This is a genomic window from Acetoanaerobium pronyense, from assembly GCF_017874355.1.
Lineage (GTDB): Bacteria > Bacillota > Clostridia > Peptostreptococcales > Filifactoraceae > Acetoanaerobium > Acetoanaerobium pronyense.
The window spans coordinates 57672-98125 of sequence record NZ_JAGGLI010000007.1; the positions used below are offsets into that span (position 1 = coordinate 57672).

General features: G+C 32.1%; 31 protein-coding genes (1 of these 31 only partly in view). 30 read left to right on the forward strand and 1 reads right to left on the reverse strand.

What is annotated here, in order from left to right:
* From J2Z35_RS04500 to J2Z35_RS04520, 5 genes are all read left to right on the forward strand, one after another.
* A protein-coding gene (locus J2Z35_RS04500) for a MazG nucleotide pyrophosphohydrolase domain-containing protein (protein ID WP_209659842.1) crosses the window boundary here: on the forward strand, nt 1–516 show its end. 555 nt of this gene lie to the left of the window's left edge; only the last 516 of its 1071 coding nucleotides appear in the window; its start codon lies beyond the left edge, outside the window; it ends in the stop codon at nt 514–516.
* A gap of 196 nt (nt 517–712) precedes the next feature.
* Nucleotides 713–991 carry an HU family DNA-binding protein gene (locus tag J2Z35_RS04505; protein WP_209659844.1) on the forward strand — a complete coding sequence of 93 codons (279 nt, stop codon included), beginning with the start codon at nt 713–715 and terminating at the stop codon, nt 989–991.
* Between the two features lie 164 nt (nt 992–1155).
* Nucleotides 1156–1398 (forward strand): RNA-binding S4 domain-containing protein, encoded by a 243-nt coding sequence (locus J2Z35_RS04510; RefSeq protein ID WP_209659846.1) that lies wholly within the window; start codon nt 1156–1158, stop codon nt 1396–1398.
* A gap of 1 nt (nt 1399) precedes the next feature.
* Entirely contained in the window at nt 1400–1849 is a 450-nt protein-coding gene (locus tag J2Z35_RS04515; RefSeq protein WP_209659848.1) for an FtsB family cell division protein, read from the forward strand.
* A gap of 91 nt (nt 1850–1940) precedes the next feature.
* Nucleotides 1941–2855, forward strand: coding sequence for a Ppx/GppA phosphatase family protein (locus J2Z35_RS04520; RefSeq protein ID WP_209659850.1), 915 nt, complete (start codon nt 1941–1943; stop codon nt 2853–2855).
* Between the two features lie 160 nt (nt 2856–3015).
* Here the strand turns inward: J2Z35_RS04520 and J2Z35_RS04525 are convergent, their stop codons facing one another.
* Nucleotides 3016–3834: a hypothetical protein gene (locus J2Z35_RS04525; protein ID WP_209659852.1), complete on the reverse strand. Its 819-nt coding sequence runs from the start codon at nt 3832–3834 to the stop codon at nt 3016–3018.
* Between the two features lie 365 nt (nt 3835–4199).
* Here J2Z35_RS04525 and J2Z35_RS04530 point away from each other — a divergent pair, with 365 nt between their 5' ends.
* The 25 genes from J2Z35_RS04530 to J2Z35_RS04650 all read left to right on the forward strand — a co-directional run bounded on the left by J2Z35_RS04530 (nt 4200) and on the right by J2Z35_RS04650 (nt 40399).
* Nucleotides 4200–10184, forward strand: coding sequence for an IPT/TIG domain-containing protein (locus tag J2Z35_RS04530; protein ID WP_209659854.1), 5985 nt, complete (start codon nt 4200–4202; stop codon nt 10182–10184).
* A gap of 10 nt (nt 10185–10194) precedes the next feature.
* Nucleotides 10195–12657, forward strand: a complete 2463-nt coding sequence (locus J2Z35_RS04535) for an S-layer homology domain-containing protein (RefSeq protein ID WP_209659856.1) — start codon at nt 10195–10197, stop codon at nt 12655–12657.
* A gap of 35 nt (nt 12658–12692) precedes the next feature.
* Nucleotides 12693–14111 carry an S-layer homology domain-containing protein gene (locus J2Z35_RS04540; RefSeq protein ID WP_209659858.1) on the forward strand — a complete coding sequence of 473 codons (1419 nt, stop codon included), beginning with the start codon at nt 12693–12695 and terminating at the stop codon, nt 14109–14111.
* Nucleotides 14112–14132: 21 nt separating this feature from the next.
* Nucleotides 14133–15251, forward strand: coding sequence for a S41 family peptidase (locus J2Z35_RS04545; RefSeq protein WP_209659860.1), 1119 nt, complete (start codon nt 14133–14135; stop codon nt 15249–15251).
* A gap of 310 nt (nt 15252–15561) precedes the next feature.
* Nucleotides 15562–17622 (forward strand): copper amine oxidase N-terminal domain-containing protein, encoded by a 2061-nt coding sequence (locus J2Z35_RS04550; protein ID WP_209659861.1) that lies wholly within the window; start codon nt 15562–15564, stop codon nt 17620–17622.
* 76 nt (nt 17623–17698) lie between these two features.
* Complete coding sequence (locus tag J2Z35_RS04555; RefSeq protein WP_209659869.1) at nt 17699–18451, forward strand: stalk domain-containing protein; 753 nt, start codon at nt 17699–17701, stop codon at nt 18449–18451.
* A 14-nt stretch (nt 18452–18465) separates the two neighbouring features.
* A complete protein-coding gene (locus J2Z35_RS04560) occupies nt 18466–19590 on the forward strand; it encodes a TolC family protein (RefSeq protein ID WP_209659871.1) in 1125 nt (374 codons plus the stop codon).
* A gap of 113 nt (nt 19591–19703) precedes the next feature.
* Nucleotides 19704–21629, forward strand: coding sequence for an O-antigen ligase family protein (locus tag J2Z35_RS04565; protein WP_209659873.1), 1926 nt, complete (start codon nt 19704–19706; stop codon nt 21627–21629).
* 66 nt (nt 21630–21695) lie between these two features.
* Nucleotides 21696–23144: a sugar transferase gene (locus J2Z35_RS04570; RefSeq protein WP_209659876.1), complete on the forward strand. Its 1449-nt coding sequence runs from the start codon at nt 21696–21698 to the stop codon at nt 23142–23144.
* A 35-nt stretch (nt 23145–23179) separates the two neighbouring features.
* Nucleotides 23180–23749 (forward strand): dTDP-4-dehydrorhamnose 3,5-epimerase, encoded by a 570-nt coding sequence (gene rfbC / locus J2Z35_RS04575; protein ID WP_209659878.1) that lies wholly within the window; start codon nt 23180–23182, stop codon nt 23747–23749.
* Between the two features lie 5 nt (nt 23750–23754).
* Entirely contained in the window at nt 23755–24651 is an 897-nt protein-coding gene (locus tag J2Z35_RS04580; protein ID WP_245330757.1) for a glycosyltransferase family 2 protein, read from the forward strand.
* A 10-nt stretch (nt 24652–24661) separates the two neighbouring features.
* Nucleotides 24662–25633 (forward strand): glycosyltransferase family 2 protein, encoded by a 972-nt coding sequence (locus tag J2Z35_RS04585; protein ID WP_245330758.1) that lies wholly within the window; start codon nt 24662–24664, stop codon nt 25631–25633.
* Between the two features lie 10 nt (nt 25634–25643).
* Entirely contained in the window at nt 25644–26696 is a 1053-nt protein-coding gene (gene rfbB / locus J2Z35_RS04590) for a dTDP-glucose 4,6-dehydratase (RefSeq protein ID WP_209659880.1), read from the forward strand.
* A 35-nt stretch (nt 26697–26731) separates the two neighbouring features.
* Nucleotides 26732–27592: a glucose-1-phosphate thymidylyltransferase RfbA gene (gene rfbA / locus J2Z35_RS04595; RefSeq protein WP_209659882.1), complete on the forward strand. Its 861-nt coding sequence runs from the start codon at nt 26732–26734 to the stop codon at nt 27590–27592.
* Between the two features lie 25 nt (nt 27593–27617).
* On the forward strand, nt 27618–28457 hold the full coding sequence (gene rfbD, locus J2Z35_RS04600; protein WP_209659884.1) for a dTDP-4-dehydrorhamnose reductase: 840 nt from the start codon (nt 27618–27620) through the stop codon (nt 28455–28457).
* Between the two features lie 14 nt (nt 28458–28471).
* The gene (locus J2Z35_RS04605; RefSeq protein ID WP_209659886.1) at nt 28472–29614 is read left to right on the forward strand and encodes a DegT/DnrJ/EryC1/StrS family aminotransferase; all 1143 of its coding nucleotides are present in this window, start codon (nt 28472–28474) and stop codon (nt 29612–29614) included.
* Between the two features lie 227 nt (nt 29615–29841).
* Nucleotides 29842–30612, forward strand: coding sequence for an ABC transporter permease (locus tag J2Z35_RS04610; RefSeq protein ID WP_245330761.1), 771 nt, complete (start codon nt 29842–29844; stop codon nt 30610–30612).
* Between the two features lie 15 nt (nt 30613–30627).
* Entirely contained in the window at nt 30628–31371 is a 744-nt protein-coding gene (locus J2Z35_RS04615; RefSeq protein ID WP_209659897.1) for an ABC transporter ATP-binding protein, read from the forward strand.
* 14 nt (nt 31372–31385) lie between these two features.
* Nucleotides 31386–33170, forward strand: coding sequence for a glycosyltransferase (locus J2Z35_RS04620; protein ID WP_209659899.1), 1785 nt, complete (start codon nt 31386–31388; stop codon nt 33168–33170).
* 334 nt (nt 33171–33504) lie between these two features.
* The gene (gene pseH / locus J2Z35_RS04625) at nt 33505–34056 is read left to right on the forward strand and encodes a UDP-4-amino-4,6-dideoxy-N-acetyl-beta-L-altrosamine N-acetyltransferase (RefSeq protein WP_209659900.1); all 552 of its coding nucleotides are present in this window, start codon (nt 33505–33507) and stop codon (nt 34054–34056) included.
* 348 nt (nt 34057–34404) lie between these two features.
* Nucleotides 34405–35253, forward strand: coding sequence for a class I SAM-dependent methyltransferase (locus J2Z35_RS04630; RefSeq protein WP_209659902.1), 849 nt, complete (start codon nt 34405–34407; stop codon nt 35251–35253).
* 148 nt (nt 35254–35401) lie between these two features.
* Nucleotides 35402–37405 (forward strand): stalk domain-containing protein, encoded by a 2004-nt coding sequence (locus J2Z35_RS04635; protein WP_209659904.1) that lies wholly within the window; start codon nt 35402–35404, stop codon nt 37403–37405.
* Nucleotides 37406–37598: 193 nt separating this feature from the next.
* Nucleotides 37599–38717, forward strand: coding sequence for a TolC family protein (locus J2Z35_RS04640; RefSeq protein ID WP_209659906.1), 1119 nt, complete (start codon nt 37599–37601; stop codon nt 38715–38717).
* 436 nt (nt 38718–39153) lie between these two features.
* Nucleotides 39154–39882 carry a copper amine oxidase N-terminal domain-containing protein gene (locus J2Z35_RS04645; protein ID WP_209659908.1) on the forward strand — a complete coding sequence of 243 codons (729 nt, stop codon included), beginning with the start codon at nt 39154–39156 and terminating at the stop codon, nt 39880–39882.
* Between the two features lie 211 nt (nt 39883–40093).
* Nucleotides 40094–40399 (forward strand): Rpn family recombination-promoting nuclease/putative transposase, encoded by a 306-nt coding sequence (locus tag J2Z35_RS04650; protein WP_209659910.1) that lies wholly within the window; start codon nt 40094–40096, stop codon nt 40397–40399.
* Nucleotides 40400–40454 lie beyond the last annotated feature (55 nt).

Below are 40454 nucleotides of genomic sequence, written 5' to 3' on the forward strand. Positions count from 1 at the left end.
CTTGTGAAAAACGCGGGCATCAAAGAAACCCAGCTTGTAAAATCCGTAAAACTATATGAAATGGATAGAAACCTCTGGGAATACGACCACCTTACATCCATATATATCAAATCCGTGAATGAAAAGAAATTTAGCTCACTAAAGGACCTTATAGAGATAGTAAGGACTCTTAGAGGGGAGAATGGATGCCCATGGGACAAAAAACAAACTCACATGTCACTCAAGGATCATATAGTCGAGGAAGCTACAGAAGTAAAAGAAGCAATAGAGAATGATGACATAGACAATCTAATCGAAGAACTAGGGGATGTGCTCCTTCATATAGTATTTCATAGCGAGCTTGGAAGGGAAGATGGTTACTTTAACCTTAGAGATGTAACCGATGGAATATCAAAAAAACTAATTCGTAGGCACCCTCATGTATTCACAGACCTAGAGATAGATGAGAAAGATTTACCAAAAATGTGGGAAAATTTGAAAAAAATGGAAAAAATCAATAAAAATATTGAAAAATAGCGAAATTGAGGTTGACTTAATGCAAATGGGGAATATACAATAAGAGTAAGACAGGCCAATACATCCCGATGAGATTGAACTGATTTTTTAAAGTTTTGACTGACCTTTTAATTTTTTACCCAAAAGGAAAGATTCGCTTAGAAATCTAAGCAACATGTAGTAAAAGCTACATACAATATAAGGAGGTATATATAAAATGAACAAAGCTGAATTAGTAGCAAAAATGGCAGAAAAAAGTGGACTTACTAAAAAGGATGCAGAGGGAGCTCTTAACTCTTTCATGGCGTCTGTAGAAGAAGCACTTGTTGCTGGAGAGAAAGTACAACTTGTAGGATTTGGAACTTTCGAAACAAGAGAAAGAGCTGCTAGAGAGGGAAGAAACCCTAGAGACCCTAAGAAAAAAATAAAAATACCTGCTTCAAAAGCTCCAGTATTCAAAGCTGGAAAAGGATTAAAAGAAAAAGTAAACCAATAAATAATATAAAAAAGACAAAGACTACAGGGCCTCCTGTAGTTTTGTTTTATATAAAACATCAAGGCCTAAAGTCTTAGATTAAATTTACTTAGCACTATAAATTTCTATAAATAGATTTTTAAGCTTTGTTTTTAGGGCTTGAGTTTACAGGAGGAAATAAAGTTATGAGATTAGATAAATTTTTAAAAGTATCAAGAATAATCAAAAGACGAACAGTCGCAAAGGATGCATCTGAAGCTGGAGTTGTCCTAATTAATGGCAAAGAAGCAAAAGCCTCATCAAAAGTAAAGGTTGGAGACATACTAGAAGTCCAATTTGGGCAAAACACACTAAAAGTCAGAGTAAAGGATATAAAAGAGCATGTCACAAAAGATACTGCATCGGAGCTTTATGAGGTAGTTGAGTAAGATGGATAACAAGAATAATGAAATAAATAAAATTCAAGACATGAAGTCGAGAGAAAATGAAGACTTTAAAGGACAGAAAGAAACAGTAGTAAATATAGCTGATATTAAAGAAAAAAAAGAACTACATTATAAAACAGATAAAGAAACTACAAAAAAGCCAAAAAAAGAAATCGATTTTATGCTCCTAGGCATAGTAGCGATTATTATAGTAGCATCTATATCAATGATATTCACATATATAGACCAAGAGATGCAAATAGCTGAGCTAAGAGAGCAACGAGCAGTGATTCTCGAAAAAGAAAAAGTGGAAGAAAAGGAAATAGAGCGTCTCGAAAAAATCCTAAGCCAAGTAGGAACTATGGAATTCATAGAAAGACAGGCGAGAGAAAGACTAGGTATGATAAAACCAGGTGAGACGATATATATAGACCTAAACAAAATGAGAAACTAATTCAAATAATGATTTTAATCTACAATATTAACCTTTGTTTTCCTTTAATATCCAAATTAATATACGAAAATTAAGTTAGGGAGAAAAAACTATGAAAATGGCGTCGATAGATATAGGTACAAACTCTATGAGACTTCTAATCACAGATTATGAAGGGAATTTTAAGGACAGAAAAAAATATGTAAACATCACTAGAATAGGCAGAGGCGTCGATGAAAATGGATATATCAGTGAAGAAGCAATCGATAGGAATATAAAAGCCCTTAAGGAGTTTGTGGATATAGCAAAAGAAGAAAACTGCAAAGATATATTTGTCATGGGGACATCCGCACTTAGAGATAGCAAAAATAGAGAAGACTTTATTAAAAGAGCAGAAAAAGAAGCAGGAATAAGAGTTAATATCATCACAGGAGATGATGAAGCCAGCCTTGGTTTTTATGGAGTTGCGGCAGGTCTCAAAGAATCTGGGCAAGTCCTTGTACTAGATATAGGAGGAGGCTCCACTGAGTTCATCCTCGGAGATACAAATGATGGGATTATTTTTTCAAAAAGCGAAGATATTGGCTCTGTACGCCTCACTGAAAAATTCGTAAAAAATGATCCCGTTAAAGACAATGAAATCGTAGATATGGAAAAATATATCCATATGGTTACCCAAAATACTATTGACATATTAAAGACCTATCATATCAAAACTCTGATAGGGATAGGAGGGACTGCTACGTCCATTTCTTCTATGGCTCAGGAGCTTGAAGTATATGATATGGAAAAAGTCCACCAGAGCATTATAATGTATGAAGAGATTGAGGGTATACTCGATGGTCTTAAATCAAAAACCCTAGAAGAAAGAATGATGATTAAAGGACTACAGCCCAAAAGAGCAGATGTAATCACTGCTGGAACAGTAATACTAAAAAGGATAATGAAGGACCTTTCTATGAAGGATATTCTTGTTAGCGAATATGACAACCTAGAAGGGCTTATATATAGAAATTCAAAAATCTAGATGTGAAAATAAAGAGTGTAAATAATTTTGTGTATGATAATACCTCTGGATTGAGATAAAATATAATCAATCTGGAGGTATTTTAATTATGGCTAAAATTAAAAGGAATGGCAGCTGCCATTCCTTTTATCTTATAAATAAATCAGTTTTAAAACTAGTATTAGTTTATTCTACCACTGATTCTTCTTCCATCATAAGTGTAATCCCCTATTTTTGTAGGGCTGTTTCTGTACTCTCCATTATAGATAGTTATATAAACAGTAGCATCTTTAAAAGATTTTCTAGCCTCTTCAGACAAATCTTCTATATACTCATCAAAATATCTAAAATCATCTTTAAGTGCTGTGATTTGTGAACTAGTAAGTGTTTTAGGTATATACATTTCTATCTCTAAATCATTTCTATATGCATCAACTCTAAATTCGAAATCTATAGTCCCAACATTAGTTGGACCAGAGTATCTGCTAAATGTACGGCTTCTGTTGAATGTGTCTTCAAGATCTCTTAAAGCTCTGCTGTCAGATGTAGATGAAGACGAGTTGTTTTCTTTTTTAAGTTTATCTACTTCAGCTCCAAGTCTTGTATTTTCAGCTTTAAGATCTTCAGCTTCTTTTGTTTTTGCCTGAAGCTGTACATTAAGAGCTGCAAGTTGTTGCTGATAAAGTGCTACTTCCCCACTTGAAGATGTACCTGATGGAGTGATATTTACAGATGCAGTAGAAGCATCCCACTGAGCATTTACGACACCTAGCTGATTTAAAGTAGACAGAGGTATGTAGATTCTGCTGTCAGCTATAAATGGCTTGAACTGCCTGTCGTTGATATATTGCTGAGTACCATTTACATTAAGCTTGAAAGTGTCATAAAAAGCATCAAGCTTTATAGGAGTGCTAGCTGCAAATGCTACGCTGCCTAGAGTCATTACTCCCACAAGTGCTCCAAGAATAGCCGCTTTTTTCTTTGAACTAAATAATTTCATTCCAATTTCCTCCTTTTGATTATAAATACTTCCGATTTTAAAATGATTTGCATTAATCTTCATGATTAAAGCTAAAACCAATCCCATATTAAATAATATCATATTACCTTCACGATGACACCATTATATACCCAACTCATTACGGCAGTGTTACAGAACTTTTACAGAATATATATATTTAAAAAAATATAATTAAAAAAATATTACATTTTAGTATTTGGACTAAAATCATCTAAAAAATCCAGTATAATAGACGATATATATAATGTAATTTTATAAGAAATAATAAAAGTTCTATATCACTAGATTTAGATGATATATTTCGGGTAGTTTCACCAAATATCATGATGGAAAGGAACAAAAATATGATAACTAGAAAAAGGACCCTATCTATTATTACTGCATTTATGATGCTTTTTATTGGAATTCCATTTGAAGCATTTGCTGCAACACCTATTTCCATTACAGAATTCAACTTTGTCCAAGAATCTGTATCCGGAAATACATCGGTAAAAGTATTTATTACAGGAGGAAATCTAGATACTGTTGATAATATTATTATTAACAATGGAATTAGTCCAGTAGCTGTATCGGCCATGCCTGGAGCTACAATGACTAAAACTAGGAGCCTTATCACTATAACTGCGCCCCTAAATGCTCCAAACCCTCCGGCAACAGACTACACAGCACTCAATTTCAACCTTAATGGTAATACTACAATAACTTTAGAGTCCCCTAGTGAATCTAAGGCGTTTACAGTAAATGTAAATAATCTTCCCTCTATGGATTCTCTTACTCAGAGAAAGATATATGTAGGAGATCAGCTTACTCTAAATGGAAGAGATTTTACTGGAGTAACAGAAGTAGCAATAGCCAATGCAGGACATTCAGTAAGTGAAACACCTGCTGAAATTACTGTTAATCCAACTTCTATAGTAATACCAAGCATTAAAAGAGGTACATTAAACGCCCAGTCAGATATAATTCTAAAAAAGCAAAATTCAACTACTGTAGATGGACAACCTGTTCCAGTTACTTTCTCAGTAGTTTACAAAAATTCAGTTACAGTGCTTCAAAAAATAGAGGGACTTGAAAATCTAAGAGTAGTACCATCACAAGGCCCTCCAAATAGATCAAATCTTATTAATGTGGCAGCACTAGACACAGATTTAACCACAATTCTTAAAAATAAATTTAATGATAATATGGATATTTATCTTAGAAACAGTGAAGATGAAACTAAAGAAATAAAACTGCTCAACCCTAGGCTTAGAAGAGATGGACCAAATAATACAGGTGATGTGATAGGACTCGAAGCTTTTACAGTTGCAAATAGTCCTTTTAATTTAATTAATGTTCCAATGCATGTGGTGATAAGAGACAGAAACAACCCAGCAGCAGAGGCAATAGCATTAAATGCATTTAGATTTACAGAAGGATCAAACGTACTTACAGTAGCAGGAGCAGTACCAGGAAGAGCAAAAGATAATGTTCCTACAGATATTACAATACTCGGTAGAAATATAATAAATATTAATACTCCAGATATAGTAAGACCTACAGGGGCGGTAATTACGCCAGCATCAACACCGCCTGCGAATCCTACAAGAGAAGGAAATACACTAAATATTAAATACTCTGTAGGGGGAAATCCTACATATGGAGGAAAAATAATAAGTGAAATAGAAAGAAATATAGAAGCTATAGTTGGTCTAAAGACAGTTCCATTAGATGTAGAAATCGACGTAACAAAACCATCCACAGATAATTATGGACTTAAGCATTTTACCACTCCTTCAGAGGATGGACTTGTAGTAAAAACTCAAAGTTTAACAGCGGATAAGCCCAGATACGATATTACGGTAGATACAGAAACAATAATTACACTTGAAGATGGAACTAAAATATCTATATTTGAAAGCGCAACCCTTTCTGGTGGCTTTATATTCGATCCAGCAGAGATAAGACCGGTAATTACAGGAGTGGAGCCAGTATACGGATATTTCCACAAAGTTGATACAGTGACCAAGCCTCTTATGATTAGGATTAAAGGTTCAAACCTTCAGGCTATAAGAGTTGATGACCCTGCTAACCCAGGACAAAGAATAACGAAATATCCGCAGGTTAACTTCTATACACCAGGAGGACAGCTTATAGGAGAGGTTCAGCTTTCGAATCTTCAAGGAGACAAGAAAATACTGAGCAATGGACTTCCTATAGATGGAGAGTTTAGCACATTGGGAGACACCTATGTAATCGCTATAGAACCAGCAACTGGTTCAGAGCTTAAAGAAAGAATAAAAAACGAACCTCTTGATCCTGCTGGTTTTCACAAACTATTTGGATTTATAGAAGTGATTAACCCAGAAGGAGGAAGAAATCTATATAACATAGATTCCCCTAGATTTGAGTTTAGATATCCATCAGGAGAAGAATCACCTACAGAAGGGCATCCAAAACAACCATTCATTAATGAAGTACTTCACAAAGGAGCACCAGCAACAACCCTTAGCTCTGACGAAGAAAATGAAATAGAAATCAAATTCACTGCAAACACAGGAATTACAAATCTCAACACAGTAAGAGTCACATTAGATGGAATGGACGTCACAAGTAGAATCACAAATAGAGCATTCCAAGGAGACAACGCAGTTATAAAACTTAAAACCCCAAAAGGTATAGCCGGAGAGACTAGGCTTCAGGTTATAATCACAGAAGGGCTTATGGATTCATATGACCTAAGATTTGCACCAATCACTGGACCTGTACTAAAAGAGCTTATACCAGACTCAGGAGATCCAGGGACAATAGTAGTAATTAAACGTAACAATCAAGCAAATAACGTGAGATTTATAAGACCTAATCTTACATCTGACAATGAACTCCTGCAAATAGGAACTAAAGTTCTTTTAAATGGTCAAGACGTTAATGAATATTTTAGAGATACTAACGATGATATAGAACATCAAGATAGTGATATTTTCTTTGACTCATCGAACCCAGAAAACAGACCAAAGCTCCCTGGTAAATATGTATATGTAGTAGATGCAGATACCATAATCGTAAAGATACCAGAGTCTAAACTTCCAGGAAACTATAATCTACAGGTTAGAAATCCGGACCTTAGTGAGAGCCTTGGGCTTCAGTTTAGAATCATTGATACTGGAGGTTCAAAAACAGAAATAAACACTATAGATCCAAATAGAGGAGACATCAAAGGTGGAATAATAAGCACCATAACAGCAGGTGGAAACACTACCTTTAGAGGAGAAGTAGACGTATTCTTTGGAAGTCAAAAGGGACAAGTAGTTGGATATAGCCTAGATTTCAAAGAAGCATATGTACAGGTACCGCCACTTGTAGACTCAGTCATAACACCGGGACAGTCGTACACAGTTCCAGTTACCGTAAAAAACAAGGTGAATCAATCAACGGGAACGAAACTAGACGGATTCACATATTTCAACCCAGCATATGACATTAGAATCAATAGTATATATAGACAAGGATTACCTTCAAACGACCCAAATGCAAACAAGGGAAATGTTGGAGACTTAGTTTGGATAGAAGGGGATAACTTTAGAGCAAAAAAAGAAGCTGATGAAGTTATAAACATCCCATCAATTTATTTTGGATACAAAAAAGCTACCGAAATAATAAACTATGACATTATAGAAGAAGGACAAGATGGAACTGTAAAACTTTCAAGAATACTAGTAAGAGTTCCAGAAAAACCTATAAACGTTGCCGAAGATGGCTCTGTAGATCTTATGGTAATTAACGAGGATGGGGCTACAGCAATAAGGCAAAAAGGATTTATCTACTCATCTGGAAATCCAGAGATAATCCAAAATTCATCAATACTTTCAGCTTCTAGATTTACAGATACAATAAATGTAAGTGCTAGAGATATCAATTCAAATGGTCTTATAGTTGCCTTTGGAAATAAAAGCTATAAGACAGATTTGGGAGACTTAGGAGCTGATTTAGAAACTATAAATGAAATAGAAAAGCTTCATATAAGATATAGACCGGGAGCTGGAAATAATATAGAGGTCTTTTACAAAGCGCCAGATGGTACCCTAACACTTATGGCGGATGCAGAAAATACAACAGGTGGAAGATTCAGAATCGGGGCAGTAGGAGAAAAAACAGTAATAGGGATAAACTGGAGAAATCCAGAGTATCATAAAGCTACGAACCTAGCCAACAATGTAGCCCTTCTTTCTAGACTAAACAAGGAATATGTATCTATTGGAATAGAAAGATCTGGAAACATCAACCAGCTTGTAGTAAGAAGAGGGCTTGGAAAGGTAGAAAAAGTAGACCTTAACGAAACTACAAGAGTATCAAATATAAGGATAAATACCCCATATAATGATAGAATAGAAACTACAACAATTACACTAATAAACCAAGACGGTTCATCAGCATCAGCACCTTTCAACTTTACTGGAGGTCTTACAGCCCCAGTAATTACAGATATAGAAGGCAGTAAAGACAGGCAGGTTAGAATAGGTGGATCTGATATTGATGCAAAGGTTTATAGTCATGACTTTAATGCAACAGGTGGAGTAGTAAAGATACTAGGCTCTAATATGGCAGGAATAAAATCTGTTAGAATTGGAGACAAAGAAGCTAAAATTGAGGCAGTGAGTCCAGACAATGACTTTGTAATAGTTTCAATTCCAAAGGGAACTGCCCCAGAGGTTAGAGTACCTCAGGTTGTATCCATATCAACTGGAGAAGGAAATGCTTTTTCAGACAGTGCAACCCCGCCCGTATACTTTATGTATATAGCAGCAGAATCAAAACCTGTAATAGACACTATAACTCCAGATAAAGGGCCACGAACTGGCGGAACATTTATCAGGGTTACAGGAAGTGGATTTAGAGAAACAGATGAATTTGGAATAGAAGATAGAATTACAGTAAACTTAAATGGTTCCCCTGCAGCACTTAGAAACATAGAGAAAAATGGAAATGGTGAAATAACAGCAATAAACATTACCGCACCTCAATCTGTTGCCGGAGCAGGAAAGCTTCAGGTTATAAATGCAGATGGAGGAGCCTCAGATGAAAAACCATTCACATATATCTCTCAACCTAAGATAAGTGAATCAGAAGGAGCTATATTCTTTAACGATACTCAGACAGAAGTTAAAATAATAGGTGAAGATTTTAGAGCAGGAGCGAAAGTAATAATTGGTGGAGAACTTATAAAATCAAGAACAGCCCCAGATGGCGCAAAAGCTTCAGGTATCCTTGGAGTAACTGCTGGTATCAACCAAGATGCCCATGTAACAGGTGGAGTTGAAGCTGCAGCAGTGACTGTAGAAGGAACTACTACTATAAAATTCAAAATGCCTGAGGGAGTGCTTTCCCTAGAAAATACTTCAATCATAATAGTTAACCCAGATGGTGGTATATCAGACCCTGGGGAAGGAAACGTAAAACCTCCAGTCCCAGACGTACCAGACATTGAAGCTATACCAGGCTTTGAAAGAAGTATGATTCTTAGATGGAACATTGACAAAGACGTACTAAATGCAGCAGAAAAATTTGAGATATATGCAAGAGAAGACAGAAGCTCAACAGATTACGTATTTGTTGGAGACACTAAAGGAACTGAGTTTGTAGTAAGAGGGTTAAAGCCAGATACTAGATATCAGTTTAATGTAAGAGTACTAAACAAATTCGGACAGGCAAATGACGTAGGATATGTAAGGGCTACAACCCTTAGAGAAAGAGATGACTACAAAGAAAAAGACAAAATAATAGAAGCTGAAAATACAGTAAGAGAGATTCAGACTCAAGGCAAGCAAGAAGTTGTAGGAAATACTCTTCAGTATACTGTAGGAACATCTGAAAACTTTATCAACCTTGCAAACTTTAATCAAAATGAAAAATATATTCAAATACCAGCAAGAGATATAAAAAGAGGAGTAAAGACTCTGACAATATCAGATAGAGGAATGACAATGAACATTCCTTACTCTAGCCTAAATGTCAGCCAGATAACCTCAGCTTCAGATGATGCATTCTTTAGAATCAAGCTCACATCTGTAAACAACCAGATGCAAGAAAGCATAGGAGCACTAGTTCCAAGAAATATGAGCAGAAACTCTAGAGTATACTCTATAGACTTTGAAGTAGTTGATAAAAGACTAACATCACCAGTATTTAGCCTAAACGGTATGTCTTCAATGTCAATCACTCCAGATAGAGGAACATCTTTAAACAACACTATATATAGATACAATGAATCAGGTCATAATCTACTTCCTGTAGGAGTAGGAACTATTCAGCTCAGAGAAGCAGGACACTACCTACTTCTTTCACCAAGATAGGAGAATAGATATGAAAAATAAATCAAATCCTAAAAACTCGAGACAAAACTCTAATAGAAGGATTGGCCTAGTTTGGCCTCTCCTTCTCCTTTTGATATTTGGAAATTTTTCAAATGCCTTTGCATTTCAGGCAGCTTCCCCATACCCAGTCATAGAAGGAAGTCCAAACTCCCAGGAGATAAATAGAAGACTTCAGGCAAGGGATATACAAGGAGATGAAGGAGTATACTTCGTACTTGGAAGCAGCATCATGACACTTGATGCAAACAGCAACTTTAGGCCAAACGCACCACTTACAGAAGCAGAAGCTCTTGTACTTGCAATTAACTCCTCTGGAATGGCATCAGGAGTCAAGGTGGATCCAAGCGACTGGAGAAAAGGATATATAGACCTTGCAACATCTTCAGGGGTATTAAATCCTCAAGATATAGTAGCATCAACAGAAACAAACTATAGCGCTCCAGTAACTGCCGAAAAGTTTGCAAGGTGGATGTCTGCATCATCAGGTAAGCCATTTATATATAGTCAAAACCCTAGTGCTTCTGTAAACAGAAGAATGGCTGCCCAAATGCTTCACTCAAACAAAAATATGATACTTTCAAACCTAGGCTCAGGAGTATCATCGGGAGAGGTAGTTTCAAAGCAGGAAGTTTACGATAAAGGAGAGCCATCCCTACTAATTACAGTAAAGTCTGATGAAGGTGGATTCTTTAATGTACTTGCAAACAGCTCGAAAAACTTTCCGGTAGCAAGATACGGAGCGCTTTCATTAAATCCTTCAGTACTTCAAAGTGGAGATAGGGTAGAATTTTTCTTAAGAGATGGAAAAGTATATTATGCTCAAGCAGGAAGCAGTTCTCCTCAGACAGTAGAAGGGACATTTGAAGGAATCCAAGGATCAAATATAATCATCAAAGACTTTACAGATAGACAAAGAATATACCAGTACTCTCCAAATGCAACGTTTTTTACAGAGCAAAACACAGTATCTGGAATATCATCAAAACAAATAACAAAAGAAAATCTAATTTATGGTCAAGATATAAGGCTAATGCTTAAAAACAATATAGCAGAAGAAATTCATGCATATCTTGATATAGACCCAGACCTTGACGGATATATACCTCCAAAAGGAAGAATGGTATCAGGAAAAGTCCTTGAAAAGGGCAATGACTATCTAGTATTATCGGATAATCAAAGATATGCAGTTCCAGTTGATACTCTGGTTTCAAAAGGTGGCATACTTTCAGATATCTCATATCTTATGGAAGGAGATATGGTAAAGCTATTCTTTGACGACATATATTCTCAAAGAGCAACAGCCCTAGAGATAGAAGGTCCTCAAAGACAAATAGATAAACTTCTAAAAGGAACTATAGACAGCGTAGCAATAGGTAGAGGGACAGTGACCCTTACGAATGTTAAAGAGCTATCAGGAGATAGGTGGATAGATGCAGGTGAAGCTTACAAGACTATACCCCTATCAAATGAAATATATGTAGGATCTCAAAAGGTAAATAGAAGTCAGATGTCAAGCTATAAAGGTCAAAGTCTATATATGGCGGTATCTATGGCGCAGGGAAGTCCGAAGGTAGAAAAAGGAAACATCATGGCAAGCAATCCTATATCCCTATATGAAGAAGTAAGGTCAGTTGACTATCCAGGTTCATATATGAATGTAGATGGCAATATAATCAATTTCTCAGGAGGAACTCTTGTAGTTAAAGACTCAAGACTAGTAGATTCTAGAAATATAGATGCATTTGCTGGAGCATTTGTAGAAGCATCTTCATCATCAAAAGCTGCATCCCTTGTAGTGCTAAACACTACAACCCAAGCGGTAGAGACTGGATATGCGGTATATAGAGGAACCTTTGAAAACGTATTTAACTACAAGTTCGCACTATACAACGACAAAGGTGAAAGATTCTACTATATCAACACTGGAGATAGATGGATAACTAGAAGGGCAGGAACAGATGACCCTCAGATAGCATTCACAGATCAAACTAGATTCTATGATGCTGACCATAATAGAGGTGAAGGCAAAGTGATTTCAGTAAATGAAATCAAGGACCTTAGATTTACAGATAGAAGAGATGACAATAGCGGTCTTCTTGAAAGACAGGTATATGTAGTCACTAGAAATGATGTAGCCATAGGAGTGACCTTCCAGACTGATACATCAACTACAAGCCTTGTTAACGCTCAAAACACTATGACAGGAAGAGTAAGAGAGATTGGTGAAAATACAGTAACCCTAAGAGAAGTAGCTAAATTCAACTCTCTAAGAGGAATATTCGTACATCAGCAACTAGAAGAAGAGATTGACCTATCGAAAGCAATAATAGTAAAAGATGGAAAAGCAATACCACTTTCAGCAATAGAAGAGCTAAATAATAGAAAAGTAAGGGTAATCTACAAACAAAGAACAACTAGGACAAATGATGGTATAGTTCTTATAGTAGAATAAATAATAGAATAAACAAAAATTAAGGAGTAAACTTTATGACAAAGAGATTTTTAGCATTTTTTCTCTCTGTCCTTACATTAATATCACTTCCTTTAGGGGCATATGCAGAGCCCCTAAAAGGATTTGACCCTGGAATAGAAAACGTATCATCCTATCAAGAGGCAGTTTTTCTTTCAGGGAGACCAGTGATTATGTCAGGTACAGTAAGAACCACAGTAAGAGATAGAGATGACCAAAGGACAGAGACCTATAGGTTTGAACTATCAGACCCAGCCACAGGAGATACTCTATCGAGAAACCTATCCCTTAGGACATCCATAGAGGATACAGGAGATCAGCTTATAGAGCGTACAGAAGTAGCTACATTTAAAGAGAGCATAACTATTGAAGGAACTACTTACGAAGCGGACCTAGATACATCGGAGTTCACTCAAAGTATAGTGACCCAAATAAAACCAGCAGTAGATTACTTCTCAGGAAATATGTCTTTTAGAAAAAGATACACATCAGATGACGAAGACAATATAACTATCCAAATGGAAGGGACTACAGTTGGATATGAACAAGCCTGGGGAGCAACAGAAACAAGAACCATGGATTATCATGTGAGTAGCAACCGCTCAAATGGTCCAAGTGGGACGTATAGCGTAATGTCTTCTCACAATATCACAAGAGATTTAGAATATATACCTAATCAGCCAACTCAAATATCTTTTAGAGGTGGCTATATGATATCGGAAAAAGAAGAGAGCAAGATTCAGTATAACTACGACATGAACGGCAGAAGAGGAAATAACTCGTTCACCCTAGGTAACAACCCAACCTTTGAAAGGTTATATGTATCAAACCTTAGAGATATGGGAGGCCACTGGGCTCAGGAAAGCGTAAGTCTACTTGCTAGCCTTGGAGCTATAGAGCCAAAAGCAATGTACTTTGGACCATCTCTTCCGATGAGTAGAGCAGAGTTTGCAAAGGCAGTTGCAGTAGCATCGGATATAGCTGAAGAGATGCAAACTTCTACTAGAAGAAGAACAGTAGAGCCAGCCTTATTCTTTGATACAGAAGTCGAAGATGAAAACTATAGATATATTAAGACAGTAGCTACAAAAGGAATAATGTCAGGAGTAGGAGAAAACAGATTTGAGCCAGATGGACACCTTACTAAAGCTCAGGCTGCTACTATTATGATCAATGCCCTTGGATTCTCAGGACTTGCCCCTACTGGAGCATATATGACAGGCTTTAGAGATGATTATGCTATACCTTTTTGGGCAAGAGACTCAGTGTATTTAGCTAGAGAAATAGGACTTGCAAGCGGCACAGCAAACAACTACTTCCAGCCAGACAAGACCCTTACTAGAGCAGAAGCAGCAGCCCTACTTCACAACTATATTATGTATCTCACCTATGAGATGAGAGAAGACTATAGGGAGAGAATACTTAACTACTATTAAAGATAGAGAAAGTGGTGAAAAATGAAAAAATATTTAAAAAAATACCTTCTTGTACTCACTATAGTAACTATGCTTCTTCCTAGCCTTTCCTATGGAGAAGCAATTACAAAAGATCAGGAATTCTTTAACGCAGTAAAGGAATATATACAGGAAAACTACGCCCTTGAAGTTAGTGAAGAAGAGCTTTATGACGCAGCTATTAAAGGAATGTTTGACTCCCTTGATCCCCATAGCAGATACCTAACAATAGAAGAAACTAAAACATTTATAGAAGACTCACAAGGCTCATTTGCAGGAATAGGAGCATCTATCGGAAAAAGAGATGATGGGTTTTATATTATAGAGACTTTTCCAAATTCGCCAGCAAGAAAAGCAGGACTGCTACCTATGGACAAGATAATAAAGGTAGATGGGGAAGCTATATCTATTAATATGGAAATTACAGAAGTAGTAGAAAAAATCAAAGGGCCAGAAGGTACCGAGGTAAGGATAGTAATACAAAGAGATGAAGAAATGAAAGAAATTAAAATAACTAGAGCTATAATAAAGGTGAATTCTTTTGAGAGCAAAGTCCTAGAAGAAGGCATAGGCTACCTAAGAATAAGAGAATTTAATAGCAATATCACAAGAGATGTATCCATAGAGATAGCGAAGCTTCAAATAGCGGGAGTTGAAAAGATAGTCCTAGATCTTAGAGGAAATCCAGGAGGACTATTAAATGAAGCCATAAACGTATCTAACTTTTTTACACCAAAAGGAAAGATACTTGAAGTAAGGTACAAAAACAAACCAGCCGAAGTATATTCATCAAATGGGAATAAGAAGTTTGAAAAAGTAGCAGTCCTTATAGATGGCTCCACCGCATCTGCAGGAGAGATACTCTCTGGAGCTATACAAGATACTAACTCAGGAATATTAATTGGAGAAAAAACTTACGGCAAAGGAACAGTTCAGGACCTTTTTAGCCTAAGAAACGGCGAAGCTATTAAGCTTACGGTAGCTAGGTATATACTTCCATCAGGAAGAGACATTAATAATGTAGGGATAGCGCCAGATATATCAGTACCTTCATCGGAAAACCAAAAAGAAGGCAAGGATATACAACTTTTAAGAGCTATAAACACCTTAAAAGAAAATTAAACCAATATAAAATTACAACAGAGAAATGTGTAAAATACTGGGAATATTACTACAAAAACTTCGAAGTGTAACACAGATGTAACATTAAAATCAGAAAATTAGTAGTATAATAACTGTAGAGACCTGGGGTATGGGAATAACAAGAACCAGCCAGGTTACAAGTATATTACATCCAAACTATAGTATTGACTAGGGTTGTATGTAATGCTATAATTCTTAGTGTATCGTCTACTACATACAGTGGACCAGTTAGAGGGACTGCAAAACCTTCACACAAAAAAACACATATTTTAAAGGAGGAAAGACAAACATGAAGAGAAAATTATCTCTATTAATGGCGCTTATGATGGTTGTTGCTTTACTACCAATGTCATCATTCGCAGCGTCAAAAGCTTCTGTTTCAACTCAAACAGTTGCTGCAGACAGTAGTATTAGATTAGACTTAGTAGTAGAAAAAGATGGGGCTTTAGATTTCACTACTGGTGGAGTTTTTGAAATCGCATTAGGAGACAATGCAGAGTGGGCAACTAACGCAAACGTAATTGTTACAGATCAAGGCGGAAATACTGTGACTACTGTAACTCCAAGAGGAAGCAAGGTTCTTGAAATAACTGTTCCTGATCCTGCTCCTACACAATTCAATATAGGAGTAAACGTACAGTTTAACAATGCTGAAGGTGAGCAAAAAGTTCAAGTTAGAAACGTAAATGCTAACGTTACTAATCAAACTTTAACTTACGCAGTTGTTTCTGGTACTGGAAACATAGTTGTTAGAGCTCTAGAAAGTGAAAAAACTATAACTAGAACTTCTAATGCTGCTTCTGTTTTCGAAATCAGAGAAATTGATGTAGATGCTTTCACTGGAAATACAGCTACACTTACTTTACCAAGAAACTTTACTTGGGAAGCTGGAACAAAAGTAGAAAAAGTAGTTGGCACTTCAACTACAAATGTTACTCCAGTAGGTTTTGAAGGTGAAGAAACTTTAACTTTCAACCTTACTCAAAATTCGTCAGTTGTTGAAAGATTCATAGTTACTCCAGTTGTGAGACCTGGTAGAGATGCTAACACTGGAAATGTAGATGTAAGAGTAAGAATAAGCGGAACTACAGAATTTATTGACATAGCTGAATATAAAGATTATGAAGTTGTTGCTAAAGTTGACAAAGTTCAAGAAATAATAGGTGGACATAGAGAAGATAGAGCTAATCAAGTTAGAGTTACACTTGAAGGAACTGGAACTGAGTCTTTCTTATCTAACAGAGAAATATCTTTCAAAGTTACTAATGGTGAAGTTGCTCTTAGAGGTGCTGTAGTTGGTGGAACTGCACAAGAAATTACTCTTGCTACAGCGGATGTTGAACACTTTGAAGATGAATTCTTCGTTAAGCCTAACGCTGGAGTTGAAAAAATCACTTTAGATTTAGTTCTATTTGGTAAATTCAATGCTGGTGGCAAAGATTTAGAACTTACTGTTGAAGGAGCTGGAGTAGAAGAGCAAACTATAAAGCTTGCTGATATACTTGCGCCGGCTACAGTTACTGTTGAAAAAGCTACAGATGTAATTCTTGGACTTCAAAATCAAATGGCTCCAGAAATTACTATAGTTGAAACTGAAGGTGCTGCTCTTAGAGAAGGTATCTACTGGATTGATTTCCCATCTCAATCAGTTTCTGGAATTAGAATTCTAGATGTAGACGTAGAAGTAGAGTCAGGAGATATCGACGTAGATGTTGATTATGACAATGCTAACGGAAGAATAATACTTGAAGTAGAAGGCGAATCAAGAACTGCTTCTACGATAGTTATAAAAGATGTAAAAATAACTCTTGATAGAACAGTAGCTTTTGGACCTTTAAATGCTAGATTAGCATATAGAGAAGATTGGACAGAAGCTGGTACTGCTAAAACATCAACAAGAGAAATACAAAAAGATATACCTTTCTTAAATGTTGTTACAGAAATTCAAGATGCTAGAAAACTTACTACAGTATTTAGCATTGATTCGGTAACTTATACAGTTGGAACTGAAACAAGAACTCTTGATGCAGCTCCATACATCTCTAACAACAGAACTATGCTTCCAATAGGAACTGTAGCTCAGCTTGCTGGAGCAACTGTAAACTATTCACCATCTTCAAGAACTGCAGTATTTACTAAAGATAATCTAGTGGTATCAATGAACCTAGATACTAATATTCTTCTAGTAAATGGATCTCCAGTTGCTATGGATGCTAAGCCAGAGATAGTTAACTCTAGAGCATTTGTTCCAGTAGTTTATGTAGCTCAAGCTTTTGGAATCCAAAATGGTACTGATATAGTTTATGATGCAGCTACAAGAACAGTTACTATGTTCCCTAACGCTCAGTAATCTATAATAAAAAATAAAAAGAAAAGAGGGTTTCCTTGAGGAAACCCTCTTTCTGTATAATTAAAGAGGTGATATAATGAAGAAATTTCTCTCGGGTATTCTAACAGGACTATTAATTTCCACAACTTTAATTTCTTTTGCTCAACCAATAGAAGTGAAATCATATATTAATGAAGGGTTTAGTTTTATATTTAATGGAGAAAGAAAAGAACTTCCTCCAGAGTATAAAGCGTTAGTATATGAAGGAAGAAGTTATGTTCCAGCAAGGTTTGTAGGGGAGAATCTAGGAGCAGAAGTTACTTTTAATTCTCAAACAAAGCAAATCAATTTTGTATATAATTCACATCAGACTGAATTGGAAGATATCATAGAAAATTATGAAAATGAAATAAGTAAATTAAATGAAAGAATTAAGGAACTAGAAGAAGATACCTCTACAAGACAAGATAATATAAGATATTCAACTTTACCTATTACTCAATCTCTTGATGGATTTGAGATTAGATTACAAAATTTTGATTTCAATTCTTTCGGTAATGTCTCATACCTTTCTTTGAATTTAGAAAATACGAATTCAGCCAAACCATATAAAATATTACCTTTGGAAACAAAGTTAATTATTGATGGGGTAACATATAGCCCATCATCTAGCTTTTTAGATTTTTCTTTATTTAATTACCTAAATAATGGAGATAAAGTTAATGGAACTATTGGCTACACCAATTTGCCAAAAGATTTGGAAAAAATGGAAATTTTATTTACAGTGGGCTATTCAGATGGATTTACTGAAAAAACACAAGATGTAAGATTTTATATAGAAAATGACTAGAGAGGAGAAATCTCGTGAAAACAAAAAAAATCCTTTCTTTTTTGTTAATTCTTTCGACATTTATTTTTACAGCAGGAACAGTAGATATATTTGCAGAGGAAGAAAATAACTTATTAACAATAGAAGAAGCATATAATCTAGCTAAGAAAAATAATCCTGAATTAAGAAAACTGGATAATCAAAATAGAAGAGCTAATGAATCTAGTAGGTCTTTAGAGTATGACTTAGGATTTTATCTTCCAGAAGATGACCCTTTTGGTTTTAAATCAGCAAGTTTTATGGCCCAGTCTAAGCAAATTAGATTTCAAAAAGATCAAGTAGAAGTTCAGAAAATGGTTACTCTAGAAAATATAAAATTACAAATATTATCCGCTTTTAACAATATAGATAAAGCTATTAATGAAAAAGAGATTTTAATACTTAAAATTTCTAGAATGAGAGAAAAATTAAATTTAGAAAAAATCAAGAATAATCTAGGAGTTTCAAGTCAATTTGATTTAATTACTATGCAAAATGAGCTTTCAAATTCAGAAAAAAACCTAGAAAAACTCAATAAAAGCATTGAGTCTTATTATTTAGAACTCGAAAAAGTTTTAAATACTAAGGTTGACAGACCAATAGAAAGTAATAAGGTTTCTTTCGAAAAACTAAATGAATCAGAAACAGATGTAACAAAGCAAGAATCTCTTGCTTTATCTAATAATATTTTAGTTTGGGGAAAAGAACAAGAAATTGACTTTAAAGAATTTGAACTTGAGCTATTTATACTAACATTACCACCTATAAATACAGGTGAAAGCATAAGTAGTGAACCATATAACATAAAAAAAATCGACCAAAGCTTACTATCCAATGAACTATCTACATTGAGAAATGATGTTAGAGAATCAGTAAGGACAAAGTATGACAATATTAAAACTCTAGAGAAAAATAGAGAAATACTTATAAACTCTATTAGGATTTTAGAAGAAGAAATTAAGATGATGAAAGTTAGAGAATCTGCTGGATTAATAACTCAAGAGCCTATAAAAGATATGAATTTGCAACTTGTTGAACTTAAAAACACGCTAGAAGAGATTGAAAGACAGCATGGTTTTTTGATTTATGTATATAGTAATCCAGTACTTTCAGGAATGTAAATAATAAGTGAAATATTACAATAAAGTATCGAATCCTCCTCAATTATATGAATACAACTTCCCTTATGATATAATAAGTTGTTGTATCCTAATATTTTAAGGAGGATTTTCTTTTGAGCAAAATTAAAAAAAATAATGATTTAAAAGATAAGAAAAAAATCAAAACCAATCTGTCAGTTAATACTGAAACTAATGTAAGTAATAAAAATATATTTAAAAATATATTTAAAGATATATTCCCTATTTTGCCTTTAATTATTTTAGTGTTTTTTCTACCGTTTGTAATTAGACTTAAATTAATTCCATTAGAAGGACCTTTTTATGATTATTGGACTGGAGAAAGAGTTAATGCAGATTTTTTCACATATTATAAAAAGATATTTATATACTTAGTTACAATTTGGACTATGATACATACATTTTTCTTTACTAAGAAAATAAAAAGAACTAAAGCATACTATTTTATGGGTGGGTATGCACTACTTGTAATCTTGTCAACAACATTTTCAGATTATCCTCAGATAGCTCTTCACGGCTTTAATGAAAGACATGAAGGGATGTGGATTGTGTTATGTTATATTTTACTTATTTTTTCAACTATAAACTTAGTGACTAAAGAAAGCCAAATCAAAGCTCTTATATATAGCTTAGGAATATCTGGAGGAGTAATATCTCTAATAGCAATTTTTCAATTTTTTGGTATGGATATTTTTGATACTGAGTTAATGACTAACCTTATGATTCCTAGAGAGATTATTTCACGTCTTGAGGAAATAAGCATAAAATTTGGTGAAGGATATTCATATGGAGTTTTTTACAATCCTAATTATCTTGGAGGATATATAAGTTTGTATGCTCCATTAATGTTTACGTATATGATCTATACTAAAAATTTAAAAGAGAAAATAGTATTTGGAATTTTATCGTTTCTTTCAATCTTGGCTCTTTTGTTCAGCAGAAGTGAAGCTGGAGTGCTTGGAACATTGATTTCGCTAATTATAATAATATTTTTCTTTGTTATTAAGCATTTGATTCATAATAAATCAAAAGATGAATATAACCGAGCAATGTTAAAAGGCGTAATACCTATAGCACTAATTACAACAATAGCAACGCTTTTAATATCATATATTCCTATGAGCACAAACCCTTTAGCAAGAATTAGAAATGAAGCTTTTGAACTTTTAGGGGGAGATGCAGAAAAGCTAAACTATAGGGAAATAGGACCTCTAAATAATATTTTTATTAATGAAGATGGTGAAGCAGAAATTAAAATTAATAATCAAGAAATAATGATAACTTCTAATGGGACTAACGTTATTTTAAGTGATTTTGAAAATGAAGAGATTTATAATAGACCAATTTCTGAAAAAGTAGAAAACTTATCCGTTGGAGCTGAAAAATATGAAAACCTTCTAATCACTACATATGTGAGTAATTCAGAAGATATTTCATCAATAGAGCTTAACTTTGTTGATTATGGTAATATGAAACTATATTTCATGATTAGAGGTAATGATATAAGTATTTCTAATTCCACCTTTAGAGACATTGAGATTACAGAAGCTCCATATATTGGCTTTCACGGAAAAGGTCAATTAGGGTCAAATAGAGGATATATATGGTCAAGAAGTTTTCCGCTCTTATTTGATAATTTGCTTATTGGATCAGGACAAGACACATTTATAACCCAGTTTCCTCAGTATGACATTTATGCTAAACAAGTAGAAGTGGGGCCAGCATATTGGCAAATCTGGGAAATTGTAGACAAGCCTCATAGCTTATATCTTCAAATAGGTATTCATTCAGGAATTTTAGCACTTATTATATTTATAGTAGGTATTGGGATATCCATTTTTAATGGAATTAAGCTATATTTAATCAAAAATGATTTTTATTCACTAGCTCTTAGTTCATCCATTTTAGGATTTTTAATTTCATCAATTTTCAACGACAGTATAATAGCAATTACTCCTATAGTTATGATATTGTTGGGGTTATTAATTAGCAGGAATATTTCATTAAAGGATGAAATTTAAAAAATAGTACTATTAGTTTGAAATTATAAACGAATCTAAGTCATGAATATGTGAGAGAGTGAAATGATGAATAACTTATTTGATTTTTTAAAAAAAAATAAATCTGATGGGCTTTTAATAAAAATAATAGAGCTCATTGCCTATTTGTTTATTGTTCATTTAGGATATTGGATAGCTTTCAAATTAGAATTTTTTAGTGTGTTTGGATATGATGAAAGGAATATAAATGCTTATAGCGAAATATGGCCATATATTACACTTTTTTCTGCCATGGTATTGCTCTTTAATAACACTTTTAAAATGATTAGAAAAAACCTAGTAGAAATTATAGCTACAATGACAATTGTTGTTTTAATGATAAATATTGGAACTCTATCTATAGCTTTTTTTTCTAGAGAGTTTGCACTGCCTAGATCACTGATACTACAAGCAGTTGTAATTCATTTTTTCCTTTTTATAACAGTTAAAGTTATTTTTATTAAGTTTCTAAGAAAATACAGAGGAACAAAAAATATAGTTGTGATTGGACCTATTGAAGATAAAGAAAATACAATGATAAAAATTTTGTCTAGCAATAGCGATATGGATAGAGTGAAATTTTATATAGACCCAAATCTCATTGAATATGAGAGATTCATTGAAAAGGCGGATAAAATATTTATTAGTGATATGGTAGATAATAAAATTAAAGATGATATTATTAGTACCTCCATAATTCTAAACAAGAGTCTATATATAGTACCCAAGACGTTTGAAATAGCTATATATAAATCAGAAATTGTTCAGTTTTCAGATATACCAGCTTTCAAAGTGGAAAACTTACAACTATCTGTGGAGAAAAAAATTATCAAAAGAGCTTTTGATATAGTTTTTAGCTCGTTAGCACTTTTAATATTATCACCTGTGATTCTAATTACTTCATTTTCTATTTTAGCTTTTGATGGGATGCCTATTTTTTATACACAAGAAAGAGCAACAATAAATAACAAAAAATTTAATATTATAAAATTCAGATCTATGATTAAAGATGCAGAAAAAGCTACCGGAGCAATCTGGGCATCCCATGATGATAATAGGATAACTCCTATAGGCAAAATCTTAAGACGCTTTTGGCTTGATGAAATACCTCAGCTGTTTAATGTTTTAAAAGGAGATATGTCATTAGTAGGACCAAGACCAGAGAGGCCGTTTTTTATAGAAGAATTCAATAAGAATATTCCTAGCTTTGAATATAGATTAACTGTGAAAGCTGGTGTTACAGGACTCGCTCAAATACTTGGCAAATATTCCACAACCCCTGAATACAAAATAAAATATGATTTGATGTATATTAGGAATGTATCTATTTACTATGATATACTAATTATTGTGGAAACCATTAAAAAGATTATAATTGGTACGTTGCAAAGAGGAGAAAACAAAGAAGACGAGTATGAAGCAATTAAGGAACAGAAAGGCATTATTGAAACAAAGAATGAAAATTTTATAGAATATAATTATTTTTATGAGAAATAAAACAAAAATGTTAACACATAATAAGGAGTGAAGAGATGAACTTCGAGATAAAACCCACTAAAATTCAAGGCCTCATACATATTCAGCCAAAGGTATTTGGAGATGAAAGAGGATACTTTTTAGAAACCTACAACAAAAATACTTTGAAACAACTAGGTTTTGAGGAAGAATTTGTGCAAGATAATGAATCCAAATCCAAAAAAGGGGTATTAAGGGGTCTTCATTTTCAAACTAAACATACTCAGGGGAAACTCGTTAGATGCACCTACGGAAAGGTACTTGATGTTGCAGTTGATTTAAGAAAAAATTCTCCTACTTATGGACATTGGGAGAGTGCAGTCCTTGATTCTAATGAGAAAAATATGTTTTATGTTCCAACAGGATTTGCCCATGGTTTTCTTGTTCTTACAGAAGAAGCTGTTTTTAATTATAAATGCACTGACTACTATGCACCTGAGTACGATGGAGGTATCAAGTGGGATGATCCCCAATTAAATATAGATTGGAAGCTCAAAGAATATGGCATTGATTCAGTTACTGTTTCAGAAAAAGACCTAAACCTACCATATCTTGAAGATTTAAACATCCAGTTTGAAAGAGATTGATTTATATGAAAAAAAATCAAGAATTTATAGATATATCGATTATCGTAGTTAATTATATGACTTATGAAAAAACTATAAATACAATTGAATCAATTTTTAGATTTACTGAAAATTTATCATATGAAATACTATTAGTAGATAATGGCTCTAAAAACAATGATAGATTTTTGCTCGAGAAATATTCAAAAGGCAAAAATAATATTATTTTTATCCCTAGCAAAACCAATTTAGGCTTTGGCAAGGGAAACAACTTAGCTCTCAAAAAGGCAAAAGGGGAGTATATATGTTTTCTCAACTCAGATACTGAATTGACAGCTAATTCATTTTATCGAGGAATAAAATTTCTTCAAGATAATTCAGATGTTGGAGCTGTAGGTCCTAGACTTATAGACATAAAAGGTTTTTTAGATAATGGATGCAAACGTGGATTTCCAACGCCAAAGGATTCATTATATTATTTTCTAAAACTAGATAAAATTACTGGAAATAAAGCAAAATACGGTAAGTATAAACTATCTTTTTTATCAGAATATGAAATCCATGATGTAGATGTTATCTCTGGAGCATTTTTTTTAACTAAAAAAACCATACTAGACAAATTTGGATCTTTTGATGAAAATTTTTTTATGTACGGAGAAGATATAGATCTTTGCTATAGGTTAAAAAAAAACGGTTATAGAATAATGTACAATCCAAAGCTTGGAGATGTAATTCACTATAAGGGTGAAAGCGGAAAAAAAAGAAGATTTAAGACTTTATTTCATTTTTATAATGCGATGGTTATTTTTTATAAAAAACATTACAAAGCTCAGAATAATTTTTTAGTAAGTATGTTGGTTTATATAGGAATATACTCCATGTTTTTTATAAAGCTACTGACAAATTTTTTTAAGAAAGGTTAGTTAAAATATTATGGTTTCAATAGTCATACCAAATTATAATGGAAAGCATTTTTTAGAAAAATGTCTCGATTCAATCGAAAATCAATCCTATAAAGATATAGAAACTATAATAATTGACAATGCATCTGATGATGGGAGCGTTGATTTCCTAAGGGATAGATATCCAAAAGTAAAACTCACTATTATGGATACAAATACAGGTTTTTCTGGAGCGGTTAATGAAGGTATAAAGAGTTCCAGAGGAGAGTTTGTGTTTTTATTAAATAATGATACTGAAATTGATGAATCCTGTGTTGAAAATTTAGTGAATGCTATAAATAAGGATAATAAGATTTTTTCTGTAAATGCAAAAATGATACAATTTAACAATAGAGACTTACTTGATGATGCAGGAGACGAATACAATAGTTTTGGATGGGCGTTTAAAAGAGGTTTCAATCAAAATATAGGGACAAATAAAGTTCCAAGACGTGTGTTTTCCTGTTGCGCAGGAGCTTCTTTATATAGAAAAGAAGTATTTAATCATATAGGATACTTTGATGAATTATTTTTTGCATATTTAGAAGATGTAGATATTGGATTTAGAGCCAATTGCTATGGATATAAAAATTATTTTTGTCCTGATGCTATTGTATATCATATAATAAGCGGTACTACAGGTAACAAAAAAACTGAATTTAAAACTAAACTTTCTGCTAGAAATAATGTATATCTTCTTTACAAAAATCTACCACTACTTTTAATCTTAATCAATTTACCATTTTTAATAATTGGAGCTCTAATAAAATCAGTATTTTTTAGCAAACATGGACTTGGCAAAAATTATCTAAAAGAAAGCATGTATGCATTAAAAGATTTAAGAAAATTAAATAAAGTGGATTTTAAGATACCACACATGAAAAATTATTTATGGATTCAATTTAAATTAATTATAAATGTACCAGTATTTATCTTAGAAAGAATTAAAATATTATTAACTTGAGGTGGATATAATGAAAAAAATGCTAGTAACAGGCGGAGCAGGCTTTATAGGTTCGAATTTTGTAAAGCTAATCATAGAAAAAGAAGAATATAATTTAGTTAATTTGGATGAGCTTACATATGCAGGGAACTTAGAAAATCTTAAAGAAATTGAAAATCATAAAAACTATAAATTTGTAAAAGGGTCTATAGCAGATTCAGAATTTATAAATGAACTTTTTGAAAAAGAAAATTTTGACTATGTGGTAAATTTCGCAGCAGAAAGCCATGTAGATAGAAGCATATCAAATCCCCAGATTTTTATTCACACTAATGTCATGGGGACACAGATACTGCTTGACGCAGCAAAAAAAAGCTGGCAGATAGATAAAGACGAATATGGATATCCTATTTATAAAGAAGGTGTGAAATTCGTCCAGGTTTCCACTGATGAAGTATATGGTACTCTTGGTAAGACTGGATTATTTACAGAAACTACTCCTATAAAACCCAACAGTCCTTATTCAGCATCAAAAGCAGCATCTGATTTAATAGTAAGGGCCTACAACGAGACATTCAAGATGCCAACAAATATCACTAGATGCTCAAACAATTATGGACCATATCAATTTCCAGAAAAGTTAATACCTCTCATGATTAATAATTGCCTTAAAGATAAGCAATTACCTGTATATGGAGATGGGATGCAGATAAGAGACTGGCTTCATGTGAAAGATCATTGTGAAGCTATAGGAACAGTCCTTGAAAAAGGTATAACTGGAGAAGTATATAATATAGGCGGTAACAACGAAAAAGCGAATATTGAGATTGTTAAGCTGATTATTGAAAGTCTAGGCAAAAATGAAACTCTTATAAAATATGTAGAAGACAGACTTGGACATGATAGAAGATATGCTATAGATAATACAAAGATAACAACAGAGCTTGGATGGGCTCCCAAATATACCTTTGAAGAAGGCATTAAAGAAACCATAAATTGGTATATTGAAAATTCAGAGTGGCTATCACGAGTTATAAACAAGGACTATATGGAGTATTATGAAACAATGTATGCTAATAGATAATTTATGTTACTAGATTAATTAAATGAGGTGCATTTATGAAAGGTATAATTTTAGCTGGTGGTGCAGGTACTAGGCTTCACCCTGTGACAGTATCAATATCAAAGCAGATAATCCCAATTTATGACAAACCTATGATTTACTATCCTTTATCCGTTCTTATGCTTGCAGGTATTAAGGAAATACTGATAATATCAACTCCTAGAGATATAAAGCTATATGAAGACTTATTTGGAGATGGAAGTCATCTGGGACTAGAAGTATCTTATGCAATACAAGAAGCCCCGAATGGTCTTGCTGAGGCATTTATAATTGGAGAAGATTTTATTGGCAAAGATAGTGTTGCTTTAGTACTTGGGGATAATGTATTTTATGGTCATGGATTTACTGATACATTAAAAAGAGCAAGGGAAAATAAAGAAGGAGCTACTATTTTTGGATATCAGGTTGCAGATCCAGATAGATATGGAGTAGTGGAATTTGACAAAGACTATAATGTACTTAGTATTGAAGAAAAGCCAGAATCTCCTAAAAGTAATTACGCTGTACCAGGACTTTATTTTTATGATAATGATGTAGTAAATATAGCAAAGAATATAGAGCCTTCTCCAAGATGCGAACTTGAAATCACAGAAGTTAACAATCAGTATCTAAAGAAAAATAAATTAAAAGTAGAACTACTGGGAAGAGGTATAGCATGGCTAGATACAGGAACCCATGACAGTCTTCTTGAAGCTAATAATTTTGTTCATGCCATCCAAAAAAGACAAGGACAGTATGTAGCTTGCCTAGAAGAAATTGCATATAGAATGAACTTTATTGATAAAAATCAATTAATGAGATTAGCTGATCCATTAAAAAAGAGTGATTATGGGCATTATTTAATGAATTTAATTTAAAAAAGCTTAGCATAGGAGTTTTAAAATGAATATACTTGTCGTTGGTGGAAATGGTATGCTAGGAAAAGAAATAGTTGAAATTCTTTTAAAATTAGGATATGACGTATTATATCCTTCTTCAAATGATTTGAATCTTTTGGATAGAGGGAAAATAAAAAAATATTTTTCAGAGAACAGAATGGATTATATTATTCATTGTGCCGGATTCACAAATGTAAATGAAGCAGAAAATAATTTTGATGCTTATAAAATCAATTGTGAATCTATGCATTGGATAGTTCATGAATGTCAGGTGAGAGATATTCCACTGCTTTATTTTAGTACAGATTATGTTTTTGATGGAGATAAAGTCACCCCATATATTGAAGAAGATATAAAAAATCCTTTAAATACTTATGGAATGACTAAATCTATTTCGGAAGATATTATAATAAGCAATCTCAGTAACTATAGGATTTTGAGAGTCTCATGGTTGTTTGGGGATTCTAGCAAGTGCTTTCCTATGAAAATAATAGAAAAACTGAAAGAAGGAAAAGAATTTTCTGTAGTATATGATCAAGTGGGTTCTCCTACGTATGTAAAGGATATAGCAACTAAAATAAATGAGCTAATAAATATTCCATCTGGAATATATCATTTGACTAATTCAGGACATACCTCATGGTATGAATATTCTATTTTCATAGCTGAACTACTGAATTTTTCTAAGGATATTATAAGTAAAACTAATTCTAAGGAGTTTAAAACTCCGTTAACCCGTCCTTTGAATTCGAGATTATCTAATGAAAAAGTAAAATCTTATAATATAAGTTTAAGAAATTATAAAGAGGCAACCAAAGAATTTATAAAAATAAATTATAACTAAAAAGGAGAATGAAAATGGGAATTCAATTATTTGTACCAACATTTAATATTGAAAGATGCATGGAAGAAATAAAAGAGTGCTTAGAAAAGGGATGGACAGGACTTGGATTTAAAACAGTTGAATTTGAAGATAAGTGGAAGGATTATACAGGACACAGTAATGCGCATTTCTTAAGTTCTGCTACAGCAGGACTTCATTTAGCTGTAAAAATATATAAAATGAAGTACGGTTGGAAAGAAGATGATGAAATAATTTCAACTCCAATGACTTTTGTTTCTACTAACCATGCGATTGCATACGAAAACATGAAAATAAAATTTGCTGATGTTGATGAATATTTATGTCTTGATCCAAAGTCAGTAAGAAAACAGATTACTGATAAGACAAAAGCTATATTATTTGTAGGTTTAGGCGGAAACACAGGAAGACTTAAAGAGATAATTGAAATATGTAAAGAATATAATCTCAAGTTAATTCTTGATGCAGCTCATATGGCAGGTACTAGATTTGAGGGAGAAACGCCTGGTCTAAAAGCAGATTGTACAGTCTATTCGTTTCAAGCTGTTAAAAACTTGCCTACTTCCGATAGTGGAATGATTTGCTTTAATGATGCAGAAGATGATGAAATTTGTAGAAAAATGACATGGTTAGGTATTAATAAAGATACTTATGCTAGGACTAATCAAAAGGGAAATTATAAGTGGAAATATGATGTTGAATATTTAGGTTACAAGTATCATGGTAATTCAATTATCGCAGGAATTGGAATTGCTCAGTTAGAAACTTTAGATAGAGATAATGCTTTTAGACGTCAAATTTGCAATTGGTATGACCAAAGATTTAAAGAAATTGCTGGAATTAAAAGAGTTCTAGTTGCAGGAGGATGTGAATCCTCGAGGCATTTATACGTTATAGAAATTGACAACAGAGACGAGCTATTGGAGTATTTAAATGAAAATGAAATTTATCCTGGAGTACATTACAGAGATAATACCGAATATGGAATGTATGCTCATGGAAAAGATGAATGTGAAAACTCAGCTAGAATGAGTGAACGTATAATGTCCCTTCCATTACATTTAAGATTATCAAAAAAAGATGTGGACTATGTTGCGGATAAAGTTATAGAATTTGTAAACAAGAATAGACATTCTTAGATTAATCAAATTACTGAGGAAAATCAATTAATAAGACTAAACAAGACAGAAAACTCTTCAATTTCCTTTAAATAATTTATTGGTTTTTAAAGTAAAGAGAAGAAGTTTTCTGCATTTAGTCTTACTAATTGTAAAACTAAATATAGTATTTTAATTAAATTAAAAATTATTTTTTAGAATTTTACTTTGATATTAACAAAGTAATAGGAGGATTTATAGTGGTTTATATGTATAAAGAATTATTTAGATTTTCATATGTTTTGAAAAATTTCATTAGGCAAGAATTAACCGTAAAATATAAGAGATCATTCTTTGGATTGCTCTGGTCACTACTCAACCCAATATTAACAATGTCAATATCAGCTATAGTATTTGGAAGCATAATGAGATTCAAAATCGAAGATTTTGCAGTGTTTATTTTTTCGGGATTATTACCATTCAATTATTTTGGCGGAACTGTTCAAAGTGCAACAATGTCTTTAATTGGATCAGAAGGGTTTATAAAAAAAATATATATTCCCAAAATTTTATTCCCCGTATCTTTGGTAGTTTCAAATTTCGTTAATCTTTTATTTTCTATGACAGCATTATTTTTTATAATGTTATTTATTAATATAGAATTAAACCTAGCTTTATTTTTTCTGCCTCTATCTTTCTTTATTTTATTTATATTTACTCTAGGAATCAGCCTTATATTCTCGATTGTAAATGTATTTTTTAGAGATTTTACATATTTAATAGGGGTTTTTTTAACGGGGCTCTATTATTTAACTCCAATACTCTATCCATTGGATTATATTAGAGACACACCATTATATGGTATTGTAATTTATAATCCAATAACATATATAATTGATATGTTTAGATATCCCTTGTATTTAAGGGAATTTCCTCCACTTGAGATAACCCTAACTGCTATAGCTATATCGGTTATCTCTTTTATAGTAGGAAACCAAGTATTTAAAAAATATGAAAAAGAAATAGTATTTTATCTTTAGAATTGAGGAGATTATATGAGTGCAAGTATTGAATTAAAAAATGTAAACTTGAAATTTAAATTATATTCCACAAAGCAAATGAGTTTGAAAGAGTTTTTGATAAACAAATTAAATAAAAAAAATTATAATAAATATAAAGAGTTTTATGCACTTAGAGATATAAATTTACTATTCAATGAAGGGGAAAGAATAGGAATAATAGGAAACAATGGAGCTGGGAAAAGCACTTTGTTAAAATTAATTTCTCAGATATACTATCCAGAAAGTGGATTTGTTAAAGTTGAAGGTAGTATAGCCCCTTTAATAGAATTAGGAGCAGGCTTTAATCAAGAGTTAACTGGAAGAGAAAATATATATTTAAACGGAGCTATATTGGGATATAGTGAGAAACAATTAAAAGATATGGAAGAGGAAATAATTGATTTTTCAGATTTAAATGAATTTATAGACACCCCTGTGAAATATTATTCTACAGGTATGTATGGGAGGCTTGCGTTTACTGTAGCTACACAAATTAGACCGAACATTTTAATTGTAGATGAAATTTTTGCAGGAGGGGATATTAATTTTATTGATAAAGCTCGAAAAAGAATGGATGATATAATTACTGAATCTAACATAGTAATAATGGTATCCCATAGCCTTGATTTGATTACAAAAATATGTGATAGAGTTGTAGTTTTAGAAAAAGGCAGTGTTATTTATGACGGGTTACCATCCGAAGCAATTGAATTTTATAAATCTAGAACAAATATATAGGGTGTGTAAATAAAATGAATAAAATAAAAATTTTCAGCTTATTACCAAGCATAATGCCTTCTACTGTTCTTTCAATACTCAAACCATTACTTGAGTTGCAAAGAAAAAATATATTAACTCTAACAATTGGATTCACCTTTTTTAAAAATCCAAAGCAAATAAAAAAGAATGATATTGTTGTTTTATGCAGAAACTGCGAACTGAATGATTATAGAATAATTTTTGAATCATTACAATATAAAAATAAATTAATATTTGATATAGATGATAATTTCTATGATATAAGTATTGATACTGAAATAGGAAAATATCACAGAAATCCTATAAGACTTTTTTTTCTTGACTCAATTATTGCTAAAGCGGATTTTGTTAGAGTATATTCTAAGCCTTTATTCGAGAAAATATCACAAAAAAACTCCAATATAAGTCTGAAAAATGCATATTTTGATTTTTCATTAATTAAAGAATTACAAAGAGAGAATAATGATAAAATAAGAATAACTTATGCAACAAGTAGAGGTAGTCAAGATGAAATGTATAAAGAATTTGAAAAAGCGATTATAAAAATATTAGAAGAGTACCCTAATAAGGTGGAATTTTATATTTGGGGATTTAAACCTGAGAGATTAATAAAATATGAAAATTGTTTCTTTATGCCAACTGTAAAAAATTATGATGCATACATCAAAACTTTTTATAAGAAAAATTTTGATATTGGATTGGCTCCTTTAAAAGACGATTTATTTCATAATTCCAAAACTAATAATAAATATCGTGAATATGGTGGTATGGGAGTAGCGGGAATATACAGTCAAACTGAACTCTATAGGGAATGTATTAATAATGGAAAAAATGGATTATTGGTATTTAACAATTATAATAGTTGGTATAGTGCTATCAAACGTTTAATAAACGATAACAATCTTTTAAATAGTATAAAAGTAAATGCACAACAAGATGTTTTGAAAAACTATTCTTTTGATTCATTTGTTCTTGAATGGGAAAAAGATATTAAGAATGTGTATAATAGTACTTTTAAGAATGAAAATTCAACTAATATTCTTAAACACAAGATTCTTATTTTGCATAGTAAAAATACTTACTCTTATGAAAGAAGAGATGTACTATTGTATTTATTACAAAATCTGGGTATAGCTTATAAGGTGGAATATATAGAAAACTTTCTCGATGGAAAAGTATTAGATAAAAATCAATTTAATGTTTTTTTTGTATTTACTGATATTTCTCCAGAAGTAGATAAATTTATTGAAGAAATTGATATGGATAAAGTTATAATATTCGATTCACAAATTCCGATTCCTATAAAAAAACAAGATAATATATATTATATTTTCCCACATCATACACCAGAAGTTAACGATTTGAATGTATTTTGTATTCCTACTATAGATATGGATAGAAATATAATCAAAAATAAAATTTTAGAAACTTATAAAGAATTTAAAGATTTATGGAGTCAGAAAGAAATAATAGATTTTTTTCAAACATTCACAGAAAAAGAACGTAAATATGAAGAGACTTTTTATTCAAGAAAATCTCCAGTATATTTATATGCTTTTTTCTTATCCAAGATTAAAATTCCTAAACAATATAAAGATATGAAAGCTATTTCGAGATATACTAAAATTATATTTAAAAAAAGTAGGTTTTTAAGGAGTATAAAAGCATTTATAGAAAAATTGATTAAAAAAACATTATATACTTTAGTTAGAATAAAAGTAATTTTATTTTATCTAAAAACAATTATATGTGTAAATATATTTAAAATCTATAAGTAATATGAAAAAATTTATAAGTATTTCAAAGTCCAGCAAAAAGGCAAAGACTTAGAAATATCAAAGTTATAAAACTCAGTAGAACAAACACATTATTAAGATAGACGATTAAAACAATAGGATAATCAAATTTTCAGATCTCATGACAATAAAACTCTAAAAATAGAATTTCTAAGATATACTTCTTTATTGACAAACTTAGAAACAGATTTCTTTAAAACCATTTAAAGATAAGGTTTTCAAAGGTATTGCATTTTTGAAAATAAAAAAATTATATTCAAATAAAGAGCTTAGGTTATGGAAATACTAAACTATTTTAAACAAAGAGGTGAATGAAATGGCAAATTTAAAATTAAGAAAAATTAAAGAAAGTGATTTGCGTTTAATAATGGAATGGAGAATGAAACCTTCAATTACAGAAAATCTTTACACGGATCCTATTTTAGACATTGATAAACAAAAAAAATGGTACAAGAAAATTATGAATGATGTCAGTGTAAAGTACTGGATAATAGAAATGGAGTCAAAAGCCATAGGCGTGATTTGGCTCTATCAAATTGATAATCATAATAAAAAATGTGAGTGGGGTTATTTTATTGGAGATGACTCATTTAGAGGGAAAGGTATAGGAAGAAATTTAGAATGTAACATTTATGATTTTGTTTTTTATAAACTAAATATGAATAGATTATATTGTGAAGTGTTTAATTTTAATGATAGAGTTATAAAAATTCATGAGAAATTCGGAAGTGAAGTCGAAGGTGTGTTTAAAGATCATATTTATAAAAAAGGAAAATTTTACGACGTAACTTCAATGGCGATTTTAAAATCAAAATGGGATATGACTAGAAATGATTTTAAATATGAAAAAATAGATATTGAAGAGTAAATAAATTTAATTGAATTATTTACAAATAGAATATTATATCTTTGTTAAAGAACTGAAAATTAAAATATTATTTTCAATAAATATTGTTTTCTTAATTAGATATTTTTATACTTAAATTTCAAAACTATATAATATGAAAAATATTTTTTAAAATTAAATTTATATTAGGATAAAAGAATTTCTAAATGTAATTTTCTTATTATAAATAAAAATATATTAAAATATGTATGTATATTTAGAAAGTCTAATAAAAATCTGGTTATATTTAAAATTTTTTAAGATATTGTGAAAGTATTGATGTTTTATTTATAAATTTGCAAAGATTTAATTATTTTTAGTATAAGGAGGTTGATTTTTATCGAAGATAATAATTTTATAGAAATTGACAATGTAGAAAATTTAGGATTGAAAATTGACATTGGTTGTGGGAGAAAAAAGCAAGAAGGCTTTATAGGAATAGATAGTTCTCCTTATAGCACTGCAGATTACATTCTTGATTTAAATTTAGATAAGTTACCGTTTGAAGATAATTCGGTTGATTATGTATATTCATCTCATTGTTTAGAACATCTTGATAACTTGGAACATATTGTATCTGAAATTTATAGAGTATGTAAGCACAATGCTCAAGTTTTTATAACAGTTCCGTATTATAATACTTCTGCTAATTTAGCAAATATCTATCATAACAACAACATTGCCTTTAATGAACATACATTTAGATTTTTTTCTTCAGAAGAGGATTGTGATATTCCTAAGGATGATTGGGTTACTCCTAGTTGTCAGACTTGGGGGTTGAAATATTCTGCCAATAGCGATATGAATATAGAATTAAGAACTCAAAAAATCGAATTTTTATACTTTCCAGAATATAATAATATGACTGAAGAAAAAAAAAGAATGTCAAGAAAAAAATATAATAACGTGGTAGAGATTATTAACTATTATATGATTGTAATAAAAAATACTGAAAATAAAATAAAAAAAGAATCTTTAATTATAGAACCACAAAGCGAAACTATAAGGAAACAACACGATTATATCCAAGCCCAGAGAAAAATACTAGATGAAAGATATGAAATGATTTTAAAGCTTCAACAAGAAATGATTTTAAAAGATGAATATATTCACAAACAATCAATTTTACTTGATGAAAGGTATAACCTAATAATTAAACTTCAAGAAAATAAAGAATGATCAGACTAAACTATTATGAATTTTTTATTTTCTTTCTATTTATAGAAATATGTAAACTTTGTTACTAAACTGTAATACCCTCAAAAAGTTATTTTATATATCAATTGGGTATAGGTTAACTAGAATGAATAAGGAGGGATTTTAGGTAATGAAAAAAATATCAATGTTTTTATTAATAATGGTGCTTGTAATTGGTCTGGTGCCAGCATCTAATTTATCTTATGCAGCTACAGAAAATACTGTATCTTTTGAGGCAAGAGTACCATCTGATGGTGAGATAGAGGGCGATGTTCCTGATCTTGTACTTACTGTAAGAACCGGGACTGTAAGATCTGGCGAAGCTATAAGGCTTTCTCTTTCTGAGGGTGCAGTATGGGAAGATCCACAGGTTGATGGAGCAGATATCATACTAAAGACTGGAAGAGAGCTAGAGATTGAGTTTACTAGAGATTTTACATCAGGACAAAATATAATAATTCCTATGGATGTAGAGCTTAGAAATGCATCAGGAGATCTTACTGTAAATATAGATTCTATGGGGACTGCTGTAACTAGTGGAGAAGTAGTCTATGCTCAAGTAAGAGGAGATGAGGCTACAGTAAGGGTTGATGATGTTAAGAAAATAGGAAGAAATCAAGGAGAAAAAGCGGGAACAGTTGTAATTACTGAGCCTACTCCGTTGGCATGGCCATCTGATAGAGACCTCTTTGTACTTAGACTTCCAAGTGGATATTCTTGGAATCTAGATACTGAAATCAATGGAGCTAATATAACTAATCTTACAAGAAGTGATGAAAATCTTTTTGTAAGAATGAATACAACAAGTAGAATAGATAGACTAATTATAGAGCCTGTGATTGATGTACCTAGAGGCGCATCACTTGGACCAGTGCAGATGGAGTTTAGGCAAGGTCTTGTTGATGGCCCAAGTACAGTAACTATAGCAGAGATAGTTGATTATGCGGTAGACATTTCTGTATCTAGGGTTACTGAGATACCTCTTGGAGATCTTTCTTCTAGAGAAATAAAAGTAAATCTTGAAGAAGTAATAGAAAGCTCACTTACTTCAAATAGAACATATACTCTTGAACTTGAAGGGGCAAGATTTGATTCATCAGAAGACTTTGATATAAATAGGCTTGCTGGTAGCCTTAATATATCTAGTAGAACCAGAGGCGAGGTAATAGACCTTAATACCTCAGGCTCATCTGGAGCAAAAGGCAGATGGGAAATGATGTTCAATATAATTCCTGATAGAGATTATGTTGGAGAGATAAAATTAATGATAGAAGGACAAGGTGTTGAAGAGGAAGTGGTTATAGCAGAAGTTGGAGGCAGTGCAAATATAGCTGTAGAAAGACCAACTACAATAAATCTTGGAATCCAAAACCAAGCTGTAGCTGATATAGTAATAGAAGAGGTAGATGGTGGTTCTCTTAGAAATGGAAGCTATGCTATAGAGATAAGCCCAGAGTATAGAGGAATGAGCATCACAAATGCCCAGATTAATGTAGATGGAAGTCTTGAAGTAGAAGATTTTGACTATAGAAACGGAGTATTTACTTTTGATATAGCTACTGAATCTGGAAGAGATGCTTCAGTAATAACTATAAGTGATATAACAGTGACCTTAGATCAATTTGCATTTACTGGAGATTATAGTGCAGTATTTAAAGCAAATTATGGAGAATCTAGCGAAACAACAATTGGTGAAGCCGTATTATTTAGAGCTTCAAACACAGGAGTATCCCCTGGAACTACTGGGATATTTAGAATTGGAAATCCTAATTTTACTATGATTTCAAACGGACAAAGCAATGTTGTAGAGTTTGATACAGCGCCATATATAGAAAACAGCCGTACGATGATGTCTGTAGCTGCAACTGGGCTTGCTCTTAATGCAACTGTAGAGTATGATGCTGAGACTAGAACTGTGACTGTATCTCCTGCAGAGGGGATGACAGGTTCTATTGCAACTATGGTAATAGGAGATAGAAATCTTGTGGTTAATGGAGAGACAATAGTTATGGATACTGCTCCAGTAATAGTAAATAGCCGTACTTTCATACCAGTTGCTTTTCTTGGACAAGCATTTGGAGCTGAAATAACTTGGGATGGAGCCACACAATCTGTAACTATATTTAGACAATAAGGAATTTAGCTTTTAGCTTAACTAAGCTGTATTAATAATATATCTAAGAGGGCGGGATTTCCCGCCCTTATTTAATTTGAGATTTAAATTTTGATTTTTAATATTACAAATTTGTAGCAATTTAATATAGAAGAGTGAAAAAAATTAAAAAATGGTATAATGTAGGTACATAAAAAATTAGGTGGTGTTTAAGTTGAAATTATATAAAAATATTGCTTTAAGCCTTCTGTTATCTTTTTCTATGGCTGCACCGGCTATGGTACATGCTCAAGATGAGATTGTAGTTGATAGGCTTACTATAGGGCAGATAAGGATGATGGCAAGAGAGCATACGGCAGATAAAAAGCCATATCAAGAGGCTATAGATAAGATAGCTCAGGAAAAGGATAAGAATTATGATCCATATTTTGATGCAAAAAATTACAGCTATGATTATCTAGGTAGAGAAACAGTGACATATATCTCTGGTGGAAAGCCCTATGATTATGATGAGAAGATAGAGTCTTATGAAGATAGACTTGAAAATCTTCAAGATGAAAATGAAAAAACTGCTATATCAAAGTTTGAAGAAATAGTCAATAAATCTTATGAGATAAAGGATAAGGAAAGAGCTATTGAACTTGCAGAAAAAGATGTAAAAATAGCTGAGCTTTCCCTTAAAGTTGGAACCATATATCCTCTTCAACTAGAAAATGCAAAGACACAACTTTCTATATTAAAATCTGAACTCGATATACTAAAAAGTGATATTGAGAAGTTATTTGAAGATTTAAATGAGATAATTGGATACGAAAGTGATGCAAGATATGATCTTAGTTTAGAAGGAATAATGATTAAAGTAAATGTAGGGCTAGATTCTATATATGTTCCTGAAGATGCTGTAAGTTTTGTAATCGAAAACTCAAAAGATATAGAGAATCTCAAGGAAAATCTAGAGGAGATAGAAGATACCCTTGGAAGACTTGAAACGTTTTTTCCAGAGGGAACTTACCAGTATGATAAAAGAGCAGAAGAACTTGGACTTGAAGAGCTCCTGTGGGATATAGATGAGGCAAAGAGAATAGAAAAGCTTAATCTAAAAAAAGAATACACAGGAATATATATAGCTCTAATTGACCTTGATAGAAACTATAGCGACCTTCTTCATGAGCAAGAAGGGCTAGCTATAGAAAAGGTGAAATTCGATACAGGTATAATTAGCAAAGTTGATTTTGAAAAAGCTTCAGCTTCTTTTGAAGAACTGGAAAAAAGTCATATGAATAAAATCATATCAGTGTATAGACTTATACTGGACTACGAAATGAAACAATAGAGCCGTAGAGCCGCGGGGATAGAGCCGCGGGGACGTATCTAATGTCCCAGGATAGAGCCGCGGGGACGTATCTAATGTCCCAGTGTCAACTAAATTAGATGAAATTAAAGATTGTGAATTAGGTCAGAAAATCTTGAAGTGTTTGGAATAAAGGCTTCAGCGGAATTTTGCTGGAACTTTTAGTATGAAGAGGAATTTTATAATTCTTAAAAATATTTATTCTAAAGAAATGATATTATTAAAATATGTCTTTTAAAAATAAAATTACATATTTTAGATGGGATACATTAGACCTGTATTTAGAGGGGCATTATGATATAATAGTTAGAGAATTCAGCCTATTATATTATGCTGGGAAATAAAACAAAAGGGGATTATGAATATAAAAAAAATATGGGTAACTAAGAAATTAAAAGCTATACTTGCTTTAACTCTGTTGACTACAAATATATTATTTCCAGTAGTAGGTAGAAGTCAAGCTCAGGGGAATTATAATAAGCCAAGCATAATTGTAAATGGAGAGAAAATAGAAGCAGATGCGTTTATAAATAATGATAATAGAACTATGGTACCGATTTCACTTATATCAAATGCTCTTGGCTATAGTATTGAATGGATACCTGAATCTCAAATGGCAAATATATGGAATGATGATAATGATATGAGTATACAAGTAGGTAATAAAAGAATGGTTGTTAATCTAATTAGCCACAACATGGACACTGAGCCAATAATAATAAATGGAAGAACAATGATTCCTTTGGGCGCAGTAGCAACTGCCTTAGGAGCTGATATTTCATGGGATAATGATACAAAAAGTGTTATAGTTAATACAATTCCTGAAAAACCAAGTTATGTAATAAACGGCAAAATCTCGACGAGAGAGTATCTAAGAACCTTTGAAAAGTTTGAGAAGTTAATGAGTTTAAAAGAATTTCACACATATAATAATTTTGTAACAAATCCAGATTATTTGATGTTTGCTCAAGATGCAAGGAGTGGTGAAGCAGAGTTTAAAGCATATATTTTAAAAGATGGGGTTATTTCAGAAGTTCCTGTAGAAAAAATATTAAAAAACCCACCAGAATATGATGTTGCAATATTTACACAAGACTATGTAAGTGTACTAACTCATATATCCAACACAGATGATTTTGGAATATAGGGACGAGGGGACGTATCTAATGTCCCATTCTCAACTAAATTAGACCAACTAAATTTAATGAAATTAAAGGTTTTGAATGAGGTGATAAAACCTTGAAGTGTTTAGGGATAAGGCTCTAGCGAATTTTGCTGGGGCTTTTACTATGGACAGAACTTTAGAAAATTATGGTATAATATAGAAAAAGAGCAAAGAGCAGAAAAGAGGTGGTAGATTGAGTAAAAGTAAAGATGGAGAAAATAAAAGTTTAAAAAAGCAGAAAAACGAAGTCAAAAATCCCCATGATGCTACATTTAAAGACGTAATGGGAAGGAAAGAAATAGCAAAAGACTTCATAGAAAAAAATATTCCTAAAGAAGTACTAGATATAATGGATTTAAACAAAATGGAAAGAAAAGATGGAACATATGTTGGAAAACATTTAGAAGAAAGCTTTACAGACTTAATCTACGGGGTAAAAATAAACAATAAAGAAGCATATGTTGATTTACACTTAATATTGACCCCCAATTACGAATAAATTTGACCCCCTCTATAAAACTAGTATAACCTAGTCAATGACTTTAAAAAAGTAT

Excerpts from the sequence above, each read along its gene's own strand:
- J2Z35_RS04540 (WP_209659858.1), top strand. The coding sequence starts at position 12,693 with ATGACAAAGAGATTTTTAGCATTTTTTCTCTCTGTCCTTACATTAATA.
- J2Z35_RS04585 (WP_245330758.1), top strand. The coding sequence starts at position 24,662 with ATGGTTTCAATAGTCATACCAAATTATAATGGAAAGCATTTTTTAGAA.
- J2Z35_RS04635 (WP_209659904.1), top strand. The coding sequence starts at position 35,402 with ATGAAAAAAATATCAATGTTTTTATTAATAATGGTGCTTGTAATTGGT.
- rfbB (WP_209659880.1), top strand. The coding sequence starts at position 25,644 with ATGAAAAAAATGCTAGTAACAGGCGGAGCAGGCTTTATAGGTTCGAAT.
- rfbC (WP_209659878.1), top strand. The coding sequence starts at position 23,180 with ATGAACTTCGAGATAAAACCCACTAAAATTCAAGGCCTCATACATATT.
- rfbD (WP_209659884.1), top strand. The coding sequence starts at position 27,618 with ATGAATATACTTGTCGTTGGTGGAAATGGTATGCTAGGAAAAGAAATA.
- J2Z35_RS04510 (WP_209659846.1), top strand. The coding sequence starts at position 1,156 with ATGAGATTAGATAAATTTTTAAAAGTATCAAGAATAATCAAAAGACGA.
- rfbA (WP_209659882.1), top strand. The coding sequence starts at position 26,732 with ATGAAAGGTATAATTTTAGCTGGTGGTGCAGGTACTAGGCTTCACCCT.
- J2Z35_RS04505 (WP_209659844.1), top strand. The coding sequence starts at position 713 with ATGAACAAAGCTGAATTAGTAGCAAAAATGGCAGAAAAAAGTGGACTT.
- J2Z35_RS04525 (WP_209659852.1), bottom strand. The coding sequence starts at position 3,834 with ATGAAATTATTTAGTTCAAAGAAAAAAGCGGCTATTCTTGGAGCACTT.
- J2Z35_RS04545 (WP_209659860.1), top strand. The coding sequence starts at position 14,133 with ATGAAAAAATATTTAAAAAAATACCTTCTTGTACTCACTATAGTAACT.
- J2Z35_RS04515 (WP_209659848.1), top strand. The coding sequence starts at position 1,400 with ATGGATAACAAGAATAATGAAATAAATAAAATTCAAGACATGAAGTCG.
- J2Z35_RS04610 (WP_245330761.1), top strand. The coding sequence starts at position 29,842 with ATGTATAAAGAATTATTTAGATTTTCATATGTTTTGAAAAATTTCATT.
- J2Z35_RS04605 (WP_209659886.1), top strand. The coding sequence starts at position 28,472 with ATGGGAATTCAATTATTTGTACCAACATTTAATATTGAAAGATGCATG.
- J2Z35_RS04580 (WP_245330757.1), top strand. The coding sequence starts at position 23,755 with ATGAAAAAAAATCAAGAATTTATAGATATATCGATTATCGTAGTTAAT.
- J2Z35_RS04620 (WP_209659899.1), top strand. The coding sequence starts at position 31,386 with ATGAATAAAATAAAAATTTTCAGCTTATTACCAAGCATAATGCCTTCT.
- J2Z35_RS04530 (WP_209659854.1), top strand. The coding sequence starts at position 4,200 with ATGATAACTAGAAAAAGGACCCTATCTATTATTACTGCATTTATGATG.
- J2Z35_RS04555 (WP_209659869.1), top strand. The coding sequence starts at position 17,699 with ATGAAGAAATTTCTCTCGGGTATTCTAACAGGACTATTAATTTCCACA.
- J2Z35_RS04520 (WP_209659850.1), top strand. The coding sequence starts at position 1,941 with ATGAAAATGGCGTCGATAGATATAGGTACAAACTCTATGAGACTTCTA.
- J2Z35_RS04550 (WP_209659861.1), top strand. The coding sequence starts at position 15,562 with ATGAAGAGAAAATTATCTCTATTAATGGCGCTTATGATGGTTGTTGCT.
- J2Z35_RS04570 (WP_209659876.1), top strand. The coding sequence starts at position 21,696 with ATGAATAACTTATTTGATTTTTTAAAAAAAAATAAATCTGATGGGCTT.
- J2Z35_RS04615 (WP_209659897.1), top strand. The coding sequence starts at position 30,628 with ATGAGTGCAAGTATTGAATTAAAAAATGTAAACTTGAAATTTAAATTA.
- J2Z35_RS04535 (WP_209659856.1), top strand. The coding sequence starts at position 10,195 with ATGAAAAATAAATCAAATCCTAAAAACTCGAGACAAAACTCTAATAGA.
- pseH (WP_209659900.1), top strand. The coding sequence starts at position 33,505 with ATGGCAAATTTAAAATTAAGAAAAATTAAAGAAAGTGATTTGCGTTTA.